Below are 57,671 nucleotides of genomic sequence, written 5' to 3' on the forward strand. Positions count from 1 at the left end.
GTTATAGAGATACTTCCATTAAAATAAGGATTGAAACACATACCACCTTTTACTTTAATTTTGATTTACTCCGTAAGGTAGGAGACTGAAAGTCATCATGAGGCGCAATCTTATTTGCTTTATCCTGCAGTTGTAACAGTAATGTATAATCCCAAATATAATGGGATAGATTGGGATGAGTTAACGGAGGAAAATCCTGTGAAAGTAAACGATTAAAATACTCTGAACAACAATTAGAATATAGATAGATTAACTTTAGTTCTTGCTTATATTATATAAGATATAAGTGAGAGCTTTTTATTATTTATAACACTTATCTTTCTATATTCAATGGTAAAAATTTCTTGAATAATAAAAGTAGTTATACTATAATGTATTTGTAATTATATAGAATATATAATTAATTATGGTAAACGATAGGCGAGTAAGTAAAAAGTTTTAAGATTAAGGCTAAGGTTGAGCAATAAAATAATTGACAGATAACAAATATGATATATATTTTAGAAAGTAGAATACTGGTTAATTTTGGTTTTTTCTTGTTATGTATAAAGAAATGCAGGGAGAATTATTCTTATGTACAATATTTACATATAGTGTATTTATATACATAATTATCATTTATCAGGAAGGGGTATTTAAATTGAGAAAGCTCAGAAATAAAATAATAATATTACTTTTGCTATTTACTTTAATATTATTTTTAACCGCTTGTACAGGAGGAGATAGTAAAGCGAAAAAGGCTTCGCAAGTAAAAGAAGTAGCACAAGCAAAGCAAGCAACAGGATCTAAGAACAGTAAAGAGCTATATTATAAATTATCCAAAGAACAAAAGAAGAAAGTACATTTGGTCGTTACAGTTATAAGAGAAGATGTAGATTCAGGAGAAAAACGTGTAACAAGAATAGAGAAATATGATAAGCAAGATAGATTATTGAGTGAAATTGATAAGAATGAAAAAGGAAAAGTAACTAGCTATGAAAAGTATGAGTATGATGACGAAGGAAGATTAATTAAAAAAGCAGATACAATACTATTTATGGGAGATAAAATAGATGTAATTAAGACTTATAGTTATAATAAAGATGGTAAAAAAACAGGTTATCTCATTAAATCCACTGACCGAGGAACAAAGTTGGGTAAAGGAATCTATAAGTACCATAAGAATGGAAATTTAAAGTACAAATATACTAATGATGTACTTAACGGACGTACTAAGAAATTTTATTACAATAAAAAAGGAGAAAAGACAAAAGCAATCGATGATGTTGATGGTATTTTTGAATTACATGCAGTTTCTCACTTTAAGAGAGAGTATGATGGTCAGGGAAGAAAGATAAAAGAAACAGAGATAAGAGAAATAGACGGGCAGTTTGGAAAGAAGACGGCGGAGATCATAACTTATTATAATAAATTTGGAAAAAGTAAGAAGTATATAGAGAGGGTAAATGGTGAAATTGATACCTGGTTTGAATGGGAGTATGATAAGAATGGCAATAGGATAAAATTTATTTCTAAAGATAGGAAAGGAAATATAAATAATTTAAAAAAATATTTATTTGATAAAAAAATAATAATATTGAGGAGACACATATGGATATATTTAAAAATGGAGTTCAAAGAAAAGGTCTTTGGATTGAAAGAAAATATAATAGTAAAGGTAATATAATTAAGTCTATCTATAAAGATATAGATGGAAAAGCAAAGATTATTTATCACTATAAACGTAGAAATTCAAAATAACTTAAGAAAGGTGAGGTGAAAATGGCAAAAGAAGTTTATTATAATTCAGATAAGAAAATGTATTATGTTAGAAAAAAGCGAAAAGAAGGGCAGCCTATAAAACAAGGCAAACCATGGGCAGAATGTCCATATCCAGAAACAGCCGAAGATGCAATTGATAATTTAGCAACCTCTTACACCAACGCTCTAAACAATGCTGAATGGATAGCTGAAGGCGAAGCTAAACAGGCCTTCTTATCAGCAAGTGATATCATAGTTACTTTCTTTGTTTCCAAGGATGCTTCTAAAGCATCATTATTTGGAGATTTATCTAATATGAAAGATGAATATAAAGGGCTTATAAAAGGCAGTCCTATTGTTATGTTTGATTATTTATCTGAACATATCCCTGAGTCTTTAGATGGTAAGTTTATAAAAGAAGTAGAGGCAAAGAAGAGTGATTCAGAGTCTACAAAAAGTTTAGAAAAATTAGTAAAAACTTATCACAGAGTGAAAAAAGTAGAGAACACTTATAAATTGTATTCGACTGCTAAAGATCTAGCAAAATTAAAAAAAGGAATGAAGTTAGAAAAACAATTAGCAGAGAAAGTGAAAGAAGCTGGAAAGTTAGATAATAATAAAAAGATAAAAGATCTTAGCAAGAAATTAGAAGAGCAGATTGATAAAGATGATAGTAGAATAGATAAATTAAAAAATAAAGCAACTCAAAAAGGGCAAGAATTTATTAGTGAGTACTTTGCTATTTGGGCTCCAGCAGTTGTAACAGTAATGTATGACCCCAAGTATAATGGGATAGATTGGGATGAGTTAACAGAGGATAATCCTGTGAAAGCTAAGCGATTAAAAGACTTTGAACAACAATTAGAATATAGATTAACTTTAGCTCTTGCTTATATTATATAACATATATAAGTGATTTTAGTAAATGATTAATGTACATTAAGGTTTTTTGGTTAAGAGAGGAGAGGGTTACAATGAATATTGTAATAATTGGGGCAATGCTTGCGATTGGTTTTTTTGGATGGATTTATTTTGTAATTAATTGGTTACAGGAGGAAGATGAAAGGAAGGAAAGAACCTTTAAAACTAAGGATAAGAGTAAAAAAGTAGAAAACAATGGTTTGAAAGGGATAGATGAATTTTATTTTGATAGGTCAGATTTATGTAGTTCAGATAGTTTATATATATATAATAAATATGGAGAAATAGTAGCCTATGTGAATATTAATGAATATGCTAAAGAAGGTATATTTAATAATTCTTATTGTAATATGATTATTTATGAAAGTAATAATAAAGAAAGTAAAATTATAGAAATAAAATTTTTAAAAGATAATTGCACTTGGTTTTCACAAATTTATGAGTTAATTGATAGTAAAGGGAAATTAATTGGTAGGTTTAAGTACAAGTTAATTAAAAGAAGAGTTTGTTTATTTTATGATTCTAAAAAAGAATTAAGATTAAAAGCTAAATTAAAAGACAGTTTTTTATTTGATTTAATGGGAAATAGACCTGACTGGATTACACAATCAAAAGAATTTGAAATTTATAGAAAAGATAAAATGTTATTAGCAGAGTTAGAAAAAGTAAAAATAAAAACCCAAAAAGATAAAATGTATTGTTTGAATATAATCTCTGGAACGAGAGATACAATTAAAGAAGAAGTTATATTGTCTTTAGCTCTAATTTTAAATTTGAGATTCCCAAAAAGTATATTATTAAATTAAGGAAGGGAGAAATTATATGCAGGGAAAAAGCAGTAAATTAAATGATACGCAAGTAATAGAGTTAGGAAGAATTAATGATATTAATATTTCTTTAATAGTATTAGAAAATTCTACTAAAGTGATTGAATTTAATAACAATAAAGATTTTAAGCAATATATTGAACTTAAAGATTTTAATAAACTTATAAAGAATCTCGATATACAGAAGAAAAATAATAATTATATTTCTAACAAATTAATCAAAAAAGTCGCAGAGTATGTGATTAGTGATTCAATAGATGTAAATCAGTCAATAATTGAAGAGTTAGTTAAAGAATATGGAGAAAATAGTGTTAAAGTCTATTGTGTTAGTATAGGAATGGGCATGAATTTAATAACTTATGGAATAGGAGTTATAAAAGACCGTAGTAATAACGAGGAGTATGGTCAAGCTGTGATAAGTCAATTATCTTCTGCAGGAACATCGATGTTTATATATAGTGTTGGTTTGCAATTGTTGAGCACAATGGAAGTAGGTAGAATGCTTAGTAATCCATTAGGATTACTTGCGGCCACAGTATGTATAACATTTCTCTCTAATCGAGTAGGAGACGGAGTAAATTCTTTTATTGATCATTTATTCGAAAAAGTAGATAATACAATCCAGATTGATGATGCAACAGTTAGAATTACAGGAACAGAGAATAATTTAAATATTGCTGGAAGCATAGAAGATATTCAAAAAGCAAGGCAAATATTTGGGACAGGTTTTTTGCGAGAGATTACAAATAGTTTTAAAGTAAGATTTGATGATTCTAATGCCTTTAACTATAATTTAAGGACTAATGAATTAGAAATTATAGTAAACAGTAATAAATATAATCAATATGTAGAGGAAATTAGAGATAAGTTTCCTAATTGGTTTGAAAAATCCATTTGCGATAGTAAGATGACTATAATAGAGTCCAAAGGGAGAAGTACAGTTTCAGATAGTAGTAGAATTGCGGTGAATATTAATAACTTTTTTGTAAGGTCACGTGATTTTATTAAGAGTTTAAAATATAAAGATAAGACCTTAAAAAAGTGGGGTTATGATATTCCATACTTAATTAAGTTTAATAGTTGGTTAAAAGAAGATTATAGATTAAGCAGTGAATTAGAAAAGGAAGAGCCGAAACTTAAAAAAGATAGCTTTATTATTTTAAGTTCTAGAGAGAGTAAATTAGTTAAGGTACAAAATGATATACCTGCTTTAATAGTGCCAGAAGGTAATAAAGATATATTATATGGTACTGCTACGAATACTATTCAGAAGACGAATAAGGAAAATTACTTTAAATTTTTTACTGGTCATGGTAGTAATAGGGATTATAAAAAGAGTGATGGAAATGGTCAAATAAGCATTAATGGACAGCAGATTGGTCAAGATTTAGAAAGAATAGAGGTAGAAAAACGATTGTTTGAAGACCAAGGTGAATATTTTAAACGAATAACAATTAAAGAGAAATATAAAGAAAGTACTTTTAACGAAGGCGAATTGACTTATACTTATGACCTTGAAGAGGATTCTTTAACGATAGAATATGGAGCCATTGATAAGCTAGTTATTAAAGACTTTAAAAATAGTGATTATAATATATATCTAACGCGTAATTATCACACGTTAAAAGGTAGTTTAGATTGTGAAATTATAGATACTAAGATATATGAAATTAATAAAGAGCAGGAAGGGTTATTTGATTATCATTTAAACGAACATTATAGGTCTAATGGGGGTAAAGGGATTAAGATAGACGGTGAATTAATAGGAAGAGAGATGAACAAAGTAGGTGAATTGGATGATGACTATTTAGAGTATAGAGATGAGAATCAATGTTATTATCTTTTCAGTCCTAAAAAAGATCAGTTATTAATTCAGTATGGAGATCCTAAAGGGAGATTTATATTGATCGAAGACTTTGTAAATGGCGATTATGGGCTAGCTTTTGAAGGTAATCATGCTATTATGTATGGAAGTAAAGACAGAAATAAGTCAGAGACAGATGTTGGAAGTAAAGAATATAGATTTGGTAAGGCTTTTAAAAATAAAAGTACCCCTAATAATCGTTATATTTATAATGATTCAAATGGTAACGGAGAAATTTTAATTAATTTAGGTGATGTAAATGGAGATTATAATTTAGCTAAAATTACCTTTATTAAGGATAATTATATTGTTTATGGGAAAAAATGTATTGTGGGTTTTAGGAATAAAGATAAACAGTATATGACGATCTTATGTGAGTATGATATTGAGAATGATAATTTGATTATAAATTTTGGACCGTCAAATATGTGGAAAATAGAGATTGAAAATTTTGTAAATGGAGATTATGGAATTAACTTACCGATTAAAATAGATCTTATTTGTGGAAGTGCAGTTTAAAGGAGGTACGACGGAATGATTCAAGAATATGCAGTTAATAGTGATGAAAAGACTGTTAAAGATTACAGAAACGATAGTAAAGAAGTACAAGGAAAGAGTAAATTAAAGATAAATAATAATTTAATAGGAAAAAATATTAAATCAGTGGAAGATAAAGAACGGCTATTTAAAGATTCATATAAGAACAAGTATGTAAAAACATTGCAAAATAATCTGGTTATAACTTATTTAGATAGTGAATCGGAGATTCATAAACTAATGATTGATAACTTTCAAGAAGGCGATTATGGCCTATGGATAGAAAATGAAGCACCTTACTATCTAGAAGGAGATTCAATAATAAATAGTGCCACTGGTGACAAAGCGCCAAAGAGTAAAGTACTTGCAAAAGAAGAGAATAAATGGCTTAAAGAAGAAGAGCGGATTAAAGATGGCTTCTTATGGATCTATCCTAATGAGAAAATAGCTTGGCCAGAAGTTGAAGAAAAAAGTAATACAAAATCTATGGCAAATGATGCATCCAGTGCCAAGGTAACAGCTACCAAAGAAAGTACTATAAATAAAGTCCAAAACGATAAAAACAGCGAAAATGATTCTAGTAGTGCTAGTAGTAATCAAGCTCGACTTTATGTCTGTGACGGTGCAACATTACAATGCAACCAGGGAGATAAAAAGAGTAAATTTAAAGTGGTTGATATTCATAATGTCTATATTCAAGGTAAGCCGATGGCTACCAATCAAGATAGCAAACCGATGGTTAATATCAAGCCTTTCGGCAAATGTAAGAGTATGGCAAATCCTACGGTAGCAGTAGCCACTGCAGCTAATCATGGTAATTTAAAGAAAATGCCTTGCCAACCTAATATACCTGCGTCATGGCAAGGAGGAAAAAATGATGTAACAATAACCGGGATTCCAACTGTATTAGAGACTTCAAAATTAAACTGTGCCTACGCTGGAGTAATAAAAGTAGTCGATCCAGGGCAAGATTTAGTAACAGAATAGAAAAATTTGTTATATAGAAACTGCGATTAAACGAATCACTGACAACTATCACTGGTTCCTGTTACTTAATTTTGCAGCTAACGTACGGTTACAACTTAGTCACTTATGACTAATAATATTCACTTTAGTCTATGTAAGTTTGTGTCTTTAAGCTTATAAAAGTTTTAAATGTTTTTAACTATCAACTGTCAACTGTCAACTAATAACTCCCCTCCTTAGCAATTCCTAGCATTACCAACAAAAACAAAGCATAACATCTATAATTCAATTCAATCGGCATTAACAAAGCTTGCTTTCTAAAAGAGGGCGTGTTATAATGTGTAACGTCATTACACAAATATCCACTACAAGTGGACAGGGCAGGTGAGTCAAAAATTAACGAAATGAACGAATATTATGTAGTACATAAAGATATTCTACCTACGGCTATCATGAAGACGATAGAAGTTAAAAAGTTACTAAAATTAGGTGAAGTCGATAAGATTAATGAAGCTGTGGAAAGAGTAGGCTTAAGCAGAAGTGCATATTATAAGTATAAAGATCATGTGTTTCCTTTCTTAGAGGATAAACAGAAGAAGATAATCACTCTATCCTTACTTCTAAAGCATGAATCAGGAGTCTTATCACGAGTAATTAATAAGATTGCTGAAGTTAAAGGAAATGTATTAACGATTAATCAAGGTATCCCTTTACAAGGAATAGCCAATGCCACCATTACAATGGAAACAATGAGAATGGAAATAGATATAGACCAAGTAGTAGAACATATGAAGAAATTAGATGGAATTAAGAAAGTGGAGATCATAGCTCAAAATTTTAGATATTAATTATTATATCACCAAGGAGGAGTTAAGCATGGAGAAACCAGAGATTAAAGTAGGAATTTTAGGATTAGGAACTGTTGGTAGCGGAGTAGCTAAAATTTTATTAGGAAATAGTGAAAATATTAATCAAAAGATTAAGAATAAGTTAGAGTTAGTAAAAGTATTGGATAGAGATTTAACGAAAGGAGAAGAAGTAGGTCTTACTCCTGGAGTTATGACTGACAAACCTGAGGATGTATTAGAGAATGAAGAGATTGATATTGTTGTTGAAGTAATAGGTGGAGTTAATCCAGCTAAAGAATTTATTAGTAGAGCTTTGAAGGCTAAGAAACATGTTGTTACTGCTAATAAAGAAGTAATGGCTAAGCATGGTGATGAATTATTAGATTTAGCTGCGGAAAATGGTGTAGATTTATACTTTGAAGCTAGTGTCGGTGGTGGTATTCCGATTATTAGGTCCTTAAAAGAGTCTTTAACAGCTAATAGAGTAGAAGAGATGATGGGGATCGTTAATGGTACTACTAATTATATCTTAACTAAGATGGCGCAAGAGGATGTTGATTTTAATGAGGTATTAGCTGAAGCCCAGGAGAAAGGATATGCAGAGGCCGATCCAACTGCTGATGTAGAAGGTTATGATGCTGCTTATAAATTAGCTATATTGTCAGCAATTGCCTTTGAATCTAGAATTGATATAAATGACATATATTTAGAAGGAATTTCTGAAGTAACACAGAAAGATATTACATATGCTAAAGAATTAGGGTATGTTATTAAACTATTAGCGATTGGTAAAGAAGTCGATAATAAGATAGAGGCTAGAGTTCATCCAACAATGATTCCGAATGACCATCCTTTAGCAGCTGTAAATGATGTCTTTAATGCTGTCTTTGTTAAAGGCCATGCAGTTGGCGAGTTAATGTATTATGGTCAAGGGGCTGGTTCTTTACCAACAGGTAGTGCTATTGTTGCTGATGTGATAGATATAGCTCGTAATATCAATTATGGTGCTAATGGAAGAATAGCTTGTGGTTGTTCTAAAAATAAAGAATTAAAGCCAATGAGAGAGATTCATACTAAATTTTATATACGGTTAGAGGTTGCTGATAAGCCAGGAGTTTTAGCAGCAGTATCTAGTATTTTTGGTGAGAATGAAGTAAGTATTGAATCATTAATTCAAAAAGGAAAGACTAAGAATGCAGTGCCTTTAGTATTAGTTACTCATCAGGTAGCAGAAGGTAATTTACAAACAGCGTTAGATAAAATTAAAGAATTAGCAGAAGTTAAAGGGATTAATAGTATAATTAGAGTTGAAGGAGAAGAATGTTATTAAGATCTAATATAGAGAGAAGTGAATAGGGGGCAAGAGGATAATGGGATTAATCGTACAAAAATATGGTGGAACTTCTGTTGCCAATCCAGATAGGATTAAGAAAGTGGCTGAAAGAATAGTTAAGAGAAAGCGGGAGGGAGCTCAAGTAGTAGCAGTTGTTTCAGCTTTAGGAGATACTACTGATGAATTAATAGATTTATCTAAGCAGGTGACCGACCAACCTCCTAAACGAGAGTATGATATGTTAATTTCTACTGGAGAGCAGGTCTCTGTGGCTTTATTAGCGATGGCTATTAATGAGCTTGGTGAAGATGTTATCTCTTTAACTGGTTCGCAAGTAGGGATTATTACTGATGATATCCATACTAAGGCTAAAATTTTAAAGATAGATTCTACTCGGTTAGAAGAAGAGTTAACCAAAGATAAGATTGTAGTAGTAGCTGGATTTCAAGGAGTAACGATTAATAATGATATTACTACTTTAGGTCGTGGTGGTTCGGATACGACAGCAGTTGCTTTAGCGACTAAACTTGATGCTGATATTTGCGAGATTTATACGGATGTTGATGGGATATATACCGCTGACCCTAGAATCGTAGAGAATGCTGTAAAGTTAGCAGAGATTTCTTATGATGAAATGTTAGAGATGGCTAGTTTAGGAGCTCAAGTTTTACAGCCAAGGTCAGTAGAATTTGCTAAACAGTATAATATTAATTTAGCTGTTCGGTCAAGCTTTAATTATGAGCCGGGAACACATGTTAAGGAGGTGGGTGATTTGGAAAAAGATAGAGTCGTAAGTGGGGTTGCTTGTAATACTGACGAAGTTAAGATTTCTTTGATTGGAGTACCTGATAGACCAGGTATTGCTTCACATATCTTCAATACTTTGGCCAATGCTAGTATTAATGTTGATATGATTATTCAGAATGTACATCGTGGTGAAGTAAATGATATTACTTTTACTATTAATGCTGAAGATTTAGACCAAGCTAAGGTTATTTTAAGAGAAATTCAGACTGAATTAACGATAGAAGACATTATCTTTGATTCAGAAGTAGCTAAGGTATCGATTGTAGGAGCAGGAATGGTTACTAATCCAGGGGTAGCGGCTAGTATGTTTGAGTCATTAGCCGATACTGATATTAATATCGAAATGATCAGTACTTCTGAGATTAAAGTTTCTTGCTTAATAGATGAAGCTAGAGCTCAAGAAGCAGTACAAGCAATCCATGATAAGTTTGAACTAGATGTTGCAGAAAAAACAAGTGGTAGCGATGCATAGAGTTAAAGTTCCAGCCACTACAGCCAATTTAGGACCTGGTTTTGATATCTTAGGCATGGCTTTGAATTTTCATAATATAATTGAAGCTGAAGAGATAGAGGAAGGCTTAGAGATAGAAGTAGAGGGATTAGGGCAAGAGGAGCTTCCGGATAATGAAGAGAATCTTGTCTATCAAGCTATGGAGTATCTGTTCTCTAAGACTGATTATTCGCCAACGGGATTGAGCATTAAATTAATTAATCAAGTTCCTCTCTCAAGGGGCTTAGGAAGTAGTGCGACGGTGATTGTAGGTGGATTAGTTCTAGCTAATCATTTAGCTGGAGGTCCTTTTTCTAAGGATCAGATATTAAATTTTGCTATTGATATAGAGGGGCACCCGGATAATGTCGCTCCGGCTTTATTAGGTGGTGTAGTAATTTCAGTAATGCCAGAAGGAAAAGAAGTAATTTATAAAAAGTTGGATGCTCCAGAGTTGAAGACAGTGGTTGGAATTCCCGATTTTAAGTTATCGACAACTGAAGCAAGAGAGGTCCTGCCGGCACAAGTAACCTTTAATGATGCTATCTTTAATTGTAGCCGGATTGCTTTATTAATAGGAGCTTTAATGAGTAAAGATTATGAATTATTAGCTACTTGCTTTGAGGATAGACTCCATCAGTCTTATCGTCAAGACTTGGTCCCGGGAATGGAGTCAGTTATTAAGCGGACAAAAGATGCTGGAGCTTTGGCTGTAGCTCTTAGTGGTGCTGGGCCTTCAATTGTTGCTCTTACTTTAGATGCAGAAGAGAAGGTTGGACAAACAATGGTTCAGACCTTTGCTCAACATGGTATTGCAGCTGATTATAGAATTACTGAACCGGCTGTAGATGGAGTAATCATTGAAAAGTAAAAATAGTTAAAATTATTCTTGCATTTGCAGGAAAAGTGTTGCCCTCTGTTGAAATAAATTAAAAGAAAGAGAAAAGTTTCACTAAAAAGTTTTAATGAAAATAGGGGGTTAAAAAATTATGAAATTAAAGATGAATATTATCTTATGTTTAGTCATGTTATTAGTAGTAATGAGCTTTACACCTGCTTTTGCTGCTCAAAAGTATGGAGCGAGAGCTTATGGAATGGGTGGAGCCTTTACTGCGGTAGCTGATGATTCTACGGCAATCTATTGGAATCCAGCCGGTTTAGTACAGAGCGGATTGGTAGGGATGCAATTTGGAGTTGGTAGTAATCCTGACCAATAATTTATCAGTGATGCTCAAGATGTATTGGATGCTAGCAGTAAGCTTGAACAGTTTAATAAATTGGATCAATTAAAAGATACTGAAATGAGTTTTGATTTAATGGCGACTGGTAACTTTAAAAAAATAGGTTTAGGAGTTTTAGCTACGAATGATTTTACTTATAATAAACCTAAATTAACAAATATGGCAATTGGACAAGGAGTAGCTTCTTGGGGGGTTAATTTATTAGAACCGCCATTGAATATTGGAGCTTTTTCTATGGGCTTTAATGTAAAGGGATTGTGGAGTCAATATGATAGCGTTGAACAAAATTTAAGTTATGACCCTACTGACCCTAATAGTGCTCCTACTATCGAAGGAAGTGCAACGGCTAAAGGATATGGTGTAGACTTTGGAGCTTTGGCTAAGGTTACGGATATGGTTAATCTAGGCTTAAGTATTAAAAATGTAACTTCAACTTTAGATTGGGAATGGGATTCTGCTACTAAAACTGCTGATTTAGAAGAGTCTTTACCACGGACTGTAACTGTTGGAGCAGCAGTAAAGTTACCTTATCCACTAGCAGCGACTGTAGCTGCTGATATCGAGAGTCCTGAGAACGGTGAGGATATCTATCACTTTGGTATTGAAAAGAATATTCTTTTTAACGGTCTATCCTTAAGAGGTGGAATGTATAAGCCAGCAAGTGGTGGCGATGAAGTTATTACTGGTGGTTTAGGACTTAATCTTGCTGCTTTGCATGCTAATTTAGCCATGGATAGTAATGATTATGCTAGCTTATCAGTTAATCTTAATTTCTAAAGATGATTAACTAGAGTTCTTCTTGACAAGTAATTATTTAGATGTTATACTTAGTGAAAATTAAAGTTGAATATTCGCAGTAAATTCTCTTATCAAGAGTGGCGGAGGGACTGGCCCGATGAAGCCCGGCAACCGGTATTCGTTAAGAATACAATGGTGCCAAATCCTGCAATCTAACAAGATTGGGAGATGAGAGAAGAGGGAAAGTATATAAAACCTCTTCTCAACACGAGAAGAGGTTTTTCTTATGAAAAGATTATATAGAACTGAGGAGGAGAGTAGAAGATGAAATTAGAGGTTTTAGCGAGGTTAGAGAAAGAAGTATTATTATTAGATGGGGCAATGGGGACTAGACTGCAGGAAGCAGGTTTAGGAACTGATACAGCTCCGGAAGCTTGGAATTTAGAAAGACCAGAAATCATTAGAAAGATACATAGTGATTATTTAGCAGCTGGGAGTCAGATAGTACAGACTAATACTTTTGGTGCTAATCGTCTAAAATTAAGTGATTATGGTTTAGAAAAGAAGGTTAATGAGATTAACAAGCAAGCAGTAAAGCTAGCTCAAGAAGTAGGAAGAGATAATTATATTGCTGGTTCAGTAGGACCTTTCGGTAAGTTTTTAACTCCAGTTGGCAATATAACTTTTGAAGAGGCGGTTGATATCTTCAAAGAACAGATCAGTGCTTTGGTAGAAGCAGGAGTGGATCTAATTAGTTTAGAGACGATGAGTAGTTTAAAAGAGTTAAAAGCAGCAGTTGTAGCAGCTAAAGAGGTTACTGAAGAAGTACCGGTTATAACCCAGATGACATTTAATCAAAATCTGAGGACTTTGAGCGGAACGACTCCCCAAGTAGCAGCGGTAGTATTAGATGCGTTAGGAGCAGATATAATTGGAGCTAACTGTAGTTTAGGGCCAGGAGGATTACTAAAAATAGTCCAAGAGTTAAACCAAGTTACGGATAAGCCTTTAATTGTGCAGCCTAATGCGGGTCTACCTAAAGTGGTGGATGGAGAGACAGTATATCCTGAAACTCCTTCGGAAATGGTTACATATATTGAAAAGTTTATAGAAGAAGGGGTTCGGATTGTTGGTGGTTGTTGTGGAACTACGCCAGAACATATTAAAGCTTTTGCTCAACAGTTAGATGGGGTTAACCCTAAGTTATCTAAATCAATAAAGAAGTTTAGGTTAGCCAGTAGGTCACAATTAGTAGAACTGTCCGACCAAGACGAAAGTCTATTAATTGGAGAGCGAATTAATCCTAGTGGAAGAGAGAAGTTAACCGAAGAATTAAAGAATGGCAAATTAAATATAACTCAGCAAGAGATTAGTGACCAAGTTGCAGCTGGGGCTAGAGTATTAGATATAAATGTTGGGGGCGCTGGAATTGATGAAGTGGAGATGATGCAAAAAGTAGTAGAGAAGGTTCAGAATACTACTCAGGTTCCAGTAGCAATCGATACTACTGACCCAGAAGTATTAGAAGCAGGATTGAAATCCTTTGCCGGGAAGGCACTGATTAATTCAGTAACCGGTGAGCAGGAGAGTTTAGATAGAGTATTACCAGTAGCGAAGAAGTATGGTGCCTCGCTTATCTGCTTAACTTTAGATGAAGATGGAATTCCAAGTACAGCCAAAGGGCGATTGGAGGTAGCCAAAAAGATTAAAGAAGAAGCTGTGGAATATGGGATTGCACCTGAAAATCTTCTAATCGATACATTAGTCTTAACTGCTAGTACGAAGCAAGAAGAAGTGGTAGAGACCTTAAAAGCGATTAAATTAGTCAAGGAAGAGTTAGGCTTAAAGACTGTCTTAGGAGTAAGTAATGTTTCTTACGGTCTGCCTAGTAAACCACTTTTAAACCGTACCTTTTTAGCAATGGCTTTAGGATATGGATTGGATGCCTACATAGTAGATCCACTAGACGAAGATCTACAACAGACTATTTCAGCAGCAGATTTATTAACTAATCGTGATCAAAATGCTAAAAATTATATAGCGGATTTAGACCCTAATCAAAAAGATGGTACTCAAGATAAAAAGGTCAAATCTATCGTTAAGGAAGATGAGAATACTTCTTTGGGAAGGATAGAGGAAGCTGTTTTGAAAGGACAGAAAGAAGATATAGTTGCATTAATTAAAGATGTCTTAGAAGATTATTCTCCAGAAAAAATAATGAATCAAGCTTTAATTCCTGGTATCAAAGCAGTGGGTGAGAAGTATGAATCCGGTGAATATTTTTTACCACAGTTAATGGCAGCTGCGGAAAGTATGCAAGAAGGTTTTAAGTATTTGAAGGACCAATTAGAGTTTGATGCCGAGACTTCTTCGGCAGGAAAAGTATTATTAGCTACTGTTAAAGGTGATGTACATGATATCGGTAAGAATATCGTTAAAGTAGTCTTAGAGAATCATGGTTTTGAAGTTTTAGACTTAGGTAAGGATGTACCAGCAGAAGAGATTATTGCTGAAGCTAAAGCGAATGAAGTTGATGTAATTGGACTTAGTGCGTTAATGACTACTACTATGTTAGAGATGGAAAGAGTAGTTGAATTATTAGCCAAAGAAGAATTAGCAATTAAGGTTATTTTAGGAGGAGCAGTAGTTGACCAAGAGTATGCTAACAATATAGGTGCTGATGGGTATGCCGCTGATGCTATAACAGCAGTAAGGAAGATAGAAAAACTGATAAATTAATTATGTTTAAAGTGTAACAGCATCTAAAAAATTAGATTTCAAGTATAATCAATTGGCTATGCAATAGCTTTAGATTATAGTTAAAATGGTGATAATTGAGATGAAAAATATTTAAAGAAATGTGAACTATTGTAGGTATGAGGTTCATTTGACTTATAATATACTAGGAAAAGTAGAAGGGATGATAGAATAGATGAGTAGTAATAGAAGAGATGATTTCTTAAATCAAGATGACCTATTAATTACAGTAGAGGTTAATCCACCGAAAGGAATAGAATTAGAAGGGAAGATTAAGCAATTGTCAAAATTAAGTAATAGAGTAGCAGCAGTAAATGTAACTGATAATCCGATGGCTAATTTGGCTTTTAATGCTACTATATTTGCCCATCATATTCAAGAGGAATTAGATTTAACTGCAATCTCTCATTTAACTTGTAGAGATAAAAACTTGTTAGGGCTTCAATCAGATTTATTGGCGGCAAATACTTTAGGAGTAGATAACTTTTTAGTATTAACTGGCGATGATCCGAAGAATGGTGATCATCCAGATGCAACAGGAGTCTTTGATTTGGATTCAGTCGGATTAGTAGAATTAATTACTAGGTTGAATGAAGGGTTTGATGCTCAAGGGAATTCGTTAACTGGGAGACCAAAGATAAATCCGGGAGTGGCTGTCAATCCTACTGCTGACAATTTATCTGTAGAGATTAAAAGATTAAATGAAAAAGTTGAGGCTGGAGCTAAATTTATTCAAACTCAACCAGTCTATGATGTAGATAGTCTATTTAGATTTTTAGATTATTTAGGGGAGATTGAAATTCCTATTTTGGTTGGGATTTTGCCTTTGAAAAATGAGGGAATGGCAGATTATTTTAATAAAAATGTTCCCGGGATTAAGATTTCAAAAGAGATCTTAGCAAGAATGAGAGGAGCGGGATTAGAAGAAGGTATAAGAATCTGTCAAGAGTTAGTAACCCAGATTAAAGATGACGTAGATGGTATTCATATTATGCCGGTTGGTGGTATAGAAACAGCAAATCAGATTATTGCTGCTTAATAGTAAGCAAAAATAGTCCCTTGGATAAAGGGACTATTTTAAACTTCCTTAATATTTATTCTTAATTTAGGTAAAATAATTAAGGAGAGTTGTAATTAAGGGAGGGCTAGCAGTAATGAAGATCTGTGATTATGATATTTCTGGAGTTACTTGTGATTCAAGAAAAGTTAACCCCGGATATGCTTTTGTTGCTATTAATGGCTATCAAGATGATGGGAATAAATATATAATAGATGCTATTCAAAGAGGAGCAAAGGTAATCTATACTGAAGAAGTAGCTGAGTTGAAGATAGATGAATTAAAAGTGCCAATAATCAAAGTCAATAATGCTCGTGAAACTTTAGCTAAGTTAGCTGATGAGTTTTATGATTCACCTTCTCAAAAGTTAAAATTAGTTGGAGTGACAGGTACTAATGGTAAGACGACTACAACTCATTTGATAGAGTCATTATTTGCAACCAATGATTTTGAGACAGGCTTAATTGGAACTGTTAAGACTAAGGTTGGTGATGAAGTTGAGGAAGCTACATTAACGACGCCAGGGGCAGTTGAGATTAATAATTTTTTAGGAAAGATGGTAAATAAGAATGTAGATATTGCAGCTATGGAAGTATCATCTCATGGGCTAAAGTTAAATAGAGTAGATGGGTTGGACTTTGATATAGTAGTCCATACTAATATAACAAGAGATCATTTAGATTTACATAATGACTTTGAAGATTATCTATTAACTAAGAAAGAACTTTTCAAGCAATGTACTGACGATAAGATGGCTTTGATTAATATAGATGATCCGTATGCTAGTAGAATTATCGAAGATATTTCGCCAAAAATTATTACTTATGGCTTTAGCAAAGAAGCCCAAGTAAGAGCCATCGATGTTCAATATAGTACCGAAGGTAGTAGATTTACAGTTGTAATTCAGAAGCAGCTCAATGATATGAATGATAGAGTGATTCAACCACAAAGATTCAAAGTAGACCTGAAATTGCTAGGAAAACATAATATATATAATGCTTTAGCTACTATAATTATTGGTTTACTTCATCGATTAGAGAAGAGGAAGATTCAAGAAGGCTTGAGAAGATTCAAGCCTTTTTTTAGAAGATTAGAGGTTATTTATAATGATGATTTCACTATTATAGATGATTGTGCTCATAATCCTGGTAATTACAAGGCTATCTTTGAAACTGTTAAAGAGTTAGACTATAATAATTTATATATCATCAATGCTATTCGTGGTAATCGGGGTCTAACTGTAAATAAAGAGAATGCCGAAATAATAAGTGAATACATTCCTAAACTAAATACTACTAAACTATACATAACTAGTTGTAAAAAACTAGCTAATAAGTATGATATAGTTGCAGATGAAGAGAGAGAATTATTTATCAAAACTTTAAGTAATAATGGAATCGAATTAAAATATTTTAATAGATTACAACCGTGCTTGTACGAAACAATAGAACAAGTGGGCGATAATGACTTAGTACTATTAATCGGTGCTCATGCTATGGATACTGCATCGGAACGTATTCTGAATATGATTAAAGATTATCATTAAAAGATTTAAATAATTATTATATTTATAGTCTCTAGATAGAGATGCGATGATTATGTTCACCGGCAAAGAACATATTTGTTATCTGATAATAAGTCCGTTTAAAGGACTCAACCTCTGACTTTTTTAAGTTGGCCTTGATGAACAGATGATTATTGCCTTCCTTATCTTTTTCGTGAGTGAGAAATACTTTATTAGTGCCATATTTTTGTTGTAGAATATTTAATGTTTTGGTTAGAGCTGTTTGATAAGTGCCGATTTTAGAAAAACGATATTTGCTGATTCTTCTTTTAACCCACATAAGTTATTCCCCCTTTTAAATTATAAGTGTTATTTAATATATTTAGAGATACACAACTAAAATCCCTCCATAATATGTAAATTATTATAAAAAATAGTTATAATTGTATTTAAAAGCAACCTACTTTCTAAGACTATTCAAATAAAGAAGGAGAATTATTTCTTTTCTATAAATAATATTGATAGTAAATTCAATTTTGATTATAAACTTTAGGGAGGAAAAATCATGAGCAATTATAAAGGGAAATTAAATCGACAATTTCCAGCTAAGATAAGTACAACTGCATTTACATCAATTTATATTTTACATCTATTAAAGAATAATAAGAAGATGTATGGGCAGAAAATTTTGGATACTATTAATGACCAAATGGATGCTCGGTGGCAGCCATCAAGAGGTATGGTATATCCGCTTTTGCGAGAGATGGAGAAGGAAGGATATTTAGAAAGTTGGTGGTCTGAACCTGATAAACGGTCGATTAGATATTATCGATTGACTGAAAAGGGAGGAGACCATTTAGAGAAGATGAAGATAAAATATAAAAGTTCATTTAGAGAAGCAAAAAAGATTGTTGAAACTGCTATAGAAGAGATTTATGAAGGCAATATTTAAAAAAGAGAATGAGGAGTTAACTGCTTTTAATTAATAAACCATTGCTAATTCCGTTCAATTCATATCTAAAACAGTAGTCCAAAGTTTTTAGGATATTAGGTTTTAAATCAACCCAAATAATTTCTGTTCCTAAATAAGGGTCTTGATAGTCATAATGCCTATGAATTAACCTAATCGTATAGTCTATTAATTCCCGTTTAATATTTATCTGTTTGGGTCTATAACCTTCTTTTTCAAAGGCAATCTTTGCTATAGCTAACTCCTCTAAAAGCTTAAATCTGTTATTATATCTTTGGTAAGTTTCTCGTTTAATAGGAATTGGTAAAAGTGGCAAAGCATTACGAGTAGTATAACAGATATTAGGTCTTATCTTATATTCGAAAAGTTCGACCTCAGAATTTAAGTGGATATCTTCAATATCTTTACGAAAATACTTATAACCTAATTCTTTCTCATCTTTAAATTTTCTAATCAGTTTATGAAAATTCAAATTATTTTCTGCCATGTATTTAGACACAATAACCTTTCCCATGTTTTGTCACTTCCTTCTATATATATTATTTACTAATCTTTCCAGTTGTGATAATAGTTTGTATTTTATTTTGATAATAATGATGCCGAAGAATCATGAAGATTCTAGATAGATAGTATATTTTAAAAGAAAAAAGAGATAATATCTTATAAAGAGAGTTAAAATTATAATTTTAACTCTCTTTAACTTGTTTTTAGTGATTAATTAAGGTTTAAATCAAGGTATAGCTATATTCTATCTCCTTATCATTAATAGTGTTGTCAATTATTGACTAATTATACAGGTGCTCTATATTAAATTTAAAATATTCTTTTATCTGATAAGGAGTGTTTATTTTATGTTAAAAGAAATCTATATTATGTTTGGAAGAACGGTCTTTATCTATATCTTTACTTTATTAGCAGTTAGAGTTATGGGCAAGAGAGAGATAGGTGAGTTGACTCCTTTTGACTTAGTTGTTTCATTGATGATAGCAGAACTAGGAGTAATCTTAATTGAAGATCATCAAGCACCACTTATTCATGCTATTGTCCCTATACTCTCATTAAGTGCTTTTCAACTTATTATCTCTTTTTTATCTCTTAAGAGCGAAAAAATGAGAAAATTATTAAATGGTAGCCCTAGTATTTTAATTAAAAATGGTGAGATTGTAGAGGATGAGATGAAAAATTCCAGATATAATATTCATGACTTAATGGCTCAATTACGAGAGAGCGGTACCTTTAATATTGCTGATGTTGAATTTGCTATTCTAGAGACTTCAGGCACCTTGACAGTAATGCCAAAATCACAAAAACGAGGTATTACTCCCGAAGATTTAGATTTAGATACTGATTATGAAGGGATACCAGCTATTGTTATTAATGATGGTAAGATTAATCATAAAAATTTAAAAAAGCTAGACTTAAATGAAGAATGGTTAATGAGCGAATTAAAGAAACAAGGGGTTACTAAGATTAAAGATGTTTTATTAGCTACTTTAGATACTACTGGTGAGCTATACGTAACGACTAAGAATGCTAAGGAATTAACTAAACGAATTATGGATTCGATTCCTGATTCTTTCCATTAATGAAAATTTCTATTTTGATTAATTTCTTAAAGATAGGAAATACTAAAGAGTAAATATTAAAGGGAGGAATCAGGAATGGCTAAAAATAAAATTCCACCAACTAAAGAACTTAATAAAGAGACTATTGAAATTGTAGAGGCTTTTAACCCCGATGATATGGAATTTGGTGAGGATATTAGTATTGACGATATTGAAATGGCTGAAGATATAAGTCCAGATGATTTTGATATTCATGATGAGGCACCAGAGATAAAAACTAAGAAGAAAGATTAAACTTAAGGGGGCTATATTATAGCCCCTTTTTTAATTATAATACAGAATGAAAGGCAAAGTGTCACTTTAAAAGGGATTAATCTAGATATTTATTGAATAAATTAAGTGGTATTTATCACATTAATAAATTCTTCAGTCTTGTGTTTAAAATTTTTCAATAGATTTTCTGATAATAGGTTATAATCAGTTGGTAATATTAATAATTCTTGAGCTATAATTTTGATTAAACGATTAGTATAATATTCTTGATAGATAGTTTTATTATTTAACCCTTTTAATAGCTTACTAAAAGGATATAAAAAATTTATTAGATATAGTAATAATCTCTGTAAGGTTATTTCTATGTTTTTATTTGGTGAGTTTTTTAAGATGAATTCCTTATTTAATAATAATTTTAATTCTAATTGTAATAAGTCATATAATTGCCAGGGAACTGGCAATTTTTCTATTTGTTGATTATGATTTAATTTATTTTGGTATTTATTTAATTCTTTCTTAACTCTATTTAGTTGCTCGTCTACTTCCAAATAGAGTTTTTTTAGACTAGGGCTATATTTACGGTTAATCTCTGTCTGATTAGAAAGGCTATGGTTAGTCCTTTGAACAAGAGACTTATTTGGTGCAATTGTTTTATTAGTAGTATTAGGATTATCATTATTTTTTTGAGTAGTCTTTGATATAGTTGAATTAGAGAAGGATAAGTCTTCTAAATTTTGAGCAATTTGCGATAAAGGATTAATGATAGTACTAAAGATGGTTAATGACTTATCAAAGCTGACTTCTTTAGCTTGTTGATGAAAATGTAAGCCGTCTAAAGTGAGCAGTAACTCGTTTAGTTTCTGTTCAATAGTTATTAAAGAATTAATAAATTCAGTCTTTATAGTCATAGTTGTAGCAGAGGTCTTAATGATTTTATCTAAAACTTTAATAATTCTAGCTAGTGGTTGGTAGAATTTTATAACCTTATCTAATTTAGACTGGAAATTATGAATTAGTAATTCACTTAATCTTAGTTGTTTAGGTAATAAATCTATTACCTTTATTAAGTGATTAAGAATATTAGTAAACTTTAACTTTAAGTCTTCTTTATCAAATTGTCGATCAGTAATTGTTTTTAAAATTTTTAATTGATCCGGAAAATCGGTTGTTAGACGCTTTAAATTAGTTTTATATTGGTCAAGAGGTTTTAGTTGGTTATTTGGATGGTAACCATGAATTAATAAGTCCAGACTTATATCAAATAAGTCGCCGATTTGGACAATCGTTTTAATTTTAGGTTTGACTTTATTATTAATAATTTTATTAAAAGTTGAAAGACTGACGATGGATTCTTTTAAGTCTTTAGTATTTAGCTTAAGTTCTTTATGAATATATTTAATTCGTTTGTTATAATTGGTTAAGTTTTTTAGTTCTTCTTTGATGACTGAATTAAATTTAGGATTACGATAGATTAATCTCCCTTTAAGAGCTAAGTCTAAACTACAATCTAGATAATTAGTTAATTTTAAGAATGTTTCTAACTGCAAATTAGTGTTGTTATTTTCAAAGCGTGAAAGAGTAGAAGCGTGAGTATTAATTTCTTTAGCCAGAGCTGTTAATGAGTAATCTCTATTGGAAGAAGCCATTAGCTTTTTTCTAATAAATTTAATACGTGCTCCTGGATTCAATTGATAATAAAAAGTCTCAGTTTCTTTTTTTGAAAAGTTATTTACAACTTGATTCATTTTTACACCTCAATTTTGTGTTTAAGCAAATTTGCTTAATCTCTCAAAAACAAACCTTTATTTCTTATTTGCAATTTATTTTTAACAAACACAAACTACCTTATACTTCTAATCTATGCAGGAAATTTAATTATTATGTAGTATATTAATAAATAGAAATCCTAATTTTGGTATTGAAGTTAAGAGGTGAGAGTAATGAAAGGTGGAAAATTAATTTTAAATATTAAATCGATATCAGAGTTAGATAAGGTGGAACTTGTGTTTGCAGGAGAAGATGATTTCTCTGGGCAATTAGATCACTTCTGTTTACAGGATATATGTAGTAGTATAAAGAAAGCATTTTTATTAAAAAATTTTAATGAAGTAATAATTAATTCGTTAAACTTTGATCAAGTTAGTGTTGATGATGATTCACTTACAACTCTAGAAGGTCGTAAAGATTATATCTATAAAGTAATAGATGATTTAGCTAATTTAGTAAATGAACTTCATATCGATATTGAATTAGATTTGGAGTTATCAGATGAAATCATTGATGATATCTTTTCGGACTCTGGTTATTATCTTGATTATTTAAATTGTCCAAGCATAGTTAATTATGAGGAGTAACTAATCCAAAGGGATGTGGATAAGTTGTGGGATAAATAGCTATTTTTATTATCATTAAAGCAAAAAATAATATTCGTAAAAACAATAAGCTAATTAATCAAATTGCATTTAAGAATTGAAACGGTAATAATTGCAAAGGAAGAAGAGTAATGAACGCAAAGCCAATCAATAATAAACGCAAAATAAAAAAGCCCCTGATTTAGGAGCTTTGGAGATGATATTAGATTCTAGTTAAGATTATAGTCTCTAATAAGCCAATAATTAAGGCTGCTAGAAAAGTACCATAACCTAATCCAGTAAAGAAAGTAAGAATTATAGTGGCTACAATAAAATTTACTATCCCCCTAATAATAGGAGCAGTGCCTTCATCTAAGATAAATTTGACTAGATAATTAGCAATAGAGATCATTAAAGAGACTAAAATTAGATTTAATACAGCTAAAGAGTTAAAAGTAGTACTGATAAATCCAATAAACAGCATTAAGATAGCAACAATTCCAAATCTAATAATTAATGTTCTCATTTATATCACCGTCCTTATCTTTTAAGATAGCCAAAATTAATTTTAAATATAAGCATATTTATGTGAATTAAAATATTAGGTTATAAATAATATTAGTTTGGTTAATATATTATTAAAGATAAAGATAAGAGGTGAAGATAATGGCAGAAATTGAATGTCATGTAGTCAACTGTGTCCACCAATTAGAAGAAGAGTGTACATTAGATAAGATTAAAGTTTATTGTGATGATAATAGTCCTTATACTACAAGGGCAGAAGGTACTAAATGTCGCAGTTTTAGAAGAGAATAATAGTTGAATCAGTACTGACTTTGAGTCAGTACTTTTTTTGACAAGACCCTAGTAATCTGCTATAATATGAGTTACTATGGGTTAGGTTGTGAAAAAAATATTAAGGAGGAGTAGTGAGTATGAGATTGAGAAAAAAAGGAGTAACGATGTCTTTAATCTTGTTAGTAGTAGTAGGTTTAATTGTTGTTGGTTGTTCATCAGGAAATAATAATGCAGCAGACCAGCAAAAAGAGGAGAAGCAATTTTTGTCGATTGCTACTGGAGGAACGTCTGGAACATATTATCCAATAGGTGGAGCGATAGCTAAAATTATTAATGAAGAAGTTACTAACGTAAGTGCTTCAGCTCAGTCAACAGGTGCTTCGGTAACTAATAGTCGCTTGATTGGTAAGAAGCAGGTAGAGTTAGCAATTCTACAGAATGATATTGCCAGTTATGCTGTTAATGGTAAGAATAAGTTTGAAGGTAAGCCAATTACAAATATGCAAGGAGTTGCTACTTTATATCCAGAAATCATCCAAGTTGTAGTTCGTGATGAAGCAAATATTACTGATATTAAAGATTTAAAAGGAAAAAGAGTAGCGGTTGGAGCTCCAGGCAGTGGAGTAGAAGCAAATGCTAAGCAGATTTTGAATACTTTTGGTATTACTTATGATGATATAGAAGAAGACTTTCTTTCTTTTGCTGAAGCAGCAGGAAGGTTAAAGAACCGTCAAATAGATGCTGTCTTCTTAACAGCAGGTGTGCCTACAGCAGCAGTGATGGATGTTGCCGCTACTCAGAATATCGATTTAATGAACTTTACTGATGAACAGATTAAAGAGTTAAATTCCAAGTATTCTTATTTAACTAAAGTTGAAGTTCCAGCTAATACTTATAATGGTCAAGAGGAAGAAGTGCAGACTATTGCTCTAAAGGCTACATTAGTAGTACAGAAGAGCTTGTCGAAAGAATTAGTATATGATATTACTAAGGCAATCTTTGAGAATAGAGATGTTTTAATTGCAGCTCATAAGCGAGCTAAAGATATTAAGGTTGAGAATGCACAGGACGGAATGACTATTCCACTCCATCCAGGAGCTAAAAAATACTTTGAAGAAGTAAAATAAATCATAGCTCTAACATTTACTAAAGTAATGGGAGGAGGATTTCCGGGCATTATTAATAATGCCCGGTTATCATTTTATGCGTAATAATAATTTGTTTATGATTATTTTAATTATAGTTTTGGTAATAAGTAGTCTTTTGATAGTTAATTCTAAATGGCTAGTAATTAAGGAATCAGAAAGTGGTAAGGTAATTTGGCAGCAGCCAGGTCAAGGTACTGTTAAGTTTGCTATTAAGTATTTGCATTCAGTGGAGCGAACGCCAGTTTGGGAATACTTTGCAGTTAAAGATGATAAGTTATATTTGACCGGGACTAAATATGAATCTTATGGTGCAGGGTTACCATTTTTAAAGCAACATACTTATGTTATAGAGGATGATAAATTTGAAATTAAAAATATCGATAAAGAGCTAAATTTAATTCCCCTACGAGTTAGTGATTATGCATTGCATAGGTTCATAATTAATAAACAAGAGTATAAATTATACCAGATGACAGAACCTCAGAATTTAGTAATAATAAAAGTTAAAGAAAAGAGTTTATTGGCTTTATTAAAATATAAATTACTCAATTGATTACAAAGGAGGTAATAAAATGGCTGAAGCAGACAAGAAAACACAAGATACATCGAAGCTATTAAAAGAGTTTGATACTACTAGTAATTTCAGAAATTATACAGGAATTATGGCTATTATTATTACTATTATTGCTGTTGGGATGTCTCTGTTCCATCTTTATACCGCTGGTTTTGGAGTTTTATTGGCTCTAAAACAAAGGGCAGTACATTTAGGCTTTCTTTTAGTCTTAATCTTTTTATTATATCCTGCTAAGAAGAAGTGGATGGATAACAAAAAATTATTATTTATCGATTATATTCTGGCTATTTTAGGGGCAGTAGTTACTAGTTATATTTTAATTAATTATATGGAGTTAGTTAGAAGAGCAGGAATCTATACTAATGTAGATGAAATTATGGCTGGTATTGCTATTATTTTAGTACTGGAAGCAACTAGACGAGTAATTGGTTGGGAGTTACCACTTATTTCTTCTATTTTCTTGATATATGCTTATTTTGGTCCACAAATGCCAGGGATGTTAGCTCATAGAGGTTTTTCTCTTTCAAGACTTACGACTTATATGTTCTTTACTACTGAAGGAATCTTCGGAATTCCTCTCGGGGTTTCGGCGACTTATGTCTTTTTATTCTTATTATTAGGAGCTTTTGCTAAACGAACTGGATTAGGTGAACTCTTTATCGATTTAGCAATTGCTTTGACCGGTAAAACTACTGGTGGACCAGCAAAGGCTGCTGTAGTTTCTAGTGGTTTAATGGGTTCTATTTCAGGAAGTTCAGTAGCAAATACGGTAACTACTGGTTCATTTACTATTCCGTTGATGCAGAATGTTGGTTATAAACCACGGTTTGCTGCAGCTGTAGAGGCATCAGCTTCTACTGGAGGACAGATCATGCCACCGATTATGGGGGCGGCAGCATTTATTATGTCTGAATTTATTGGTGTCCCATATATGACTATCGCTAAGGCAGCAATCTTACCAGCGCTCTTATACTATTTATCTGTAGGTTTAATGGTTCATTTTGAGGCTAAGAAGTTAGGACTAAGCGGTATGAGCAAGGACCGAATTCCTAAAGTTATGGATATTTTGAAGACACGAGGACATATGTTAATTCCTCTAGCTGCTATCTTCTATTATCTATTCCAAGGTTATACTCCACTTAGAGCAGCTTTTGTAGGTATAGTTTTAGCTTTCGGTTTGAGTTTTTTACGTAAAGATACAAGAATGAGTTTAAAAGACGTGATTATAACATTAGAAGAAGGTGCTCGAAGTGCATTAGGAGTAGCGGCGGCCTGTGCTTGTGTTGGGTTTATTGTTGGAGTTACGACTCTAACCGGTTTAGGATTAAAATTTACGACAATTACTGTTGCTTTAGCTAATGGAAATCTCTTTTTAGCTTTAGTATTTACTATGGTGGCTTGTACTATTTTAGGAACGGGATTGCCAACAACGGCAACTTATATAGTTTTAGCGGCTATGGCTGCTCCTGCTTTAGTTAAATTAGGAGTGCCAATCTTAGCAGCTCATTTATTTGTATTATACTTTGGAGTAGTAGCAGATCTAACTCCACCGGCAGCATTAGCTGCTTACGCAGGAGCTGGAATTGCTGGTTCTAATCCTTTAAAGACCGGAATTACAGCGGTTAAGTTAGCAATTGCTGGTTTTGTTGTTCCATTTGTCTTTGCTTATTCTCCTGAACTGTTATTAATTGATACTAATTGGCTAGAAATTATTACGATGTCAGGTAGTGCTTTATTAGGTGTGTTAGCCTTAGCAGGAGGAGTTTTAGGTTATTTGAAGCTAGAAACTAATTTAGTAGAGAGAGGATTGCTAATAATTAGTGCATTAGCTTTATTGATGCCTGGATTATCTAGTGATCTGATAGGATTAGTTGTTTTAATTTTAGTCTGGATTTTACAGGATAAACGAGCGAAAGATTCAGTCGAAGAGGAGCTTGCGGCATAGTGTTTTAAAGATTCTTAGCTAATAAAAAGAGTTTCAATCGGAATTCTGATTGAAACTCTTTTTGTATTAATCTTGTTTTAGATAGTCAATAATACTTTATTTATTTCAATTTACCATCAATACTTATAATCTTTACATTAACATCTAAATCAGAATTGGCTTCCTGAACAGCTTCCTTAACGATCTGTACTAAACCTCCGCAGCAAGGAACTTCCATACGTGCTACTGTAATACTATTTAGGTCATTATTCTTAATGATCGCTTTGAACTTTTCTATATAAGCATTGGCATCATCTAATTTAGGACAACCGATTGCTACAGCTCTACCTTTTAATAAATCTTGATGATAATTAGCATAAGCTACTGGGACACAGTCAGCTGTAACTAATAGATCAGCATTTTTAAAGTAAGGAGCTGAAGGTGAAAGTAAATGAGTTTCTACTGGCCATTGTTGTAGTTGTGATTCTACTCTAGCTTCATTATTATCTTCATTTGTATCTTTGCTTTCATTATTTTTCTCCATCATTCTCATTCTAGCACCAGGACATCCTCCAGAGTGTTGAGGCTTTTGGTTAGGAATCTCTTGTCCGTGAGCTTTTTGAGCTTTCATCATTTCATTAACTGCTTCTTCACCTCGTAATTCCTTAACATGTTTTGCTGTTGCTTCTAAGTCGAATTCTTCAGCTTCTCTTTCTTCAATAACTAACGCTCCAGTTGGACATCCACCAATACAGTCACCAAAACCATCACAGAAAGATTCATTTACTAACTTAGCTTTTCCATCAATAATCTGTAATGCTCCTTCATGACATCCAGTTACACATTCACCACATCCGTTACATTTTTCCTCGTCGATTTTAATAATTTTTCTTTTAGCCATTATTATCTACCCCTTTCGGTAACTTAATTTTATTGAGTAATTATTATTAGCTTGATTAGCTTGCTATAATATTGTTAACTATTATTGTTCTCTTCTTGTCTATATGATAGCTTATTTTAGGTTTTTCATCTGTTAATTTCATCACATTAAAATCATTTAATTTATCACAGAGGTAGTATTTTTATTGTATATTACCTTTAATTTCTGTATAAATTTAAATAATAGTCGAATAATAAAATAAAAAGTTAAGAGGTTATTGTAACTAAAAGATTTCTTAAATAGAAAGGAATATTATTTATGCGTGATTATCATCGGAAAAAGGTTAGTCAGTCTCCACTATATAAATATGAGCCCTGGAAGATAACTGAGGAAGAGTTTAAGGTAGAGTACAATCATCATAATGAGACTATTTTTGCTCTTGGTAACGGCTATATGGGTTTAAGAGGTACTTTAGAAGAAGAATACACTGGGCCATCGGAAACTACAACTCCTGGTCTTTATATAAATGGGATATATGAAATAGAAGATATGATTTATGGAGAGAAAGCTCCTGATTTGCCAGAAAAGAGACAGACGATCTTAAATTTAGCTGATTGGACCGGAATAGACCTTTATTTAGCTAGGGAAAAGTTTAATATGTTAAAAGGAGAGGTGAGTAGTTACCAGCGTATTCTGGATATGAAGGAGGGGACTTTAATTAGAGAGTTAGTTTGGACTAGTCCAGAAGGAAAGAGAGTACAGATTAAAATTGTTCGTTTCTTATCTCTTACTCATAAGCATATTGGAGTGATTAACTATAAGGTTACTCCACTTAATTTTGATGGGACAATAGAGTTTTCATCATCGATTGATGGAGATGCAAGAAATTATCATACCTTACGAAATCAAGAAGCTTTAAAGATCAGTGATATGGGGTTTGTGGAGAAAAAAGGATATATTATTCAAGAGACTCAAAATAGTGATATTTCTATTGGTGCTGGTATCAGGAACAGGTTATCAATTTCTAATTTTGATTTTAAAGAATCCTATTTTATTCAGGAAGATAAGTTAGTGAATCAGTTTAAGATAGAAGCTAATAAGGAGAATGAATATTGCTTAACAAAATATGCTTGTTTATATACCTCATTAGATATCGATAGAAATTATTTAAAAGACCAGATTTTAAATGAGTTAGAGAGTGTAGTGACAAAGGGTTGGCAAAAAATTTTAAGTGAGCATAAAAATTTTCTTCGTAATTACTGGGAAGATGTAGATGTGAAAATTTATAATAAACCAGCGTTACAGCAGGCTTTTCGGTTTAATGCTTTTCATCTTTTACAATCAACTAGTAGAGATGGGGAAGCTAATATAGCAGCTAAAGGCTTAACTGGTGAGTTTTATGAGGGACATTATTTTTGGGATACAGAAATATATATTCTTCCTTTCTTCTTATATAGTAAGCCTAAGATTGCTAAAGAGTTATTAATGTATCGTTATAAGACACTTGATGAAGCACGAGATAATGCTAGTAGAATGAAATTAAATGGTGCCCTTTTTCCTTGGAGAACAATAAATGGAGAGGAAGCATCTGGATTCTTTATGGGCTCAACAATTCAGTATCATATTAATGCTGACATAGCATATGGGATCTATCAATATTATAATGCTACTAATGACTACGAATTTTTATATCGATATGGAAGTGAAATTTTAGTAGAGACTGCCCGAATGTGGGTTAGTTTAGGTGATTATATCCCTTTAAATGATAATAAATTCTGTTTTAATGAAGTGTGTGGTCCAGATGAGTATGAACCAGGCGAGAACAACAATTGCTATACTAATTATATGGCTAAATTCAATTTGAAGTCTGCAGTTAAGACAATTGAGTTAATGGCAGAAGATAGCCCTCACCATTTAGATTTATTAAAAGAGAGGGTTAAGCTTAAGGATTCGGAAGTAGAAGAATGGAAGAATATTATCCAAGATATTTATCTTCCTTATAATGAAGAACTAGGCATTCATCCGCAAGATGATTCATTCTTATACAAAGCATCTATTGATGTAGAGAATATTGATGAGGAGGATATTCCATTAGTTAGAAACTGGCATCCACTAATTATATGGCGTTATCAGGTGATAAAACAGGCTGATATTATTCTGTTAATGTTATTACTAGGGGATCAATTTAACTTGGAAGAAAAGAAAGCCAATTATGACTTTTATGAACCTAAGACTATTCATGATTCATCTCTATCGCCATCAATTTATAGCATAATTGCGAGTGAGATTGGATATTATAAAGATGCTTATAATTATTTGTTACATACGATTAGAATAGATCTTGATGACTATCATGAAAGTACTTATCAAGGTATACATGCAGCTTGTATGGCCAGCTCTTGGTTAGTATTAGTGATGGGGTTTGCTGGGATGCGAAATTATAATGGACAGCTTTATTTTAATCCTTATTTGCCAGTCGATTGGGACGGGTATGAATTTAAGATTAAGTTTCAAAATCGGCAGATTAAGGTTGTAGTTAAAGAGGATAATGTAAAGTATGAATTATTAAGTGGAGAGGAATTAAATATTATTCATGCAGATAATGAGATTAACTTAAATCAGTCTAAACAAAGAATAGCTACTAAAGAATTATAGTATTGGAGTAATATCAGTTAAAAAGTTAGATTTCGTGCATAATCGAATGATGTTAGCCATTTAGAATGGAGCAGACTGGAGTAAATAAAACATGGTTAAAGTTGTTTTCTGTTTGACCGTTAGGGAGTTTGAAAACAACACATGTTTTATTTATGAAAGTCGTTGCGGAATTCGTAGGCGATATCAATTGATTATGCAAGAACCTAGATTTCAAATATAATTGAAGTGAACGAAAATATAAGAGTTTGCGAACTCTTATAAACATTAAGCTCATTTAGTCGATAATATTCTATTGCTAAAAAGAGGTGATCATAATTAAGGATAAAATTAAAGCCTTCATATTTGACCTTGATGGAGTAATTACAGATACAGCAAAGTATCATTATTTAGGTTGGAAGCGTTTAGCAGAAGAAGAGGGAATAGACTTTTCTAAAGAAGATAATGAAGAACTTAGAGGAGTATCAAGACGTAAGTCACTTGAAATCTTACTGGATGGTCGAGAAGTGAGTGAAGAAGAGAAGGAAGAGATGATGGAGCGTAAGAATGGTTATTATCAAGAGTTTATAAATGAGATTACTGAAGAAGACCTTTTACCTGGAATTAAAGAGATAATAATGGAATTAAGGAAGAGGAATTTTAAACTTGCGGTTGCTTCATCTAGCAGAAATGTTAAGCCGGTTATCAAGAATCTAGGAGTAGGAGATATATTTGATACGATCTCCGATGGGCATAGTGTTAATAATGCTAAGCCTGCGCCGGATATCTTTCTTCATACAGCAGAAAAATTAGAAGTTGCTCCAGAGAGTTGTGTAGTTATAGAGGATGCTAAAGCGGGGATAGTGGCAGCCTTAAGAGCTAATATGATAGCAGTTGGGATTGGTCCAGATGCAAGAGTAGGTAAAGCTCATTATCGCTATGACCAAGTTAAAGATATTGAGTTGGAGGAAATATTAGGTTAAGGCTAAGGTTGAGGTTAAGATTGAGACTAAGGTTAAGGCTGAGGTTGAGTAATGGCAGTTGGAATTAAATGAAAAGGTGGTATTTAAATGTTTATTGGTAGAATGGGTGCTTGGATTAGCGATTATCAAAAGAAGAATGTTAAGGTTAGGGTTTTTGCTTTTGAGAAAGACGATGTGAAGTTTGTTATTAAGGAGCGAGGTAAGAGAACAGAAGTTCCTATGATTGAGGAGAAGCCTCATCTTTATACTACTACAATAGGAGTTGAAGATTTAAATCTATTATATAAATTTAAACTTAATGATGAGCAAGAGTTGCCTGATCCTTATTCTAATTTTCAACCTAATGGAGTACATGGATTTTCACAGCTGATTGACCATCAAGTTTATCATTGGCAGGATGGTCGATGGCAAGGACATAAGCAAGAGGAATTAATTATCATGGAGGTTCATATAGGAACTTTTACTGAGGAAGGTACATTTAGAGCAGCAGTGGATAAGCTTGATTATCTATTAGAGTTGGGCGTTAATACAATAGAGATTATGCCAATTACTCAGACGCCAGGAAGATGGAATTGGGGGTATGATGGAACTGGTTTATTTAGCGTGAATAGTAATTATGGTACGCCGGATGATTTAAAGTATTTAATAGACTGCTGTCATCAGAAAGGGATAGGGGTAATTCTGGATGTAGTCTATAATCATTTTGGACCTGAAGGGAACTATTTACCTGAGTATGGACCTTATTTTACTGATAAACACGAAACCCCTTGGGGTCCAGCAGTAAATTTTGATGATCATTATAGTGAATATACTAGGCAGATGGTCTTAGATAATATACGTTATTGGTTAGAAGTCTATCATTTTGATGGGTTGAGATTAGATGCAGTTCATGCTATTAAGGATGAAAGTCCGGTTCACATCTTAGCTAAAATAAGTGAAACTGTAAAAATAATAGCTGATGAATTAGATAGGGAAATAGTAATAATTGCGGAGAGTGAAAGTAATGATGTGCAGTTAATTAAGCCATTAGATGAAGGCGGTTATGGCATTGATGCGCAATGGATGGATGATTTTCATCATTGTATTCATGTAACTATGACCGGAGAAGCTGAAGGGTATTATATGGATTATGGAGAGATTAAAGATTTCGAGAAAGCATATAAGAACTACCTATATACTGGTCAATATTCAGAATATTTAGATGAAGAGCGGGGTACTGATGCCTCTCAACATCCTGGGAACCAGTTTGTAGTAGCTCTGCAAAATCATGACCAAGTAGGAAATCGAGCTAAGGGTGATAGAATTGCTACTTTAATAGAGTTTCCATATTTAAAAGCAGCTGCTGGTTTGGTCTTATTTTCGGCTTATATTCCGATGGTTTTTATGGGGGAAGAGTACGGAGAGAAGAAGCCGTTTTTATTCTTTACGGATTATCAAGATTCTGAATTACAAAAAGCAGTCTCTGAGGGACGAAGAAAAGAATTCGAAAATTTCAGTTGGGATGAAGTGCCTGGTCCACAGGATTCAGAGACCTTTTATAATTCAAAATTAACACCTAAAGATCAATGGGATAAAGAGAACCAATCGATATTTAATTTCTACAAAGATTTAATAAATTTAAGAGTCTCCCATCCAGTTCTAAAGAGATTAGATAAAGATAGATTAGAGGTAGAAGTAGATGAAGAGAAAAGAACCATTAAAGTATCACGCTGGTATGAAAATGCTAAATTAATGGCTTACTTTAATCTAGGTGAAAGTGGAGTAGCGATTAGTCATCCTGCTGGAAGACAGATATTTAATTCTAATTGGACAAGGTATGGTGGAAGAGAAGAAGGAAGAAGTGAAGAACTAAAGGAAGGTCAGATGTTGATTATTGAAACTGAATTAAATAATTAATATTAGTTTAAAATTAGCTTTCGCATATAATCATAGGAGCAAAGTGAACGATAGGGGATGAAATTATATTGATGGCATATATGTAGTGTGTTGAAGAACCTTAGTTATATTATTTTAGGCTGTTAATGAATTAATTAATTCATTAGCAGCCTTTTTTCTTAAAGTTTTGCAAAATATTCTTCTATATCTTTCTCATTCATAGTAGCTATTGTATCGATCATCTGCGGAAAGATAGGTGGATAAAGGTCATAAAGATAGTGATACATCTTAGCTACTATAAATTCTGGGTCTGAGCTTTCACCCCATATCTTTTGAATAAAATCGGTAGCAAGATATACTGCTTGTGAATAATCTTGTAAAAGTTTTAAGATTTCTTTTAAATTTTTAGGTGTCATCTTACTTTGATTAATAGTATATAATTTTTTTGTTTGTTTTAAAGCTTCCTGTTTCCAGTCTTCAACATCTTTAAATAGAGCGTATGCAGGTGATAAGTCTTTATCTTCTTTTTCACTCAACTCATCTAAACCATAGCGCAGATAATTTAACCGTCCATTAATGAAGACTTCGAGGGTTTCGCTTAGCCCGACTAAGTTATGGTTATCTATCCTCTGTAATTCCCTATTTAGAGTTAAAGCGTCTGGGGTTTCTTCAAGTCGTTTTAAGAGAGTAGAAGCGAGTAAATAACCTAATAAACATGGTCTTTTCTGTCTTCCTTCGGTTGGACGCCAGCCCCAGTTACAAGCTCGCTTCATGATTCTTGAATATAGAATGACTTGTGATTCTAAACTTTCTTTTGCTAGATCATAATCTTTTTGTCCAAGCTTTTCTATATTAAGCGGGATAGTATCAGTTATACTAAACAGGTTGATTAGCTGATCAAAGATACCACAGTAGTACTTGCCATTCTCCCAAAAGATGTGGGGATGGTCATAGATTCCAGTCTTTTCTCTAGTATACTTTCCGGTTCCGCTTACTCCTATTGGTGGATAATGACCATCAGTTCTAAGAATAAGTCTGATTTCTGGTGCCCAGCAGACCTTATCAAACTTAACTTTAGCTAGTTTATCTATTGCTTCTTTATCTAAGACTTTATCTATATATTGATCTGGAGTAACAAATTGTATCTTATATTTTTCTTTGTCTTCAGATAAGATCTCCTTCCAGGCTTTTTCCATTATTTCTAGGGCTATATCTCCAAAGTCCATTAATTCTAAGTCTTGAATATAGGTTAATACTCCATTATTAGGGGCATTTTCGAGTTCTTGGCGTAGAACCTTCTTATACATTGCAACTCCTTGCTCCATGCTAATCGGAAACTCTTCTTTGTCACCATCGATATATTCATTATCGAAGACAGGAAAGTCTCCTAACATATAGCCCTGTGACTTAACTTCATCCCGCTTCATCTTTGTAATTGGACGCCATATTTCTTGTGATACAGGGAAATTTCGTGGAAAAGCAAGAATATTCTGATTTGGTGCTGCAATGAAGAAAGGCTTATAAGTGTAATCACCTTCCTTCTCTATTTCATAAGGTACTTTCCCTTCTTCCAAATGAGGGAAGATTAGATAATCAATATTGGCTTTTTCAATTGCTCCTAATTTATCATGGTCTAGGGAATCTTCCGGCGGAAATAATCCATTATACTTAGGATAAGGAACTTTCATCGAGTTATGAAGATACTGTCTATTCCAGGCTATCTCTTGTTTAATTTCATCTTGATTTAATAAAGAAACATGTGCATGATGAGCATGACCATATAAGGGATAGATTCTTCCCCGTTTATAGTCTTGCTTTAGTTGTTCAAAAGTTTCAGGCATAACTTTTTTTATTTGGATTAAAAGTTCATTAGTATATTCTACACATAAAGGAGCATCTAGATTATCACCAAATTTACTACATAAGGTATAGATATCTCTACCTTCTTCTTGTCTTTCCTTTAAATAATTTTCTGTCGTTAAGGAGTCTTTCATAGAGTTTTCTTCATCTAAATACGATAATAAAGTATTAGGAAGTTCCCATAGAAGTTCGTGGGCATGGAAAGCTAAGATTACATATATATCCTTCATTTATTTACTCCTTTCTGATACCAATTTAATGAACTTGTTCTGTATGATGTTTGTAAATAAACCCACTATAAGGAGGTAAGGCAAAGTTAGAGAACTTTTCACTATCTAAATTGATATTAACTGGGTCATTGAGGTCTCGGTCTCCGATAGGAGGTAGGTCATTAACTTCATCAATATCAGCTAATTTAATCCATCTTCCTGGGGTATTGAATTCTACATCTATTCTTACTTCTTGCGGCTCAAAATTTAACATAATTAATATGCTTCCTTCATTATCTCCTTTGGCATTAGCTCGCCAACCAATAACTTTTTTATTGCCGCCATGTCTTTTATCTAACCAAGGAGCAAGAATCCAAGTAAATTTGCTTTCTTCAATCGGATTATAACCGTCTATTCTTAAACTTTCGTATCGTTTTCTTAAGTTAATTAATCCTTTTGTCCATTGATAGAAATGGTTAGTTTCTTCAGAGTAACTATGCCATGGAACTTTAATTCGATTTCTTTCTCGTTCAACCCCAAATTCTTGGCCCATATAGATCATTGGTTGGCCAAGAGCGACCATTGTTGACATAAGACCTAATTTTGCTTTTCTATTTTTAATTTCTGGATCTTTTAGGTGCTCACCACCAGTCCCTACTTCGTATTGAACGCTATTTTCGTCATGGCTTTCAGCAAAGTTAACGACATTGTTAGTATGGGCTGCATACTTATCTTTACTAAAATAGAACATGGTACCTAAATTATCAGTGCTACTTTCAGCACCTTCAAAGGTCCCTTCTCTTAAGAGAGCTTTTATCTTGTCATGGAAGATATTACTCCATTGTGCATAACCATTATAACCTTCTAAGTTAAGGTCTTTTTGGTTAGGTAGATTTTCGGCAATTAAGATAGCATCAGACTTAAAGTCAGAATCCTTAATTTCGTGGGCTAAACGATGTAAAAGTTTGTGATTTAAGAATTGGCTATTAGTAGCGTCAAAGCGGAAACCATCAATATGATATTCTTTAATTAACATCTTACAACAATCGATAAGCATATTATCTACTTCTTCTCTTCCTGTTGCTACTTTATTACCCCATTGGGTTTCGCCAGAGAAGTAAAAGCCTCCTGGTTTAGAGCCATCATCGATTAAGTTCCAGAGAGGGTTAAAGTCATTAGAAGTATGGTTAAATACTTGATCAGTAAAGACTGCTAATCCATGGTGGTGGGCTTCATTAACCATTTCACGGAAATCATCAGGAGTTCCAAAGTTTTTCTCTATAGCCATGAAAGTAGCTGGCTCATAGCCTAAACCACGTTGCATGGGTACTTCGGCAGTAGGCATAAGCTCAATGGCAGTTACTCCTAATTCATTAAAGTAACCTTCCTTAATCCGTCTAGTAACTCCTTTAAAAGTTCCTTGTATTTCATCAGGGATATCAGGGTCATTATCAGTAAATCCATAAATATTTAGTTCATAGATGATTAGATCTTTCATATTAGGAGTTTCCCAGTCTTGGTCAGTCCATTTAAATTCTGTAGGATTGACTATTACTGAATTACGATTCTTATAATCATCACTATATAGTCTAGTATAAGGGTCTGGTACGTAGCGTGCTTCGTCAGTAGCTCCGCCTTGAATATAGAATTTATATTCAATAGGTTGAGAAGGGAGGTCTTCAGGTTGAATATGAGCTAACCAAATGTTGGGTTGATAGTAGAAACCACGATAGAGGTCCATCTTAATAAATTTATCCTGTTGTGGGTTAGGATGTCCAGGACATTGCCAGTCATTAAAATTACCGACTAAATAGACTTGGGCTGCTCGAGGATGAAAGAAGCCAAAGATAACTGAACCATCTTTTAATAGGTTTCCACCTAGCATAGATGGGGTGCCCATACCTGAGACATCGGTTGTTGGAAAATAGAAGTTATCTTCATAAATAAGACCTTTGATCTTTTGATAATAATCTTTAATATTTCCTTTAGGCTCAGCAGGACGAACTGGATAGATATTATGTCTATCAGCCATAGTCCAGACTTCATCACCTAGATGTAAGTGATAGTGTCGATTCTTATCTTCCCAAGAAGTACTTTCTCTTTTGCCATCTTTAAAGTTAAAATTAAAGTTGCTACGATTATGGTTCAAGTCATAATAGAGACCAAACTCATCTTCACCATCGGGAGTTATCTCTCTTTCTAAAGTAGCACCATCACTAACCCAGTTCCACATAATTGGCTCTTCAAAACCGTTCTTATTGTCATAATGAATTCTTATCTTATGGGACATATAATTCCTCCTTTATTAAATTTCTTTAAAATCTTTTTTTATATTTTTTTACATTATGTATGCTTTTATACATTTAATAGCAGGTAAAAATCGAAAAGAGGGATAGGGTTTGGAGTAAAAGTTAAAATTCCATAAATAGGAGAAATTATAATTAATTGTTTGCATAAAAGGTTTTGTTTTTAGAGTAACAGATGTTATAATGATTATAGAATATTTTAATTCAAAGAGGGAGTGGATTTACTTGGTAAAAGCTACCATAAATAAAAAAGTGGTTTTAATTAGCCTATTAATAATGTCGATATTATTAATAACGGGTTGTCAATCAGAATCACAAAGGGTTAGTAGACCTGTACTTACAAAACAGGCTTCAGAAAAATTTATGTCACAAGAACAAGCAAAATTAGAAATGGATGATCAAGTTATAGAAAGAAAACTAATTAAAGAGGCTGATATAAGGATAGAGAGCTCTAATTTAGCTGAAGCTACTAAGGAGATTCGTAAGCTTCTAGATAAGTATAATGGCTATATTTCTAGTTCTAGAAAGTGGCAAAATGGAGGTCAACGTGAGTACCGACATTATAAGTTAAGGATTCCACAGAAGCATTTTCAGCAGATAATTGTGGCGATTGAAGAATTAGGAGAACTTAAGAGTGAACAGATTAGAGGTAGAGATGTAACTGCTGAATATATTGATTTACAAGCAAGATTAAAGAACTTTAAGGCTCAGGAAGAAAGATATTTAAAGCTTTTAAATCAAGCTAAAGAAGTTGAAGATATATTAAAAGTTGAAAAAGAATTAAATCGAGTGAGGACTAATATTGAACAGATAGAAGGTAGATTGAAGTATTATAATAATAAGATTAATTATTCAACTATTAATGTGAATATTTCTCAACCACAATCGGTTATTAATGATTTTGACTTAGGGATTGTAGAAAGTCTTAAACGTGCTATTAGAGGATTTATCGGTAGTATTAATGCTATAATTGTTTTAATAGGTGAACTATTACCATGGTTAATCTTTATATTTGTCTTTGTTTGGGTTATATATAAATTATTTAAACTTAGAAATAAGTAATATAGAATTTTATTCATAGGAGGCATAAGCTTGCGATTAGAGTTAGATTTTTATAATAAATGGGGAGCAGTAAAATTAGCCCAAGGTCTATTAGGTAAACTATTAGTAAGAGAAATAGGTGGTAAGCAGATTATAGCAAGGATAGTAGAGACCGAAGCTTATGTAGGTCCGGAAGATAAGGCCTGTCATGCTTATCAAAATAAACGTACTAAACGAACGGAAGTAATGTTTAAACGAGGCGGATTTTCTTATGTTTATTTAATCTATGGTATGTATAACTGTTTTAATGTAGTAGCAGGAGATGAGGGCAAACCAGAGGCGGTTTTAGTAAGAGGAGTAGAACCGATTAATGGTTTAGATATTATTAAGAAGAATCGTCAAATTAAGAGTAAAAAGAAAGAAGATCTAACTAATGGCCCTGGTAAACTATGTCAGGCTTTAGATATAGACCGTAGTTTAAATGGTTGCGATTTAACGACTAATCAAGAGTTATATATTAAAGATAGTGACGAAGTTGTTGAAATAGTTGCTGATAAGCGGATAAATATCGATTATGCTGAAGAGTATCGAGATAAGTTATGGCGTTTTTATGTTAAGGAGAATCAATTTGTGTCTAAGGGTTAAGGTTAAGGATAAGGCTGAGGTTAAATTCTAACCTCAACCTTGACCTTAACCCAATTACTATCAAACGGAGGTGTAGTCAATGTCTGCTAAAGAAAGACGAAAAGAAATACAAAACTTATTAACAGCTGCTGAAAAACCGATTACAGGTTCTCAGTTAGCTAAAAAATTAGGAGTAAGTAGACAGGTTATTGTTCAAGATGTAGCTTTATTAAGAGCACAAGGTTCGGAAATTTTAGCTACTTCTCAAGGATATACTCTACCGCAAAAAAGTACGAAGATGGTGACTAAAACTATTGCTTGTAAACATAGTGGGTCTGACATAAGAAATGAATTAGAAACTATAATTAAGTACGGCGGTCGTGTGAAAGACGTTAGTATTGAACATCCTCTCTATGGAGAATTAAAAGGGATGCTAATGATTCAATCTAAAGATGATTTAAATGCTTTTATTAATAAATATCAAAACAATACCGTTAAACCTTTATTAACTTTAACTGAAGGAGTGCATTTACATACTATTGAAGCTTTAAATCAAGAGGTGATTAATTTAATCGAGACAAAGTTAGAGGAAGAGGGTTATTTATTAACTGATTATTAAGGTTAATAATTAACTACTTTTTTTAGCTTTGCGGCTATGGTTTCTTAGACAGAATGGACAACCATCATATCCTTTTTCTAAGTATTCTTTTAATTCTTTATTTGATTGAAGAAAAATGAGATGTTCTTTATTAATTTTTTCTAATTTACAGTCCATTACTGGATTGCTTAAGTCATGAATTTCTTTAGTTTGATTATCTGCTAGATAGTGGCTATTTTTGGTCATTCTATCATCTCCTTGGAAAGATTGTATTTTGATATCTAGACATCTCCTCATAGTTAGTATGAGGTTAAGGACTCTAAGTTATGTATTGAGAATTATTTTTTTACTTACAGGTGTAAAGACACTTGACATTACATAAGTTAGGATATACAATTATGTTAGCAAGATTATACAATTATAGTAAAGCTTAAACTGGTTAAACTAAGATTAAGAAAGGGATTGTAGGGAGGAGAAGTTATGACTTCTGATTTAGTAAAGAAGATAGAAAGATTAAAGAAAGAGAAGAATGCGATTATTTTAGCTCATAATTATCAAATTGATGAGGTACAAGCTATTGCTGATTATACTGGAGATTCATTAGGTTTAAGTCAGCAAGCAGCTGAAGTAGAAGAGGATGTAATTGTATTTTGTGGAGTAGATTTTATGGCTGAAAGTGCAGCTATTTTATCACCAGATAAGACTGTTTTGCTTCCCGAAAGAAATGCCGGTTGTCCGATGGCAGAAATGGTTACTGTTGAAGGATTAAGAGCAAAGAAGAAGGAGTACCCAGATGCTGCTGTTGTCTGTTATGTTAATTCTTCAGCAGCAGTTAAGGCTGAGAGTGATATCTGTTGTACTTCTTCTAATGCTTTAAATATTGTAGAGTCGATTGATAATGACCAAATTCTGTTTGTGCCTGATGATAATCTAGGTCATTACATATCACAACAGACTGATAAAGAAGTAATTCTTTGGGCAGGGCGTTGTATTACTCATCACCGAGTGCAGGCTAATCACTTAGATGAAGTTAAGGAAGCACATCCAGAAGCGCCAATTATTGTGCATCCAGAATGTAGACCGGAGGTAGTTGAAGCTGCAGATTATGTAGGTAGTACTTCTCAGATTCTTAAGTTTGCTAGTGAATCTGATGCAGAAATAATCATTATTGGTACTGAAATGGGAATTCTTTATCGTCTAAATAACGAAAATCCGGACAAGACTTTTTACATTTTAAATCAAGGTTTAATCTGTAAGAATATGAAGTTAACATCATTAAAACATGTAGCTGATGCTTTAGAGAATGTGCAGTATCGAATAACAGTAGAAGAAGAGATTAGGGTTAGAGCAAAAGAAACATTAGATAAAATGCTAGAGTTAAGTAGATAATGGAGGAAGAGGAATGATTCCTAGATATTTAGTTAATTTTGATTTAGCAGAACTTAAGAGAATTAAGACTGATTTTTTAGTGATTGGCAGTGGAATTGCAGGATTATTTAGTTCTTTGAATATGAGTGATGAGGGGAAAGTAATTTTATTGACAAAAGAAGAACCTCAAGACTGTAATACGGAATATGCTCAAGGTGGAATTGCCGCCGCAATTTCTGAAGATGATACTCCTAAGTTTCACTATCAGGATACAATAGAGGCTGGTGCTGGTCTATGTAATCCTCAAGGTGTTAATATTTTAGTTAATGAGGGCAGTCAAAGGATTAAGGACTTATTAGATTTAAAGGTCAATTTTGATCGTCATGGCGAAGAGATTGCCTTAACTAAGGAAGGGGCTCATAGTTGTCGAAGAATTCTGCATGCCGGGGGTGACGCCACAGGAACTGAGATTAGAAGCACTTTAATGCGAAAGATCTTAGATGATTCACAAATCGAATTACAGACCGGAATATTTGTTATTGACCTACTTACTAAAGACGGTAGATGTTATGGTGTTCTAGTTTATGATAGAATGCATGATGAATATTTAGCTTATTTAGCGAAGGTAGTTGTATTAGCTACTGGCGGTTTAGGGCAGCTTTATCAAAGAACTTCTAATCCTAAAGTAGCTACTGGAGATGGAATTGCTATTGCCTATCGTGCTGGTGTGGAAATTATGGATTTGGAATTCATTCAATTTCATCCGACAACTTTACAGTTAGACGGAGTAGAAAACTTTTTAATTTCAGAGGCGGTTCGTGGTGAAGGGGCTATTTTAAGGAATAAATCTGGTGAACGCTTTATGCCTAAATATCATAATTTAGCTGAATTAGCACCTAGAGATATAGTCGCTCGGGCTATCTATCGTGAGATGCAAAGTGATAATCAAGCATACGTATATCTTGATGTAACAAAGTTAGATGCTGAATTTATTAAAGAACGTTTTCCAACTATTTATAATACCTGTCTTGAAAACGGTATTGATATAACTAAAGAGTATATTCCAGTAGTACCGGCTGCTCATTACAGTATGGGAGGAGTTAAGACTAATACCCATGGTGAGACTAATTTAAAGGGGTTATATGCTTGTGGAGAAACTGCTTCATTAGGTCTACATGGAGCTAATAGGTTAGCTAGTAATTCATTATTAGATGGAATTGTTTATGGAAAAAGGGTAGCTAAAAGAGCAAAAGAGTATATTGAAGATCTAGATATAAATTTTGATAATTTAAAGCTTAGTAATGATAGTCAAGAGTTATCATCAAAATCATTAACGGTGATTAAAGATGAGATACAAAAATTAATGACTGAAAATGTAGGGATAGTGCGAGATAATAATGGGCTTCAGCAGGGAATGGATAGATTAAATGGTTTATTTAAATACTTAAATATAAATTGTAAAGAGACGATAAATTTTGAGGTACAGAATCTAATTATTTTAGCTTATTTAGTAGTTAAATCCGCTTTAATTCGGAAAGAGAGCAGAGGGGCACATTATCGTAAAGACTTTCCTGAGAGTAAAGTTAAGTGGCAGAAACATATTGTCTTACAAAGAGAGCAAGACTGGGAGGCGTTAGAGATTGAATTTAAATAAGAAGAAAGTGTTAGAGATAATCGATAATGCTATTAATGAGGATATTTGGACCGGTGATATTACAACTGAAGCGGTCGTTAATGAAGATTGTATGGGAGAAGGAATTTTACTAGCTAAAGAATCTGGAGTAATTGCTGGTTTAGAAGTGGCTAAATTAGTATTTCAAAGTATTGACAACGAAATTAAGTTTCAATCATTAGCGGCAGAAGGGGATTATGTTAAGTCAGGTACTGAAATTGCTCAAGTTAGAGGAAAGGCTAAATCGATTTTAACTGCGGAAAGATTAGCTCTTAACTTTTTACAGCGTATGTCAGGAATTGCGACTAAGACTGCAAAATATGAAGAGTTAGTTGGTGATTATGATGTGAGAATTGTGGATACCAGAAAGACTACTCCTGGATTGCGTATCTTAGAGAAGTATGCTGTACAAGTCGGTGGAGGAGATAATCATCGCTTAGGACTCTACGATGCAGTAATGATTAAGGATAACCATATTAGTGCTGCTGGTGGAATAAAAGAAGCAGTCGAGAAAGCTCGGACTAACGTTCCTCATACAATGAAGATAGAAGTAGAGACAGAAAGTTTAGATGAGGTAAAGGAAGCTGTGGCTGTCAATGCTGATATTATTATGTTAGATAATATGTCAACAGGCTTAATGAAAGAAGCTGTAGAGTTGGTTGATAATCAGACAATTGTTGAAGCTTCCGGGGGCATTACTGCGGCAACGATTAAAGAAGTAGCAGCAACAGGAGTAGATGTTATTTCATTAGGAACTCTGACTCATACTATTAAGTCATTGGATATTAATTTAGATCTTAAAGTATAGTTAAAAGATTTTTAACTATGAGTAATATCAGCTAAAAAGTTAACTTTCGAGTACAATCAATTGATTATGCAAGATATAATTAATGGAGGGATTTAAAGATGAAGATAAAAGAATTAGTTTATGGTGCTTTATTAACAGCTTTAGCTTTGGCTATTCCATTGATGTTTGGAGGTTATTTGCGGGTCTATATTCCGCCTTTTTCGGCAACTCTTGCTTCTCATGTGCCGAGTTTGATTGCGATGGTGATTAGTCCTTTAGTGGCTGGGTTAGTAGGGATTGGCTCAACTTTAGGCTTCTTAGTAATTTTAGGACCAACGATTGCTGCTAGGGCAGCAATGCATATTATCTTTGGAGTAATAGGAGCTTTGTGGATTAAGAAAGGGAATTCAATTATTAGTGCTTATTTATTGACAATTCCAATTCATGCTTTAGGAGAAGCCTTAGTAGTAATTCCTTTTGGATTTTCTTTGTATAAAGCTGGAGTAGTAATCGGAGTAGGTACTGTCTTACATCATGCAGTAGATGCGATGATTGCTTTAGCTGTAGTGCGTATGTTAGGTTGGAAATTAGAAGTTAGTGATAATGAGATAAAGGCATAGTTTATTTTAATAAAAATTAGACTAATGCTTAATAATACTTATATAGTGGTACAACCACAAAAAGGTCACCTTTCGCGGCAGAATACATTTTTCGAAACATCTAAGGTTCGTATCCGCCAAAAATAAGGCTTCCTAATCTATAGGACGTCCTGTCCTGAGATTAGCTCACCACGTCCTGTGGTTCGGCCATATTTTCGGCTCCTACTCACCAAGATGTTGACCGAAAAATGTATAATTTGCTCAATATGACCTTTTTGTGTTCTAATCATATAGTTAGTTTATAATTGAATCTTAATCTATATAAGTTAAAAGGTGATATGTGATGCTAGATATACTACTGAAAATATTTATAATGTTCATTCTTACTATAGGACTAATGCGTTTGATGGGAAAGTCTACTATTATTCAATTGACTCCCTATGATTTAGTTGCTATATTTATTATTGGTACTGTAGCTGCTGAACCTTTGATTACTACGGAATTTATCCCTACCATTATACGTGTGGTAGCTGTAGTAGTCTTCTATCTAATCTTTGCTAAGTTAACTTTAAATCAAACCATGAATAAGTTCTTTTTAGGTGAGCCTAGCATTTTAATTAAACATGGTAAAATTATTGAAGATAATTTAGAAAAAGAGCATCTTTCTTTGATGCAGCTTATTTCAATTTTAAGAACAGCTGGCTATTCTAAGTTGACTGAAATCGATTTTGCTATATTAGAACCTACTGGGTCTGTTAGTGTTATTCCTGTTCCTTCTGCGCGGCCTGCTACTTTAGGAGATTTAGATATTGAAGCTAAATATGAAGGGGTGCCGATGGCTATAATTATCGATGGAATTATTCAGAAACGAAATCTGCAGCTAGTAAATCGAGATGAAGAATGGTTACAAGAAAAATTACAAGAAAAAGGAATAGATAATATTAAAGAGATAATTTACGCTTTTGTTGATGATCAGAATGATGAATTATACTTGAATTACCGTAATCCAGTTGATGAAGCTAGTAGAAATAATAATCAAGCACAAAGAGATAAAGAAATTAAAGAACAGAAGTCAGAGCAAGCGAATTTAGCTAATAAAGAATTAGTAAGAGATAAAAGAAAGATATATTTAGTTCAGAATCATAAAATCCAGACTAAAGGTTTGAGGGAAGCCCATATTTCTAAGTCTGAACTTGAAGAGTGGTTGGGAGTTGATGATTTTACAGAGATTAATGAAGTAGTAATTGAACAAGAAATAAAGGTTAAATCAAACCAGTAATATTAAGTAAGGAATTTTTGTTGCAAGGAGATAGCTAATTTGTTATAATCTAATTAGATTATAATTAAATATGGACTAGGGGTGCTCCTTTTTTGGAGCTGAGATTATACCCTTTGAACCTGGACTGGTTAAGACCAGCGTAGGAAAGTTAGTACTTAAATGATGGTATATTATTATTCAATGTTAAGAGATTGAATGTTAAGAGTACAATTCCTGCGTGGAGTTGTACTCTTTTTATATTTAGTGCTGGAAGGAGGAAATTGATGTTAATTAAGGTTAATGGAAAAGAGGAAGAAATTAATGAAGAAATTACTATTTTACAGTACCTTGAAAATAAAGGTGTAAACCCAGAGAACATAGTCATTCAATATAATGGTGAAATCATAGATGGTGAAGACGTAGACGAGATAATTTTAGTAGCTAATGACAATTTAGAAGTATTAAAATTTGTAGGAGGGGGATAAAGATGACAGCTAAATTAATCATTGATGGACAAGAAGTTGGGAGTCGGCTATTTCTTGGAACTGGTAAGTTTCCAGATAAGAGTTTGATTCCACAAGTAATTGAAAATTCAAAGGCACAGGTTGTAACTGTAGCCTTAAGAAGGATGAATTTTGAAGCGCAAGAGGAGAATATTATTAATTACATACCTGATGATTGTATATTAATGCCTAATACTTCGGGAGCAAGAAATGCTGAAGAAGCAGTTAAGATTGCCAAAATTGCTAGAGCTGCTGGATGTGGTGATTGGGTTAAGATTGAAGTGATTTCAGATAATAAATATCTACTGCCGGATAATTATGAAACGATTAAGGCTACGGAGATATTAGTAAAGGAAGGCTTTACAGTACTACCTTATATGAGCCCTGATTTAATGGTAGCTAAAGAGCTAGAGAAGGTAGGAGCAGCAGCCGTAATGCCTTTAGGGGCTCCGATTGGAACAAATAGAGGGTTACGAACTAAAGAGTTAGTTAGAATTTTAATTGAAGAGATTGAGGTGCCGATTATTGTAGATGCAGGAATTGGAAAGCCTTCTGATGCTGCGGAAGCTATGGAATTAGGTGCGGAGGCTGTTTTAGTTAATACAGCGGTTGCAACAGCTAATGATCCAGTGATTATTGGAGAAGCTTTTGGTCAGGCAGTAGAAGCTGGTCACAAGGCTTATTTAGCAGGCTTAGGCAGAACTAAAAAATATGCTTCAGCATCTTCACCATTAACCGGTTTTTTAAACGAAGGAGCTAATGATTAAATGAGTTTTTATGATAAGTATTTAAAATGGGAAGATTTTGATTTTGCTGGTTATTGGAAGCAATTGAATGACGATGATATTGAAGAAATTTTAAATCAAGAACGATTAAATACGTTAGATTATTTGGCACTTCTATCGCCTAAAGCAGAAAAATATTTGGAGCTTATGGCGCAAAAAGCGCAGAAATTAACTCTTAAGCATTTTGGTAAAGTTGTTTTTCTATATACTCCGCTCTATTTAGCTAATTATTGTGTTAATCAATGTCTTTATTGTGGCTTTAATGTTAAAGAAAACATAGAGCGTAAGAAGTTAAATCTATCAGAAATTGCTAAAGAAGCTGAAGCTATAGCTAATATGGGTTTTAGACATATTTTGATTTTGACTGGGGAATCAAGAAAGAAGACACCAGTAAAGTATATTAAAGAAGCTGTAGAACTTTTAACTGATTACTTTGATTCGATAGCAATTGAGATTTATCCTCTTGAAATTGACGAATATGAAGAATTAATAGCTGCTGGTGTTGATAGTTTAACAATTTATCAAGAGGTTTATAATCAAGAACAGTATGATAGACTCCATATAGCGGGACCGAAAAGGAATTATCATTTTCGTTTAGATGCGCCAGAACGGGGTTGTAAAGCAGGCATGAGAGCGGTGAATATCGGTGCTTTATTAGGCTTGGAGGACTGGCGTAAAGAGGCCTTCTTTACTGGTATTCATGCAGAATATTTGCAGAATAATTACTTAGATGTAGAAGTGAGTCTTTCTGTTCCGCGGATGAGGCCACATTTAGGTTCTTTCCAACCGGAGTCTAAAGTTGAAGATGAGAATTTAGTACAGATCTTATTGGCATCTAGGTTATTCTTACCGCGAGCAGGATTAAATATTTCTACTAGAGAGAGAGCTAGTTTAAGAGATAACTTAATATCATTAGGAATTACTAAGATGTCAGCAAATGCTAAGACTAGTGTCGGAGGTTATGCAGAATCAAATACAGAGTTAGATGATGATACTTGTCAGTTTGAAATTTCCGACAATAGAACTGTTAATGAAGTTACAACTATGTTACATAAGCAGGGATATCAACCTGTATTTAAGAATTGGCATATATTTTAAGATGAAGACCTACTTTTGTTAAAAAGTAGGTCTTTTTGAACTATATAGGAACTTTAAATTAGGGAACTTTCTTAATACTGTTGAAGTAAGTACGATTTAAAGAAAAATATAGTTAAATTATGGTAATAGACAGGAATTAAATAAAATATGTCTAAACATATATATATAGTGATATAAATACTTAAATAAGAATAGTTTTGTAAGGGGATGGGGCAATGGCATTAAAGGAAGAAAGTAAGAGTGATGTTTTGGCTTTAGTGTTGGATACTGACGGAAGAGTAAAGAAATATAACTTTTTAGTAAGTAAAACCTTAAATGAAGATGCGGAAAGTGTGATTGGTAAAAAGGTCGATGAAGTAATAGAGAGGATTAAAGATAATATAGAATATGAGATAGATATGAAGTTTACTTTAGAGCCTTTACTTAATAATAAGGAAGAAATTTATGGTCATTTGGCCTTAGGTTTTAGAGCGAGCATAAGTGAAGATAGTGAAGTAACGATAGCTAGCCTAGCCCATGAATTTAAGAATCCATTAACTAATATACGGGGGATGGCACAACTCATTAAGTTAAAACTGAATAATGACGAATGTAATTGTGGTGAAATGATTGACTATTTAAAGAAATTAATCAATGAAATAGATTATTTAAATATATTAGCTAATGACTTTTTAGAATATAAAAAGAATACGAAGCTAGATGATAGTAAAGTGCTTCTTAATGATGTGATTGAAGAGACCTTATTTCTAATAGAGCAGGAGTGTGAGGCAGAAGAAGTTGAAATTAATTATACACTTAAGCAAAAAAGATATGTTTGTTGTAGTTTTGAGCATGTTAAGCAAGTCTTATTAAATATTATTAAGAATGCTATAGAAGCGTTTGATGATGCCAATAATACTTATGATAAGAAGATAAAGATTGAAGTTAAACCTACAGCGGACAAAGACTACAATACAATTATTATTAGTGACAATGGTCCAGGAATAAAAGACGAAGTATTAGCAGAAATTTTCAATCCTTTTTATACTACAAAAGATTATGGAACCGGTTTAGGTTTAAGCACTTGTAAAAAGATTGTAGAGGAGCATGGAGGTAAGATAGAAGTAAATAGTTGTGAAGAAGGAACAAAATTTATGGTGTATCTACCAAGATAGATAATTAATTTGCCATTTTTTAAAGGGGTTTTTAAACTTTATATCGAAATTATAAATAAGAAATAGTATTAAATTTATTTGAGTACCTAACTAAGGTTAATTATGAAAAAGATTATCTTAAAATAGATAGTTATAAAGGGGAGGAAGAATAAGGGATGGTTAGTGGAAATTTACTAGAAGACCAGGTAAGTGAGGAAGTTATTAAATATTTAGAAGAAAAAGATGATTTATGTACTTGTCAACAATGCCAAGATGACATAACTGCTTTAGCACTTAGTAATTTACGACCGAGGTATGCTGGAAGTGAAGAGGGTAAAGTAGTCATTAGTAGTGTTGACCTTCCTAGTGAACAGACTAAGCTTGATATATTAAGAGCGATAGTAAATGCAGCTAAAAAGGTGAGTAAACGACCACATCATGATAGGTAAGATGAAAATTTAAATATAAAAGTTTAATTAAGGCTTCTCTCTAATTTAATTAGAGGGAAGCTTTTTTGTTTTAACTAGTATCCCTAAAAAAATTATAGGAAGAGCTAAAATATTTTATATCTTATTTCTAAATTTAATGGTACAATGCAATTGAAGATGAGATAAAAATAAAAAATATTTCTTTATTCATAATATAAATAAGGGGGCGATATACTAATGAATCTATTATTATCATTTAGTTTAATGTTACTATCTGGATTTATTATCGGAAATTTATTTGAAAAGATTGGAATTCCAACAGTGACTGGCTATATTTTAACTGGAATTATCTTTGGTGAAGCGGTGTTAGGAATTCAGACTCATGAATACGTTAAAAGTCTAGCTCCCATTACTAGCTTAGGTTTAGGAGTTATTTCATTAACTGTAGGTGAAGAGTTATTAATTAAGGATTTAAAGAATATCGGTAAGAGTATTTTAAGTATTAGTTTTTTTCAATTATTAATTACTTTTGGTTTAGTTGCTGGAGGATTACTTCTATTAGGTGTAAGTCTGCCTTTAGCTTTAATCTTAGGAGCTATTGCTTCCGCAAATGCTCCAGCAGAAGCTGTAGCAGTTATTGAAGAGTATAAAGCTAAAGGGCCATTAACTAATACATTATTAGCTACTATTGCAGTTGGCGATGTAGCATCAATTATCTTTTTTGGTGGAATTATGGCATTAGTGGCAAGCTTAATGGGAAGTGCAGAAGGTTCGTTATTAAGCCTATTAGGTGAACCGATAATTGAAGTTGCTGGTTCAGTTATCTTAGGGCTAATAATTGCTTGGATTCTACACTATTTTGCTCATCATACTAAATTAGAAAAAGATTATCTATTAGTTGTATTAGCTATAATATTTATTGATATAGAATTAGCTAGTTATCTCCATTTATCAGCATTATTAGTTAATATCGTTGCTGGATTTGCTTTAACTAATTTCTTTGATTGTCGTCATGAGATTAAGGAAGTTATTGAAGCTATAGAAGTACCACTCTTTATTGCTTTCTTTACCTTAGCAGGAGCAGAGTTGAATTTTGCAGTCTTATCGCAAGTTGGTCTAATTGGGATTGGTTATGTTGTTACTAGAATTGTTGGGAAGTTATTAGGAACTTGGGTAGGAGCAAAAGTTTCAAGTTCTCCACAAGTAGTTTCTAATTATTTAGGTTGGGGATTAATCCCACAAGCTGGTGTTGGGATCGGTTTAGCCATTGTGGTTTCAGAAAAATTTCCTGAAATAGGTTCAATAGTTACGTCAATAATCCTAACGTCTGTAGCTATAAATGCACTAATTGGACCTTTAGCTATCAAGAGTGCACTTATTAAATCTGGTGAAATTAATGAAGGTCAAAAGGGTGACGAATATTCTTTAGATGAAAAAACAGACCCAATACATGCTTAGTTAGAATTACATTGTGTTAGGTTAGTCCAAAGGGGGTAGATATTATGAACATAGTTTTATCATTTAGCTTGATGTTGTTTTCTGGGTTTATAGTAGGAAATCTTTTTAAAAGAATGGGAATTCCGTCGATTACAGGGTATATATTAACAGGAGTGGTATTTGGTGAATCCGTTTTAGGAATTCAGACTCATGAATATGTTGAAGCATTAGCTCCAATTACAAACTTAGGTTTAGGATTAATAGCTTTAACGATAGGTGAAGAGTTGATTATAGATGAATTGAAAAGGTTAGGTTCCACTATTATAAGTATAACGTTCTTTCAATTTCTAGGAACTTTTATAGTCGTACTTAGCGTTATGCTATTATTTGGTGTTGCACTACCTTTAGCATTAATTTTAAGTGCAATTGCTTCAGCAACTGCACCAGCAGCTACTACTGCAGTCATTGAAGAATGTAAAGCTAAAGGACCTTTTACTAGTACTTTGTTAGCGACTATTGCTATTGATGATGCAGTCTGTATAATATTGTTTGGATTAGTGCTAGCAGTAGATCAAGTCTTAATTAATGGTGGTGGCTCATTACTTAGTATGATAGGGCAGCCGTTTATTGAAATATTTGGTTCGATAATTGCAGGGTTGATAATTGCTAAAATACTTGCTTTTTTAGCTCATCGAACTAGATTAAAGAAAGAGTATCTATTAATTGTATTGACTACTGTGTTACTTGATATGGAATTAGCAGATATGTATCATTTATCTCCTTTATTAGTTAATATGGTGGCTGGTTTTACTCTTACTAATTTTTTCAACTCTCAGCATGAAATTAGAGAAGTGATTGAAGTAGCTGAAGTACCAATTTTTGTTGCCTTCTTTACTTTAGCGGGAGCAGAGTTGCAGTTAGGTGCATTATTTAATACTGGAGTACTTGGAATCGCTTTTATAGCTTCTAGGATGATAGGCAAAATTTTAGGTTCTTGGACAGGAGCAACAGTTTCAAAAGCATCTACAAAGGTACGACGCTATTTAGGCTTAGGACTAATTCCTCAGGCAGGAGTAGGAGTTGGATTAGTATTTGTTGCTGCAGAGGCTTTTCCACAATTTAATGAAATTCTAACTTCGCTTGTTTTAGCTTCTGTAGCAGTCAGTGAATTAATTGGACCATTAGCGGCTAAGTTTGCATTGGAAAAAGCAGGAGAAATAAATCAAGAGTTTGAAGATTCTTCATTGACTGAGAAAACAAGCACTATATGTGCTTAATATAGATTATAAAGTAACTCCCCTTTAATAAGACCGCTATTAGTTTTAACTAATAGCGGTCTTTTAATTTAATGAATCTTTATTAGAGTAAAGTATTAAACTGAAAAAAAGGTAGTAATTTGGCTTAAAAAAGAGGTTTAGATAGCTAAACTAACTTATATAAGCTAGATGACGTTTGTCATTATATCATTTTTTCGTTATAATTTAGTAGGTTAAAGTATTAAATTAATATAATGTTAAATAGGGGGAAGAATGATGGAAGAGAAAAGAAGACCAAGTTTTTTTGCAGCAATATTACCGATTATAATAACCGCACTTTTATTATTTACAGGAATAGTATTTTTGGGAATTGACCCACATATTCCTCTAGTCTTAGGAACTATGCTAGCCAGTTGTTTAGGTGTATGGTTAGGGTTTGAATGGCAAGAGATTGAAGAAGGTTTATTGGATGGTATAAATGTGGCTATGGGTTCGATTATTATCTTATTAATTATCGGTATAGTAATTGGTACTTGGATTTTAAGCGGGACAGTACCAACAATGATCTATTATGGAATGCAGCTTTTATCGCCAAAGATATTTTTAGTAGCAACAACTTTGATTTGTGCTGTAGTTTCAGTGGCTAGTGGTAGTTCATGGACAACAGCAGGAACGATTGGGATTGCTTTAATTGGTATTGGACAAGGTTTAGGGATTCCGCTACCAATGGTAGCAGGAGCAATTATTTCTGGTTCTTATTTTGGTGATAAGATGTCGCCATTATCAGATACTACTAATTTGGCTTCGGCGATGGCTGGGAGTAATTTGTTCGAACATATTAAGCATATGTTCTATACTACAACACCGGCTTTGATAATTTCATTGATTTTATACGCAATTTTAGGAAGTAGGTTTGGAGCTGAAAATCTTGATACTGAAAAGATAAACTTAATTTTAAATACTCTAAATCAGACTTTTACTATTAATATTTGGATGTTGTTACCGGCAGTGGCAGTAATTATTATGGCAGCAATGCGTTTACCAGCCATTCCAACTTTAATATCCGGTTCGTTAATAGGTGGAGTCTTTGCTATGTTATTTCAGAGTGCTAGTTTTTCAGGAGTTATTAATGCTATGCATTATGGATATAGTAGTGAAACAGGAGTGAAAGTAGTCGATAGTTTATTAACACGTGGTGGTTTAGATAGTATGATGTGGACTGTATCTCTTATTTTATGTGCTTTAGCTTTTGGGGGGGTACTTGATAAGATTTCTGTGTTAGAAGTTATCGTAAATAAGATATTATCTTTGGCTAATACAACTGGTAAGTTGATTGCTAGTAATATTATAGCTTGTATCGGTGCTAATGCTTTATTAGGAGATCAATTTTTATCAATTATTGTTCCTGGTAAGATGTATAAGGCAGCCTATGAACAAAAAGGACTACATCTTAAGAATCTGTCTAGAGTATTAGAAGATAGCGGTACCTTAACAGCAGTCTTAATTCCATGGACAGCCGGAGGAGCTTATATGGCTTCTACTTTAGGTGTAGATACTTGGGCTTATGTACCATATGCATTTTTTAATTTAACTGTACCAATTATTTCGATGATTTATGGATTTATGAATATAACTATTGAAGAAGCTAATGATGTAAAAATCGTAAATTCAGAGACTCCAAAAACAATATAGTTTGATATGAATATTATTAAAAATAGTTAAAGGGCTTTCAGATTTAATTTAAATCTGAAAGCCCTTTTTCTTTTTAATAAAACATTTTTTAAGTTTGACTCATATAATACCATTAATGATTAATAAATATAGAAAATATATAAAGAACTAATGAGTGAAGGCATGTTGAATATTGAAAGTAATAGTTTTAGTTATTAGTAAATATAATGAAAAGGAGAGGTGAAATAATTGGGAATAAATGTAAATAAATCTTTATCTTCTAAGTTGCCAAATAAAATAGAAGGATTAGAGAGGTTAGCTTATAATTTATGGTGGTCTTGGAATTTGGAAGCCAAAGCATTATTTAGGATAATTGATAGTCAATTATGGGAAGAGGTGAGTAGGAATCCAGTAGAGCTATTAGTAAAAGTTGATAGTCAAAGATTAGAGGAGCTAAAGGAGGATAAGGAATTCATTAATAAGTATCATCAGGTTATTAATGATTTTAATGATTATTTAGACCAGGATAGTATTAGGTTTGCAGAAGAAAAGAATCAAGACGAGAATGATAGAGAAGTAATTGCATATTTTTGTGCTGAATTTGGTTTACATGAATCATTGCCAATATATTCTGGGGGTTTAGGAGTCTTAGCGGGTGATTACTGTAAGACGGCTAGTGATTTTAATTTACCATTTGTAGGAGTAGGATTGTTGTATCATCATGGTTATTTCAAACAGAAGATTAATAAGAATGGTTGGCAAGAGGAATCTTATCCTAAACTTAATTTTGATTATTTACCAGTAACTCCTGTTAAAGATAATGAGGGGAAAGACTTATTAATTAATCTTGACTTAGTTGGTCGTAAGGTGTGGGTTAAAATATGGAGGGTTGAAGTGGGGAGAATTCTTATCTATCTATTAGATACAGATTTAGCGATTAATACGGAATCGGATAGGAAGTTAACTTCACAGCTCTATTATTCAGATCAGGAAGTACGTATTTCACAAGAAATCATTTTAGGTATAGGTGGTGTTAAAGCCTTAGATGCAATGGGATATTCACCATTATTATGGCACATGAATGAAGGACATTCCGCATACTTAGGTTTAGAAAGGATTATTCATTTAATGAAGGTAGAAGGATTAAGCTTTAATGAAGCAGTAGAAGCGGTAGCTGTTAATACTCTATTTACTACCCATACTCCTGTGCCTGCTGGTAATGAAACTTTTTCTATTGATTTAAAAGAGAAATACTTTGCTGGTTATTGGCAAAAATTAGGTTTGACTAAGAAAGAATTTATGCAATTAGGTCAAATAGACTCTGAGGATGAAGGTTTCTGTTTAACAATTCTTGGTTTACATTTAGCACGATTTAATAATGGGGTTAGTAAACTTCATGGCCAAGTTGCTAGTGAGATGTGGAAAGAAGTTTGGGATGGGGTTCCGAGCAAAGAAAATCCGATTACTTATGTTACGAATGGGATTCATACTTTGACTTGGTTAGCATCAGAATGGAAAGAGGTTTTTAATAACTATCTTCCAAATAATTGGCAAGAGCGAATTTCAGAAAAGAAAGTTTGGGAGAGGATCCGTACTATTCCAGCTAAGGATTTTTGGCAGATACACTACAGGTTAAAGGTTAAGTTAATTAATTTCATTAATAATCAATTATTAATGAAACACGGGAAACAAGAAGATAAGCGATTATTAGATAAAGATACCCTGACAATTGGATTCGCTCGACGTTTTGTTACTTATAAGCGGGCTGATTTAATCTTTAAGGATTTAGAGAGATTAAATAGAATTTTTAATAATACTGGAAGAGAAGTTCAGATTATCTTTGCTGGCAAGGCCCATCCAGCAGATGATGCTGGTAAGGAATTAATTAAGAAGATTTATGATATAGCGCAAACGGAAGAGTTCAAAGGGAAGATAGTTTTTTTAGAGGATTATGATATGCATTTAGCTCGTCTATTAATTCAAGGGGTAGATCTTTGGTTAAATAATCCAAGACGACCTTTAGAGGCTAGTGGTACTAGTGGTCAGAAAGCAGCAATTAATGGTGGGTTAAACTTTAGTGTTTTAGATGGTTGGTGGTGTGAAGGATACAATGAAAAGAATGGTTGGGTTATTGGGAGTCAAGATGAAAAAGATTATAGAGATTCAAAAGAACAAGACTTAATTGATAGTATTTCATTATATGAGACTTTAGAAGAGGAGATAATTCCTTTATATTATGATTTTAATGAAGAGGGTTTTTCTAATTTATGGATAGATTATATGAAAGAATCTATGATATCTAATGGCTATCAATATAGTACTGATCGAATGATGGAGGAATATATTACGCAATTATATACTCCGGCTATTAAACGAGGTAATAAATTTAAAGAAGATAATTATTGTAAAGCTAAAGAGTTTTCAAATTGGAAGAATAAGTTATATGAAAACTGGGAGCAAGTAGAAGTTATTGCTTCTAAACAAGTTAATGGTACTATAGATAAAAGAAGGTTTGAATTGAAGGTTAAGCTAGGCAACTTAATTCCTAAGGATGTAACTGTTGAGTTATATGCAATATCTAATGATATTGAGAGGCAAGCAATTATTATACCTACGAATTTAAAAGAAGAATTACAGAATAACTTATATCTTTATTCCATTATAACAGATGTAAAAGAGGAATATAGATATACTTTTAGGGTAGTACCAAATGAATCAAAATTAACTAATAAACATGAATTAGGACTGATTAGATGGGAGTAGTCATATAAATTTGGTAACTTTTAATACTGGGGTGATAGGATGAAGACTTTAGCATTAATTTTGGCTGGAGGAAGAGGTAGTAGACTAGATATTTTATCTAAACATAGGGCTAAGCCGAGTGTACCTTTTGGTGGCAAGTATAGAATTATTGATTTTGCTTTAAGTAACTGTGTTAATTCCCATATCTATAATGTAGGTGTTCTAACACAGTATTTACCTAGGTCCTTAAATGAACATATTGGGATTGGTAAGGCTTGGGATCTAGACCGGCAGTTTGGTGGAGTAAATATTTTGCATCCCTATACGGGTAGAAAGGGTGGATGGTATCAAGGTACAGCACATGCTGTTTTTCGAAATCTAAATTATATTGAAGAGATAGACTCTGAATATGTAATTATTCTATCTGGAGATCATATTTATAAGATGGATTATGCTAAGTTGATAGACTTTCATAAGGCTAAAGAAGTAGAATTAACAATAGCAGTAAAGAAGGTTCCAAAAAGTGAGGCCCATCAATTTGGTATTTTAGATGTTAATAAGGATATGAGAATTATCGATTTTAAAGAGAAACCCAAAGAGCCACCTAGTGATTTAGCTTCAATGGGAATCTATGTCTTTAATAAAGAGGTTTTGGTCAATAAATTAAAAGAATTTTGTACGCAAGAAAACTCAG

Annotated in this window: 51 protein-coding genes and 2 riboswitches (1 of these 53 running past the window's edge); of the genes, 43 read left to right on the forward strand and 8 right to left on the reverse strand. The window is 32.7% G+C overall.

Features of this window, described 5'->3' with window-relative positions; all coding sequences use genetic code 11:
• Positions 1-640 precede the first annotated feature (640 nt).
• The 14 genes from BM077_RS09085 to BM077_RS09150 all read left to right on the forward strand — a co-directional run bounded on the left by BM077_RS09085 (position 641) and on the right by BM077_RS09150 (position 17,672).
• Positions 641-1,666 (forward strand): RHS repeat domain-containing protein, encoded by a 1,026-nt coding sequence (locus BM077_RS09085; protein WP_089749679.1) that lies wholly within the window; start codon positions 641-643, stop codon positions 1,664-1,666.
• A gap of 95 nt (positions 1,667-1,761) precedes the next feature.
• The gene (locus tag BM077_RS09090; RefSeq protein WP_089749677.1) at positions 1,762-2,643 is read left to right on the forward strand and encodes a hypothetical protein; all 882 of its coding nucleotides are present in this window, start codon (positions 1,762-1,764) and stop codon (positions 2,641-2,643) included.
• Between the two features lie 71 nt (positions 2,644-2,714).
• Positions 2,715-3,467, forward strand: coding sequence for a hypothetical protein (locus BM077_RS09095; RefSeq protein WP_089749675.1), 753 nt, complete (start codon positions 2,715-2,717; stop codon positions 3,465-3,467).
• 16 nt (positions 3,468-3,483) lie between these two features.
• Positions 3,484-5,871, forward strand: coding sequence for a hypothetical protein (locus BM077_RS09100; protein ID WP_089749674.1), 2,388 nt, complete (start codon positions 3,484-3,486; stop codon positions 5,869-5,871).
• Between the two features lie 15 nt (positions 5,872-5,886).
• Positions 5,887-6,876 (forward strand): DUF4280 domain-containing protein, encoded by a 990-nt coding sequence (locus BM077_RS13875; RefSeq protein WP_218140284.1) that lies wholly within the window; start codon positions 5,887-5,889, stop codon positions 6,874-6,876.
• Between the two features lie 383 nt (positions 6,877-7,259).
• Complete coding sequence (locus BM077_RS09110; RefSeq protein WP_089749672.1) at positions 7,260-7,703, forward strand: ACT domain-containing protein; 444 nt, start codon at positions 7,260-7,262, stop codon at positions 7,701-7,703.
• A 28-nt stretch (positions 7,704-7,731) separates the two neighbouring features.
• Positions 7,732-9,033 carry a homoserine dehydrogenase gene (locus tag BM077_RS09115; RefSeq protein ID WP_089749670.1) on the forward strand — a complete coding sequence of 434 codons (1,302 nt, stop codon included), beginning with the start codon at positions 7,732-7,734 and terminating at the stop codon, positions 9,031-9,033.
• Between the two features lie 40 nt (positions 9,034-9,073).
• Positions 9,074-10,315, forward strand: a complete 1,242-nt coding sequence (locus BM077_RS09120; RefSeq protein ID WP_089749669.1) for an aspartate kinase — start codon at positions 9,074-9,076, stop codon at positions 10,313-10,315.
• Positions 10,308-11,204 carry a homoserine kinase gene (thrB, locus tag BM077_RS09125; RefSeq protein ID WP_218124675.1) on the forward strand — a complete coding sequence of 299 codons (897 nt, stop codon included), beginning with the start codon at positions 10,308-10,310 and terminating at the stop codon, positions 11,202-11,204. Before BM077_RS09120 ends, thrB begins: the two co-directional genes overlap by 8 nt.
• Positions 11,205-11,322: 118 nt before the next feature.
• Positions 11,323-11,550 (forward strand): hypothetical protein, encoded by a 228-nt coding sequence (locus tag BM077_RS09130; protein ID WP_090095233.1) that lies wholly within the window; start codon positions 11,323-11,325, stop codon positions 11,548-11,550.
• Positions 11,551-11,574: 24 nt separating this feature from the next.
• On the forward strand, positions 11,575-12,351 hold the full coding sequence (locus BM077_RS09135) for a hypothetical protein (RefSeq protein WP_090095235.1): 777 nt from the start codon (positions 11,575-11,577) through the stop codon (positions 12,349-12,351).
• An 86-nt stretch (positions 12,352-12,437) separates the two neighbouring features.
• A riboswitch (SAM riboswitch) is annotated at positions 12,438-12,547 on the forward strand.
• An 89-nt stretch (positions 12,548-12,636) separates the two neighbouring features.
• Positions 12,637-15,051, forward strand: coding sequence for a homocysteine S-methyltransferase family protein (locus tag BM077_RS09140; RefSeq protein WP_089749663.1), 2,415 nt, complete (start codon positions 12,637-12,639; stop codon positions 15,049-15,051).
• A 193-nt stretch (positions 15,052-15,244) separates the two neighbouring features.
• Positions 15,245-16,108: a methylenetetrahydrofolate reductase gene (locus BM077_RS09145; RefSeq protein WP_089749661.1), complete on the forward strand. Its 864-nt coding sequence runs from the start codon at positions 15,245-15,247 to the stop codon at positions 16,106-16,108.
• 115 nt (positions 16,109-16,223) lie between these two features.
• Complete coding sequence (locus tag BM077_RS09150; protein ID WP_089749659.1) at positions 16,224-17,672, forward strand: Mur ligase family protein; 1,449 nt, start codon at positions 16,224-16,226, stop codon at positions 17,670-17,672.
• 31 nt (positions 17,673-17,703) lie between these two features.
• Here the strand turns inward: BM077_RS09150 and BM077_RS09155 are convergent, their stop codons facing one another.
• The gene (locus BM077_RS09155) at positions 17,704-17,970 is read right to left on the reverse strand and encodes a hypothetical protein (RefSeq protein ID WP_089749657.1); all 267 of its coding nucleotides are present in this window, start codon (positions 17,968-17,970) and stop codon (positions 17,704-17,706) included.
• A 225-nt stretch (positions 17,971-18,195) separates the two neighbouring features.
• Here BM077_RS09155 and BM077_RS09160 point away from each other — a divergent pair, with 225 nt between their 5' ends.
• Positions 18,196-18,582: a PadR family transcriptional regulator gene (locus BM077_RS09160; RefSeq protein ID WP_089749655.1), complete on the forward strand. Its 387-nt coding sequence runs from the start codon at positions 18,196-18,198 to the stop codon at positions 18,580-18,582.
• A gap of 16 nt (positions 18,583-18,598) precedes the next feature.
• On the opposite strand, the gene BM077_RS09165 is transcribed toward BM077_RS09160, so the two are convergent.
• Positions 18,599-19,114, reverse strand: coding sequence for a hypothetical protein (locus BM077_RS09165; protein WP_089749653.1), 516 nt, complete (start codon positions 19,112-19,114; stop codon positions 18,599-18,601).
• A gap of 337 nt (positions 19,115-19,451) precedes the next feature.
• Between BM077_RS09165 and BM077_RS09170 the strand changes: the two genes are divergently transcribed.
• Together BM077_RS09170 and BM077_RS09175 are read left to right on the forward strand one after the other, a co-directional pair.
• The gene (locus BM077_RS09170; protein WP_176941683.1) at positions 19,452-20,186 is read left to right on the forward strand and encodes a YetF domain-containing protein; all 735 of its coding nucleotides are present in this window, start codon (positions 19,452-19,454) and stop codon (positions 20,184-20,186) included.
• Between the two features lie 75 nt (positions 20,187-20,261).
• Positions 20,262-20,459, forward strand: coding sequence for a hypothetical protein (locus BM077_RS09175; RefSeq protein WP_089749651.1), 198 nt, complete (start codon positions 20,262-20,264; stop codon positions 20,457-20,459).
• Between the two features lie 101 nt (positions 20,460-20,560).
• Here the strand turns inward: BM077_RS09175 and BM077_RS09180 are convergent, their stop codons facing one another.
• The gene (locus BM077_RS09180; protein ID WP_089749650.1) at positions 20,561-22,183 is read right to left on the reverse strand and encodes a helix-turn-helix domain-containing protein; all 1,623 of its coding nucleotides are present in this window, start codon (positions 22,181-22,183) and stop codon (positions 20,561-20,563) included.
• Between the two features lie 195 nt (positions 22,184-22,378).
• On the opposite strand from BM077_RS09180, the gene BM077_RS09185 reads away from it, so the two are divergent.
• Positions 22,379-22,792 carry a hypothetical protein gene (locus BM077_RS09185; RefSeq protein WP_089749648.1) on the forward strand — a complete coding sequence of 138 codons (414 nt, stop codon included), beginning with the start codon at positions 22,379-22,381 and terminating at the stop codon, positions 22,790-22,792.
• A 220-nt stretch (positions 22,793-23,012) separates the two neighbouring features.
• On the opposite strand, the gene BM077_RS09190 is transcribed toward BM077_RS09185, so the two are convergent.
• Positions 23,013-23,315, reverse strand: coding sequence for a hypothetical protein (locus tag BM077_RS09190; protein WP_089749646.1), 303 nt, complete (start codon positions 23,313-23,315; stop codon positions 23,013-23,015).
• A gap of 140 nt (positions 23,316-23,455) precedes the next feature.
• Between BM077_RS09190 and BM077_RS09195 the strand changes: the two genes are divergently transcribed.
• The 4 genes from BM077_RS09195 to BM077_RS09210 all read left to right on the forward strand — a co-directional run bounded on the left by BM077_RS09195 (position 23,456) and on the right by BM077_RS09210 (position 27,254).
• Complete coding sequence (locus BM077_RS09195; RefSeq protein ID WP_089749644.1) at positions 23,456-23,605, forward strand: DUF1540 domain-containing protein; 150 nt, start codon at positions 23,456-23,458, stop codon at positions 23,603-23,605.
• A gap of 119 nt (positions 23,606-23,724) precedes the next feature.
• On the forward strand, positions 23,725-24,714 hold the full coding sequence (locus tag BM077_RS09200) for a TAXI family TRAP transporter solute-binding subunit (protein WP_089749642.1): 990 nt from the start codon (positions 23,725-23,727) through the stop codon (positions 24,712-24,714).
• Positions 24,715-24,772: 58 nt separating this feature from the next.
• Positions 24,773-25,288, forward strand: a complete 516-nt coding sequence (locus BM077_RS09205; protein ID WP_089749641.1) for a DUF1850 domain-containing protein — start codon at positions 24,773-24,775, stop codon at positions 25,286-25,288.
• 19 nt (positions 25,289-25,307) lie between these two features.
• The gene (locus tag BM077_RS09210) at positions 25,308-27,254 is read left to right on the forward strand and encodes a TRAP transporter permease (RefSeq protein WP_089749639.1); all 1,947 of its coding nucleotides are present in this window, start codon (positions 25,308-25,310) and stop codon (positions 27,252-27,254) included.
• A 100-nt stretch (positions 27,255-27,354) separates the two neighbouring features.
• Here BM077_RS09210 and BM077_RS09215 read toward each other — a convergent pair whose 3' ends face one another.
• On the reverse strand, positions 27,355-28,134 hold the full coding sequence (locus BM077_RS09215; RefSeq protein ID WP_089749637.1) for an ATP-binding protein: 780 nt from the start codon (positions 28,132-28,134) through the stop codon (positions 27,355-27,357).
• 297 nt (positions 28,135-28,431) lie between these two features.
• Here BM077_RS09215 and BM077_RS09220 point away from each other — a divergent pair, with 297 nt between their 5' ends.
• The 3 genes from BM077_RS09220 (at position 28,432) to treZ (ending at position 33,623) form a co-directional block, all read left to right on the forward strand.
• Positions 28,432-30,768, forward strand: coding sequence for a glycoside hydrolase family 65 protein (locus BM077_RS09220; RefSeq protein WP_089749635.1), 2,337 nt, complete (start codon positions 28,432-28,434; stop codon positions 30,766-30,768).
• A gap of 314 nt (positions 30,769-31,082) precedes the next feature.
• A complete protein-coding gene (gene pgmB, locus BM077_RS09225) occupies positions 31,083-31,727 on the forward strand; it encodes a beta-phosphoglucomutase (RefSeq protein WP_176941684.1) in 645 nt (214 codons plus the stop codon).
• Positions 31,728-31,814: 87 nt separating this feature from the next.
• A complete protein-coding gene (gene treZ / locus BM077_RS09230) occupies positions 31,815-33,623 on the forward strand; it encodes a malto-oligosyltrehalose trehalohydrolase (protein ID WP_089749633.1) in 1,809 nt (602 codons plus the stop codon).
• A 158-nt stretch (positions 33,624-33,781) separates the two neighbouring features.
• Here the strand turns inward: treZ and BM077_RS09235 are convergent, their stop codons facing one another.
• Together BM077_RS09235 and BM077_RS09240 are read right to left on the reverse strand one after the other, a co-directional pair.
• A complete protein-coding gene (locus tag BM077_RS09235) occupies positions 33,782-35,692 on the reverse strand; it encodes a polysaccharide deacetylase family protein (protein ID WP_089749631.1) in 1,911 nt (636 codons plus the stop codon).
• A 25-nt stretch (positions 35,693-35,717) separates the two neighbouring features.
• Positions 35,718-37,961: an alpha-amylase family glycosyl hydrolase gene (locus tag BM077_RS09240; protein ID WP_089749629.1), complete on the reverse strand. Its 2,244-nt coding sequence runs from the start codon at positions 37,959-37,961 to the stop codon at positions 35,718-35,720.
• A gap of 241 nt (positions 37,962-38,202) precedes the next feature.
• On the opposite strand from BM077_RS09240, the gene BM077_RS09245 reads away from it, so the two are divergent.
• From BM077_RS09245 to BM077_RS09255, 3 genes are all read left to right on the forward strand, one after another.
• Entirely contained in the window at positions 38,203-39,039 is an 837-nt protein-coding gene (locus tag BM077_RS09245; protein WP_255361609.1) for a DUF4349 domain-containing protein, read from the forward strand.
• 30 nt (positions 39,040-39,069) lie between these two features.
• A complete protein-coding gene (locus BM077_RS09250; RefSeq protein WP_089749626.1) occupies positions 39,070-39,663 on the forward strand; it encodes a DNA-3-methyladenine glycosylase in 594 nt (197 codons plus the stop codon).
• A 79-nt stretch (positions 39,664-39,742) separates the two neighbouring features.
• A complete protein-coding gene (locus BM077_RS09255) occupies positions 39,743-40,261 on the forward strand; it encodes a transcription repressor NadR (protein ID WP_089749624.1) in 519 nt (172 codons plus the stop codon).
• A 9-nt stretch (positions 40,262-40,270) separates the two neighbouring features.
• On the opposite strand, the gene BM077_RS09260 is transcribed toward BM077_RS09255, so the two are convergent.
• Positions 40,271-40,486 carry a hypothetical protein gene (locus BM077_RS09260; protein ID WP_089749622.1) on the reverse strand — a complete coding sequence of 72 codons (216 nt, stop codon included), beginning with the start codon at positions 40,484-40,486 and terminating at the stop codon, positions 40,271-40,273.
• Between the two features lie 234 nt (positions 40,487-40,720).
• Between BM077_RS09260 and nadA the strand changes: the two genes are divergently transcribed.
• From nadA to BM077_RS09335, 15 genes are all read left to right on the forward strand, one after another.
• A complete protein-coding gene (gene nadA / locus BM077_RS09265) occupies positions 40,721-41,629 on the forward strand; it encodes a quinolinate synthase NadA (RefSeq protein WP_090095237.1) in 909 nt (302 codons plus the stop codon).
• Positions 41,630-41,642: 13 nt separating this feature from the next.
• A complete protein-coding gene (gene nadB / locus BM077_RS09270; protein WP_089749619.1) occupies positions 41,643-43,262 on the forward strand; it encodes an L-aspartate oxidase in 1,620 nt (539 codons plus the stop codon).
• Positions 43,249-44,088: a carboxylating nicotinate-nucleotide diphosphorylase gene (nadC, locus tag BM077_RS09275; protein ID WP_089749617.1), complete on the forward strand. Its 840-nt coding sequence runs from the start codon at positions 43,249-43,251 to the stop codon at positions 44,086-44,088. The genes nadB and nadC overlap by 14 nt, the downstream gene beginning before the upstream one ends.
• A gap of 98 nt (positions 44,089-44,186) precedes the next feature.
• Complete coding sequence (locus tag BM077_RS09280) at positions 44,187-44,687, forward strand: ECF transporter S component (RefSeq protein ID WP_089749615.1); 501 nt, start codon at positions 44,187-44,189, stop codon at positions 44,685-44,687.
• A gap of 322 nt (positions 44,688-45,009) precedes the next feature.
• Positions 45,010-45,945, forward strand: coding sequence for a DUF421 domain-containing protein (locus BM077_RS09285; RefSeq protein ID WP_089749613.1), 936 nt, complete (start codon positions 45,010-45,012; stop codon positions 45,943-45,945).
• A gap of 67 nt (positions 45,946-46,012) precedes the next feature.
• A riboswitch (TPP riboswitch) is annotated at positions 46,013-46,108 on the forward strand.
• Positions 46,109-46,208: 100 nt separating this feature from the next.
• Complete coding sequence (gene thiS / locus BM077_RS09290) at positions 46,209-46,409, forward strand: sulfur carrier protein ThiS (protein ID WP_089749612.1); 201 nt, start codon at positions 46,209-46,211, stop codon at positions 46,407-46,409.
• 2 nt (positions 46,410-46,411) lie between these two features.
• Positions 46,412-47,194 carry a thiazole synthase gene (locus tag BM077_RS09295; protein WP_089749610.1) on the forward strand — a complete coding sequence of 261 codons (783 nt, stop codon included), beginning with the start codon at positions 46,412-46,414 and terminating at the stop codon, positions 47,192-47,194.
• Positions 47,195-48,310: a 2-iminoacetate synthase ThiH gene (gene thiH, locus BM077_RS09300; RefSeq protein ID WP_089749608.1), complete on the forward strand. Its 1,116-nt coding sequence runs from the start codon at positions 47,195-47,197 to the stop codon at positions 48,308-48,310.
• A gap of 215 nt (positions 48,311-48,525) precedes the next feature.
• A complete protein-coding gene (locus tag BM077_RS09305) occupies positions 48,526-49,464 on the forward strand; it encodes a sensor histidine kinase (RefSeq protein ID WP_089749605.1) in 939 nt (312 codons plus the stop codon).
• 155 nt (positions 49,465-49,619) lie between these two features.
• Positions 49,620-49,892: a late competence development ComFB family protein gene (locus BM077_RS09310; RefSeq protein ID WP_089749604.1), complete on the forward strand. Its 273-nt coding sequence runs from the start codon at positions 49,620-49,622 to the stop codon at positions 49,890-49,892.
• 216 nt (positions 49,893-50,108) lie between these two features.
• Positions 50,109-51,329: a cation:proton antiporter gene (locus BM077_RS09315; RefSeq protein ID WP_089749602.1), complete on the forward strand. Its 1,221-nt coding sequence runs from the start codon at positions 50,109-50,111 to the stop codon at positions 51,327-51,329.
• 44 nt (positions 51,330-51,373) lie between these two features.
• Positions 51,374-52,585, forward strand: a complete 1,212-nt coding sequence (locus BM077_RS09320) for a cation:proton antiporter (protein ID WP_089749600.1) — start codon at positions 51,374-51,376, stop codon at positions 52,583-52,585.
• 255 nt (positions 52,586-52,840) lie between these two features.
• Positions 52,841-54,256 carry a Na+/H+ antiporter NhaC gene (gene nhaC / locus BM077_RS09325; protein WP_089749599.1) on the forward strand — a complete coding sequence of 472 codons (1,416 nt, stop codon included), beginning with the start codon at positions 52,841-52,843 and terminating at the stop codon, positions 54,254-54,256.
• Between the two features lie 228 nt (positions 54,257-54,484).
• Positions 54,485-56,998: an alpha-glucan family phosphorylase gene (glgP, locus tag BM077_RS09330; protein WP_089749598.1), complete on the forward strand. Its 2,514-nt coding sequence runs from the start codon at positions 54,485-54,487 to the stop codon at positions 56,996-56,998.
• Between the two features lie 39 nt (positions 56,999-57,037).
• A protein-coding gene (locus tag BM077_RS09335; RefSeq protein WP_089749596.1) for a glucose-1-phosphate adenylyltransferase crosses the window boundary here: on the forward strand, positions 57,038-57,671 show its 5' portion. Its footprint extends 620 nt past the window's final position; 634 of the gene's 1,254 nt are visible here — the first part of the coding sequence; it begins with the start codon at positions 57,038-57,040; its stop codon lies beyond the right edge, outside the window.

Origin of the sequence: Candidatus Frackibacter sp. WG13 (genome assembly GCF_900114655.1) — a bacterium.
Classification (GTDB): Bacteria; Bacillota; Halanaerobiia; order Halobacteroidales; family Acetohalobiaceae; genus Frackibacter.

Coding starts and splice junctions, on each gene's coding strand:
- BM077_RS09090 (WP_089749677.1), top strand. CDS start 1,762: ATGGCAAAAGAAGTTTATTATAATTCAGATAAGAAAATGTATTATGTT.
- BM077_RS09095 (WP_089749675.1), top strand. CDS start 2,715: ATGAATATTGTAATAATTGGGGCAATGCTTGCGATTGGTTTTTTTGGA.
- BM077_RS09100 (WP_089749674.1), top strand. CDS start 3,484: ATGCAGGGAAAAAGCAGTAAATTAAATGATACGCAAGTAATAGAGTTA.
- BM077_RS13875 (WP_218140284.1), top strand. CDS start 5,887: ATGATTCAAGAATATGCAGTTAATAGTGATGAAAAGACTGTTAAAGAT.
- BM077_RS09110 (WP_089749672.1), top strand. CDS start 7,260: ATGAACGAATATTATGTAGTACATAAAGATATTCTACCTACGGCTATC.
- BM077_RS09115 (WP_089749670.1), top strand. CDS start 7,732: ATGGAGAAACCAGAGATTAAAGTAGGAATTTTAGGATTAGGAACTGTT.
- BM077_RS09120 (WP_089749669.1), top strand. CDS start 9,074: ATGGGATTAATCGTACAAAAATATGGTGGAACTTCTGTTGCCAATCCA.
- thrB (WP_218124675.1), top strand. CDS start 10,308: ATGCATAGAGTTAAAGTTCCAGCCACTACAGCCAATTTAGGACCTGGT.
- BM077_RS09130 (WP_090095233.1), top strand. CDS start 11,323: ATGAAATTAAAGATGAATATTATCTTATGTTTAGTCATGTTATTAGTA.
- BM077_RS09140 (WP_089749663.1), top strand. CDS start 12,637: ATGAAATTAGAGGTTTTAGCGAGGTTAGAGAAAGAAGTATTATTATTA.
- BM077_RS09145 (WP_089749661.1), top strand. CDS start 15,245: ATGAGTAGTAATAGAAGAGATGATTTCTTAAATCAAGATGACCTATTA.
- BM077_RS09150 (WP_089749659.1), top strand. CDS start 16,224: ATGAAGATCTGTGATTATGATATTTCTGGAGTTACTTGTGATTCAAGA.
- BM077_RS09155 (WP_089749657.1), bottom strand. CDS start 17,970: ATGTGGGTTAAAAGAAGAATCAGCAAATATCGTTTTTCTAAAATCGGC.
- BM077_RS09160 (WP_089749655.1), top strand. CDS start 18,196: ATGAGCAATTATAAAGGGAAATTAAATCGACAATTTCCAGCTAAGATA.
- BM077_RS09165 (WP_089749653.1), bottom strand. CDS start 19,114: ATGGGAAAGGTTATTGTGTCTAAATACATGGCAGAAAATAATTTGAAT.
- BM077_RS09170 (WP_176941683.1), top strand. CDS start 19,452: ATGTTAAAAGAAATCTATATTATGTTTGGAAGAACGGTCTTTATCTAT.
- BM077_RS09175 (WP_089749651.1), top strand. CDS start 20,262: ATGGCTAAAAATAAAATTCCACCAACTAAAGAACTTAATAAAGAGACT.
- BM077_RS09180 (WP_089749650.1), bottom strand. CDS start 22,183: ATGAATCAAGTTGTAAATAACTTTTCAAAAAAAGAAACTGAGACTTTT.
- BM077_RS09185 (WP_089749648.1), top strand. CDS start 22,379: ATGAAAGGTGGAAAATTAATTTTAAATATTAAATCGATATCAGAGTTA.
- BM077_RS09190 (WP_089749646.1), bottom strand. CDS start 23,315: ATGAGAACATTAATTATTAGATTTGGAATTGTTGCTATCTTAATGCTG.
- BM077_RS09195 (WP_089749644.1), top strand. CDS start 23,456: ATGGCAGAAATTGAATGTCATGTAGTCAACTGTGTCCACCAATTAGAA.
- BM077_RS09200 (WP_089749642.1), top strand. CDS start 23,725: ATGAGATTGAGAAAAAAAGGAGTAACGATGTCTTTAATCTTGTTAGTA.
- BM077_RS09205 (WP_089749641.1), top strand. CDS start 24,773: ATGCCCGGTTATCATTTTATGCGTAATAATAATTTGTTTATGATTATT.
- BM077_RS09210 (WP_089749639.1), top strand. CDS start 25,308: ATGGCTGAAGCAGACAAGAAAACACAAGATACATCGAAGCTATTAAAA.
- BM077_RS09215 (WP_089749637.1), bottom strand. CDS start 28,134: ATGGCTAAAAGAAAAATTATTAAAATCGACGAGGAAAAATGTAACGGA.
- BM077_RS09220 (WP_089749635.1), top strand. CDS start 28,432: ATGCGTGATTATCATCGGAAAAAGGTTAGTCAGTCTCCACTATATAAA.
- treZ (WP_089749633.1), top strand. CDS start 31,815: ATGTTTATTGGTAGAATGGGTGCTTGGATTAGCGATTATCAAAAGAAG.
- BM077_RS09235 (WP_089749631.1), bottom strand. CDS start 35,692: ATGAAGGATATATATGTAATCTTAGCTTTCCATGCCCACGAACTTCTA.
- BM077_RS09240 (WP_089749629.1), bottom strand. CDS start 37,961: ATGTCCCATAAGATAAGAATTCATTATGACAATAAGAACGGTTTTGAA.
- BM077_RS09255 (WP_089749624.1), top strand. CDS start 39,743: ATGTCTGCTAAAGAAAGACGAAAAGAAATACAAAACTTATTAACAGCT.
- BM077_RS09260 (WP_089749622.1), bottom strand. CDS start 40,486: ATGACCAAAAATAGCCACTATCTAGCAGATAATCAAACTAAAGAAATT.
- nadA (WP_090095237.1), top strand. CDS start 40,721: ATGACTTCTGATTTAGTAAAGAAGATAGAAAGATTAAAGAAAGAGAAG.
- nadB (WP_089749619.1), top strand. CDS start 41,643: ATGATTCCTAGATATTTAGTTAATTTTGATTTAGCAGAACTTAAGAGA.
- BM077_RS09280 (WP_089749615.1), top strand. CDS start 44,187: ATGAAGATAAAAGAATTAGTTTATGGTGCTTTATTAACAGCTTTAGCT.
- BM077_RS09285 (WP_089749613.1), top strand. CDS start 45,010: ATGCTAGATATACTACTGAAAATATTTATAATGTTCATTCTTACTATA.
- thiS (WP_089749612.1), top strand. CDS start 46,209: ATGTTAATTAAGGTTAATGGAAAAGAGGAAGAAATTAATGAAGAAATT.
- BM077_RS09295 (WP_089749610.1), top strand. CDS start 46,412: ATGACAGCTAAATTAATCATTGATGGACAAGAAGTTGGGAGTCGGCTA.
- thiH (WP_089749608.1), top strand. CDS start 47,195: ATGAGTTTTTATGATAAGTATTTAAAATGGGAAGATTTTGATTTTGCT.
- BM077_RS09305 (WP_089749605.1), top strand. CDS start 48,526: ATGGCATTAAAGGAAGAAAGTAAGAGTGATGTTTTGGCTTTAGTGTTG.
- BM077_RS09310 (WP_089749604.1), top strand. CDS start 49,620: ATGGTTAGTGGAAATTTACTAGAAGACCAGGTAAGTGAGGAAGTTATT.
- BM077_RS09315 (WP_089749602.1), top strand. CDS start 50,109: ATGAATCTATTATTATCATTTAGTTTAATGTTACTATCTGGATTTATT.
- BM077_RS09320 (WP_089749600.1), top strand. CDS start 51,374: ATGAACATAGTTTTATCATTTAGCTTGATGTTGTTTTCTGGGTTTATA.
- nhaC (WP_089749599.1), top strand. CDS start 52,841: ATGGAAGAGAAAAGAAGACCAAGTTTTTTTGCAGCAATATTACCGATT.